Annotated in this window: 50 protein-coding genes and 1 pseudogene (1 of these 51 only partly in view); 38 read left to right on the top strand and 13 right to left on the bottom strand. The window is 71.3% G+C overall.

Annotated features, from left to right (window positions below):
* The 6 genes from ACWCPY_RS26385 to ACWCPY_RS26360 all read left to right on the top strand — a co-directional run.
* Window positions 1-427: the end of a hypothetical protein gene (locus ACWCPY_RS26385; RefSeq protein WP_451268909.1), read on the top strand. The gene continues 824 nt to the left of window position 1, outside the view; 427 of the gene's 1,251 nt are visible here — the last part of the coding sequence; its start codon lies off the left edge, out of view; its stop codon occupies window positions 425-427.
* 67 nt (window positions 428-494) lie between these two features.
* Window positions 495-1,106: a TlpA family protein disulfide reductase gene (locus ACWCPY_RS26380; RefSeq protein WP_451268907.1), complete on the top strand. Its 612-nt coding sequence runs from the start codon at window positions 495-497 to the stop codon at window positions 1,104-1,106.
* Between the two features lie 4 nt (window positions 1,107-1,110).
* Complete coding sequence (locus ACWCPY_RS26375) at window positions 1,111-1,875, top strand: cytochrome c biogenesis CcdA family protein (protein ID WP_451268905.1); 765 nt, start codon at window positions 1,111-1,113, stop codon at window positions 1,873-1,875.
* 5 nt (window positions 1,876-1,880) lie between these two features.
* Entirely contained in the window at window positions 1,881-3,671 is a 1,791-nt protein-coding gene (gene resB / locus ACWCPY_RS26370) for a cytochrome c biogenesis protein ResB (protein WP_451268903.1), read from the top strand.
* Window positions 3,668-4,756, top strand: coding sequence for a c-type cytochrome biogenesis protein CcsB (ccsB, locus tag ACWCPY_RS26365; RefSeq protein ID WP_451268901.1), 1,089 nt, complete (start codon window positions 3,668-3,670; stop codon window positions 4,754-4,756). Before resB ends, ccsB begins: the two co-directional genes overlap by 4 nt.
* A gap of 50 nt (window positions 4,757-4,806) precedes the next feature.
* The gene (locus ACWCPY_RS26360; protein WP_451268900.1) at window positions 4,807-5,334 is read left to right on the top strand and encodes a hypothetical protein; all 528 of its coding nucleotides are present in this window, start codon (window positions 4,807-4,809) and stop codon (window positions 5,332-5,334) included.
* Between the two features lie 31 nt (window positions 5,335-5,365).
* On the opposite strand, the gene ACWCPY_RS26355 is transcribed toward ACWCPY_RS26360, so the two are convergent.
* The 4 genes from ACWCPY_RS26355 to ACWCPY_RS26340 all read right to left on the bottom strand — a co-directional run bounded on the left by ACWCPY_RS26355 (window position 5,366) and on the right by ACWCPY_RS26340 (window position 10,539).
* A complete protein-coding gene (locus ACWCPY_RS26355; RefSeq protein ID WP_451268898.1) occupies window positions 5,366-6,931 on the bottom strand; it encodes a hypothetical protein in 1,566 nt (521 codons plus the stop codon).
* Window positions 6,924-9,029 (bottom strand): hypothetical protein, encoded by a 2,106-nt coding sequence (locus ACWCPY_RS26350; protein ID WP_451268896.1) that lies wholly within the window; start codon window positions 9,027-9,029, stop codon window positions 6,924-6,926. The genes ACWCPY_RS26355 and ACWCPY_RS26350 overlap by 8 nt, the downstream gene beginning before the upstream one ends.
* A 233-nt stretch (window positions 9,030-9,262) precedes the next feature.
* Window positions 9,263-9,658 (bottom strand): PLD nuclease N-terminal domain-containing protein, encoded by a 396-nt coding sequence (locus ACWCPY_RS26345; RefSeq protein ID WP_389796003.1) that lies wholly within the window; start codon window positions 9,656-9,658, stop codon window positions 9,263-9,265.
* 71 nt (window positions 9,659-9,729) lie between these two features.
* Window positions 9,730-10,539, bottom strand: coding sequence for a class I SAM-dependent methyltransferase (locus ACWCPY_RS26340; RefSeq protein WP_451268894.1), 810 nt, complete (start codon window positions 10,537-10,539; stop codon window positions 9,730-9,732).
* A gap of 88 nt (window positions 10,540-10,627) precedes the next feature.
* Here ACWCPY_RS26340 and ACWCPY_RS26335 point away from each other — a divergent pair, with 88 nt between their 5' ends.
* The 5 genes from ACWCPY_RS26335 (at window position 10,628) to ACWCPY_RS26315 (ending at window position 15,283) form a co-directional block, all read left to right on the top strand.
* Window positions 10,628-11,362, top strand: a complete 735-nt coding sequence (locus tag ACWCPY_RS26335; RefSeq protein WP_451268892.1) for a GntR family transcriptional regulator — start codon at window positions 10,628-10,630, stop codon at window positions 11,360-11,362.
* A gap of 37 nt (window positions 11,363-11,399) precedes the next feature.
* The gene (locus ACWCPY_RS26330; RefSeq protein ID WP_451268890.1) at window positions 11,400-11,744 is read left to right on the top strand and encodes a hypothetical protein; all 345 of its coding nucleotides are present in this window, start codon (window positions 11,400-11,402) and stop codon (window positions 11,742-11,744) included.
* A gap of 104 nt (window positions 11,745-11,848) precedes the next feature.
* A complete protein-coding gene (locus ACWCPY_RS26325; RefSeq protein WP_451268888.1) occupies window positions 11,849-13,306 on the top strand; it encodes a menaquinone biosynthesis decarboxylase in 1,458 nt (485 codons plus the stop codon).
* A complete protein-coding gene (mqnP, locus tag ACWCPY_RS26320; RefSeq protein ID WP_451268886.1) occupies window positions 13,303-14,220 on the top strand; it encodes a menaquinone biosynthesis prenyltransferase MqnP in 918 nt (305 codons plus the stop codon). The genes ACWCPY_RS26325 and mqnP overlap by 4 nt, the downstream gene beginning before the upstream one ends.
* A gap of 397 nt (window positions 14,221-14,617) precedes the next feature.
* Window positions 14,618-15,283: a DUF4232 domain-containing protein gene (locus ACWCPY_RS26315; protein ID WP_451268884.1), complete on the top strand. Its 666-nt coding sequence runs from the start codon at window positions 14,618-14,620 to the stop codon at window positions 15,281-15,283.
* Window positions 15,284-15,314: 31 nt separating this feature from the next.
* Here ACWCPY_RS26315 and ACWCPY_RS26310 read toward each other — a convergent pair whose 3' ends face one another.
* Entirely contained in the window at window positions 15,315-15,950 is a 636-nt protein-coding gene (locus tag ACWCPY_RS26310) for a rhomboid family intramembrane serine protease (RefSeq protein WP_451268882.1), read from the bottom strand.
* A gap of 139 nt (window positions 15,951-16,089) precedes the next feature.
* Here ACWCPY_RS26310 and ACWCPY_RS26305 point away from each other — a divergent pair, with 139 nt between their 5' ends.
* Window positions 16,090-16,764, top strand: a complete 675-nt coding sequence (locus ACWCPY_RS26305; protein ID WP_451268880.1) for a UbiX family flavin prenyltransferase — start codon at window positions 16,090-16,092, stop codon at window positions 16,762-16,764.
* 8 nt (window positions 16,765-16,772) lie between these two features.
* On the opposite strand, the gene ACWCPY_RS26300 is transcribed toward ACWCPY_RS26305, so the two are convergent.
* Window positions 16,773-16,907, bottom strand: coding sequence for a hypothetical protein (locus ACWCPY_RS26300; RefSeq protein WP_256260259.1), 135 nt, complete (start codon window positions 16,905-16,907; stop codon window positions 16,773-16,775).
* Window positions 16,908-17,039: 132 nt separating this feature from the next.
* Here ACWCPY_RS26300 and ACWCPY_RS26295 point away from each other — a divergent pair, with 132 nt between their 5' ends.
* The 6 genes from ACWCPY_RS26295 to ACWCPY_RS26270 all read left to right on the top strand — a co-directional run bounded on the left by ACWCPY_RS26295 (window position 17,040) and on the right by ACWCPY_RS26270 (window position 22,389).
* A complete protein-coding gene (locus tag ACWCPY_RS26295; protein ID WP_329814571.1) occupies window positions 17,040-17,495 on the top strand; it encodes an Lrp/AsnC family transcriptional regulator in 456 nt (151 codons plus the stop codon).
* Between the two features lie 97 nt (window positions 17,496-17,592).
* Window positions 17,593-18,756 carry an aminofutalosine synthase MqnE gene (gene mqnE / locus ACWCPY_RS26290; protein ID WP_093540068.1) on the top strand — a complete coding sequence of 388 codons (1,164 nt, stop codon included), beginning with the start codon at window positions 17,593-17,595 and terminating at the stop codon, window positions 18,754-18,756.
* 111 nt (window positions 18,757-18,867) lie between these two features.
* Entirely contained in the window at window positions 18,868-19,395 is a 528-nt protein-coding gene (locus ACWCPY_RS26285; protein ID WP_451268877.1) for an N-acetyltransferase family protein, read from the top strand.
* A gap of 151 nt (window positions 19,396-19,546) precedes the next feature.
* Entirely contained in the window at window positions 19,547-19,801 is a 255-nt protein-coding gene (locus tag ACWCPY_RS26280) for a DUF4229 domain-containing protein (protein ID WP_317866102.1), read from the top strand.
* Between the two features lie 449 nt (window positions 19,802-20,250).
* The gene (locus ACWCPY_RS26275; protein WP_403773165.1) at window positions 20,251-21,594 is read left to right on the top strand and encodes a dicarboxylate/amino acid:cation symporter; all 1,344 of its coding nucleotides are present in this window, start codon (window positions 20,251-20,253) and stop codon (window positions 21,592-21,594) included.
* Window positions 21,595-21,759: 165 nt separating this feature from the next.
* Window positions 21,760-22,389, top strand: coding sequence for a TetR/AcrR family transcriptional regulator (locus ACWCPY_RS26270; RefSeq protein ID WP_451269004.1), 630 nt, complete (start codon window positions 21,760-21,762; stop codon window positions 22,387-22,389).
* Here the strand turns inward: ACWCPY_RS26270 and ACWCPY_RS26265 are convergent.
* Window positions 22,343-23,179: a MaoC family dehydratase gene (locus ACWCPY_RS26265; RefSeq protein WP_451268875.1), complete on the bottom strand. Its 837-nt coding sequence runs from the start codon at window positions 23,177-23,179 to the stop codon at window positions 22,343-22,345. The genes ACWCPY_RS26270 and ACWCPY_RS26265 overlap by 47 nt on opposite strands.
* A 4-nt stretch (window positions 23,180-23,183) precedes the next feature.
* On the bottom strand, window positions 23,184-24,503 hold the full coding sequence (locus tag ACWCPY_RS26260; protein WP_451268873.1) for a 3-oxoacyl-ACP reductase: 1,320 nt from the start codon (window positions 24,501-24,503) through the stop codon (window positions 23,184-23,186).
* Between the two features lie 71 nt (window positions 24,504-24,574).
* On the opposite strand from ACWCPY_RS26260, the gene ACWCPY_RS26255 reads away from it, so the two are divergent.
* The 6 genes and pseudogenes from ACWCPY_RS26255 to ACWCPY_RS26230 form a co-directional block, all read left to right on the top strand.
* Window positions 24,575-25,843: an acetyl-CoA C-acetyltransferase gene (locus ACWCPY_RS26255; protein ID WP_451268871.1), complete on the top strand. Its 1,269-nt coding sequence runs from the start codon at window positions 24,575-24,577 to the stop codon at window positions 25,841-25,843.
* Window positions 25,844-25,956: 113 nt separating this feature from the next.
* Window positions 25,957-27,861: an AMP-dependent synthetase/ligase gene (locus ACWCPY_RS26250; protein WP_451268869.1), complete on the top strand. Its 1,905-nt coding sequence runs from the start codon at window positions 25,957-25,959 to the stop codon at window positions 27,859-27,861.
* Window positions 27,862-27,880: 19 nt separating this feature from the next.
* Window positions 27,881-28,843, top strand: coding sequence for a phosphotransferase family protein (locus ACWCPY_RS26245; RefSeq protein WP_451268867.1), 963 nt, complete (start codon window positions 27,881-27,883; stop codon window positions 28,841-28,843).
* Window positions 28,844-29,328: 485 nt separating this feature from the next.
* Complete coding sequence (locus tag ACWCPY_RS26240; RefSeq protein WP_451268865.1) at window positions 29,329-30,198, top strand: isocitrate lyase/PEP mutase family protein; 870 nt, start codon at window positions 29,329-29,331, stop codon at window positions 30,196-30,198.
* Window positions 30,199-30,334: 136 nt separating this feature from the next.
* Window positions 30,335-30,754: a hypothetical protein gene (locus ACWCPY_RS26235; RefSeq protein WP_451268863.1), complete on the top strand. Its 420-nt coding sequence runs from the start codon at window positions 30,335-30,337 to the stop codon at window positions 30,752-30,754.
* Window positions 30,755-30,777: 23 nt separating this feature from the next.
* Window positions 30,778-31,029: pseudogene (locus ACWCPY_RS26230) on the top strand (SpoIIE family protein phosphatase); the annotation flags it as partial.
* An 83-nt stretch (window positions 31,030-31,112) separates the two neighbouring features.
* Here the strand turns inward: ACWCPY_RS26230 and ACWCPY_RS26225 are convergent.
* Window positions 31,113-31,919 carry a hypothetical protein gene (locus ACWCPY_RS26225; protein WP_451268861.1) on the bottom strand — a complete coding sequence of 269 codons (807 nt, stop codon included), beginning with the start codon at window positions 31,917-31,919 and terminating at the stop codon, window positions 31,113-31,115.
* 399 nt (window positions 31,920-32,318) lie between these two features.
* Between ACWCPY_RS26225 and ACWCPY_RS26220 the strand changes: the two genes are divergently transcribed.
* From ACWCPY_RS26220 to ACWCPY_RS26190, 7 genes are all read left to right on the top strand, one after another.
* Window positions 32,319-33,263, top strand: a complete 945-nt coding sequence (locus ACWCPY_RS26220; RefSeq protein ID WP_451268859.1) for an LLM class F420-dependent oxidoreductase — start codon at window positions 32,319-32,321, stop codon at window positions 33,261-33,263.
* 10 nt (window positions 33,264-33,273) lie between these two features.
* Entirely contained in the window at window positions 33,274-34,071 is a 798-nt protein-coding gene (locus tag ACWCPY_RS26215) for an SDR family NAD(P)-dependent oxidoreductase (RefSeq protein ID WP_451268857.1), read from the top strand.
* A gap of 108 nt (window positions 34,072-34,179) precedes the next feature.
* On the top strand, window positions 34,180-35,301 hold the full coding sequence (locus ACWCPY_RS26210) for an LLM class flavin-dependent oxidoreductase (protein WP_451268855.1): 1,122 nt from the start codon (window positions 34,180-34,182) through the stop codon (window positions 35,299-35,301).
* Between the two features lie 191 nt (window positions 35,302-35,492).
* Entirely contained in the window at window positions 35,493-37,232 is a 1,740-nt protein-coding gene (locus ACWCPY_RS26205; protein ID WP_451268853.1) for an N-acyl-D-amino-acid deacylase family protein, read from the top strand.
* On the top strand, window positions 37,229-38,695 hold the full coding sequence (locus tag ACWCPY_RS26200) for an aldehyde dehydrogenase family protein (protein ID WP_451268851.1): 1,467 nt from the start codon (window positions 37,229-37,231) through the stop codon (window positions 38,693-38,695). The genes ACWCPY_RS26205 and ACWCPY_RS26200 overlap by 4 nt, the downstream gene beginning before the upstream one ends.
* Before the next feature lie 247 nt (window positions 38,696-38,942).
* Window positions 38,943-40,508, top strand: a complete 1,566-nt coding sequence (locus tag ACWCPY_RS26195; RefSeq protein ID WP_451268849.1) for an APC family permease — start codon at window positions 38,943-38,945, stop codon at window positions 40,506-40,508.
* A gap of 224 nt (window positions 40,509-40,732) precedes the next feature.
* Window positions 40,733-41,905: a macrolide family glycosyltransferase gene (locus ACWCPY_RS26190; protein ID WP_451268847.1), complete on the top strand. Its 1,173-nt coding sequence runs from the start codon at window positions 40,733-40,735 to the stop codon at window positions 41,903-41,905.
* 21 nt (window positions 41,906-41,926) lie between these two features.
* On the opposite strand, the gene ACWCPY_RS26185 is transcribed toward ACWCPY_RS26190, so the two are convergent.
* Together ACWCPY_RS26185 and ACWCPY_RS26180 are read right to left on the bottom strand one after the other, a co-directional pair.
* Window positions 41,927-42,622, bottom strand: coding sequence for an endonuclease (locus ACWCPY_RS26185; RefSeq protein WP_451268845.1), 696 nt, complete (start codon window positions 42,620-42,622; stop codon window positions 41,927-41,929).
* Complete coding sequence (locus ACWCPY_RS26180; protein WP_451268843.1) at window positions 42,619-43,224, bottom strand: DNA polymerase ligase N-terminal domain-containing protein; 606 nt, start codon at window positions 43,222-43,224, stop codon at window positions 42,619-42,621. The genes ACWCPY_RS26185 and ACWCPY_RS26180 overlap by 4 nt, the downstream gene beginning before the upstream one ends.
* A gap of 214 nt (window positions 43,225-43,438) precedes the next feature.
* Between ACWCPY_RS26180 and ACWCPY_RS26175 the strand changes: the two genes are divergently transcribed.
* From ACWCPY_RS26175 to ACWCPY_RS26165, 3 genes are read left to right on the top strand one after another with little or no spacing between them, the layout of a single operon-like run.
* On the top strand, window positions 43,439-44,785 hold the full coding sequence (locus tag ACWCPY_RS26175; protein WP_451268841.1) for an MFS transporter: 1,347 nt from the start codon (window positions 43,439-43,441) through the stop codon (window positions 44,783-44,785).
* 32 nt (window positions 44,786-44,817) lie between these two features.
* Window positions 44,818-45,429: a TetR/AcrR family transcriptional regulator gene (locus tag ACWCPY_RS26170; RefSeq protein WP_451268839.1), complete on the top strand. Its 612-nt coding sequence runs from the start codon at window positions 44,818-44,820 to the stop codon at window positions 45,427-45,429.
* The gene (locus tag ACWCPY_RS26165; protein WP_451268837.1) at window positions 45,426-46,409 is read left to right on the top strand and encodes a DMT family transporter; all 984 of its coding nucleotides are present in this window, start codon (window positions 45,426-45,428) and stop codon (window positions 46,407-46,409) included. The genes ACWCPY_RS26170 and ACWCPY_RS26165 overlap by 4 nt, the downstream gene beginning before the upstream one ends.
* A gap of 61 nt (window positions 46,410-46,470) precedes the next feature.
* Here ACWCPY_RS26165 and ACWCPY_RS26160 read toward each other — a convergent pair whose 3' ends face one another.
* Together ACWCPY_RS26160 and ACWCPY_RS26155 are read right to left on the bottom strand one after the other, a co-directional pair.
* Entirely contained in the window at window positions 46,471-48,327 is a 1,857-nt protein-coding gene (locus ACWCPY_RS26160; RefSeq protein WP_451268836.1) for a hypothetical protein, read from the bottom strand.
* Between the two features lie 270 nt (window positions 48,328-48,597).
* Window positions 48,598-50,130: a CehA/McbA family metallohydrolase gene (locus tag ACWCPY_RS26155; protein WP_451268834.1), complete on the bottom strand. Its 1,533-nt coding sequence runs from the start codon at window positions 50,128-50,130 to the stop codon at window positions 48,598-48,600.
* Window positions 50,131-50,295: 165 nt separating this feature from the next.
* Here ACWCPY_RS26155 and ACWCPY_RS26150 point away from each other — a divergent pair, with 165 nt between their 5' ends.
* The 4 genes from ACWCPY_RS26150 (at window position 50,296) to ACWCPY_RS26135 (ending at window position 57,295) form a co-directional block, all read left to right on the top strand.
* Window positions 50,296-51,141, top strand: coding sequence for an LLM class F420-dependent oxidoreductase (locus tag ACWCPY_RS26150; protein WP_451268832.1), 846 nt, complete (start codon window positions 50,296-50,298; stop codon window positions 51,139-51,141).
* Window positions 51,142-51,276: 135 nt separating this feature from the next.
* Window positions 51,277-52,758, top strand: coding sequence for a peptidoglycan D,D-transpeptidase FtsI family protein (locus tag ACWCPY_RS26145; protein ID WP_451268830.1), 1,482 nt, complete (start codon window positions 51,277-51,279; stop codon window positions 52,756-52,758).
* Window positions 52,759-52,942: 184 nt separating this feature from the next.
* Entirely contained in the window at window positions 52,943-56,452 is a 3,510-nt protein-coding gene (locus tag ACWCPY_RS26140) for a hypothetical protein (protein ID WP_451268828.1), read from the top strand.
* Window positions 56,453-56,656: 204 nt separating this feature from the next.
* Window positions 56,657-57,295, top strand: coding sequence for an RlpA-like double-psi beta-barrel domain-containing protein (locus tag ACWCPY_RS26135; protein WP_451268826.1), 639 nt, complete (start codon window positions 56,657-56,659; stop codon window positions 57,293-57,295).
* The last annotated feature ends 140 nt before the right edge of the window (window positions 57,296-57,435 follow it).

Below are 57,435 nucleotides of genomic sequence, written 5' to 3'. Positions count from 1 at the left end.
CGTCTGGGACCTGCCCCTCCAGGCCATGCCGTTCCCGGGGCACACCTTCGAGGTCCTCTCGATGGACTACAACATCCTCGCCAACCAGTCGCTGAATTCGACCAAGGGCATGCCCTCGCGCTATCCCGAATGGCGCAAGCAGGCCACCCAGTCGTACCTCGCCGGTTTCAACCGCGCGTACTCGACGAATCGCGCGCCCTTCTACATCGGAAACCACTTCGAGGAGTGGAACGGCGGCATCTACATGGACGCCGTCGAGGAAGTGCTCAAGAAAATCGCGGGCAAGCCGGATGTGCGCCTCGTCTCCTTCCGGCAGTTCGTCGACTGGCTCGACGTCCAGACCCCGGACGTACTCGACAAGCTCCGCTCGCTGGAGGTCGGACAGTCCCCCGAAGGCGGCTGGAACGCCTTCTTTAAACAAGCCTGACAACGGGCTTTACGGGCACCGAGGGGGGTGCCCGAGATCGTCGAAACAGCCATGCGAAACTTTTCACATGAGCTATGGCCGCGCACCCCGACGCCGCTTCACCCTGCTCGCCGCCCCCGCAGCGGCCGCCGCACTCGCCCTCACGCTGACCGCGTGCGGCGGGGACGGCAACAAGGCCGGAGGCGGTGGCAACACGAACTTCGTCACGGGCAGTGGCGGTATCTCCACCGTGGCCAAGGCCGACCGCAAGGCCGCCCCGAAGCTGGACGGCGAGACCCTCGAAGGCAAGCAGCTCGACGTCGCCGACTACAAGGGCAAGGTCGTCGTACTGAATATGTGGGGCTCGTGGTGCGGGCCCTGCCGCCTGGAGGCCCAGTACTTCTCGCGGGTGGCGAAGGAGACGAAGGACAAGGACGTCCAGTTCGTCGGGATCAACACCCGGGACGCCAAGAAGGGCCCCGCGATCAGCTTCGAGAAGGACTACGGGGTCCCCTACCCGAGCCTCTACGACCCGACCGGCAAGCTCATGCTCCGCTTCCCCAAGGGCACGCTGCGTCCGCAGGCCATTCCGTCGACCGTGGTCCTGGACCGGGACGGGAAGATCGCCGCCCGGTCCCTGGCCGCGCTCGACTCCGACAAGCTGCACAAGATGATCGACCCGCTGATCGCGGAGAAGTGATTCCGTGCACACCCTTGCCGCGCTCCCGGGCGAGAGCTCGACCATCGTGGACGGGGCGCTGATCGTCGCCCTGCCCCTCGCCGTGCTCGCCGGGCTCGTCTCGTTCTTCTCGCCGTGCGTCCTGCCGCTCGTCCCCGGTTACCTCAGCTACGTCACCGGGGTCAGCGGCACGGACCTGGCGCAGGCCCGGCGGGGGCGGATGGTCGCGGGCGCCTCGCTCTTCGTGCTCGGCTTCACCGCCGTGTTCGTCTCCGGCGGCGCGCTCTTCGGCTTCTTCGGCCAGACCCTCCAGGAGCAGAGCGGGATCCTCACCAAGATCCTCGGCGTGCTGATGATCCTGATGGGGATCTTCTTCATGGGCCTGATGCCCTGGATGACGCAGCGCGAGTTCCGTATCCACAGGAGGCCGGTGACCGGGCTGGCGGGCGCGCCGTTGCTGGGCGCCCTCTTCGGGATCGGCTGGACCCCGTGCCTCGGCCCGACGCTCAGCTCGGTGAGCTTCCTCGCGATGCAGCAGGGCACCGCCGGACGCGGGGCGGTGCTGACCGTCGCGTACTGCCTCGGCCTCGGCGTCCCCTTCGTGCTCGCCGCCGTCGCCTTCCGCAAGGCGCTCGGCGCGTTCGGCTGGGTCAAGCGGCACTACGCCTGGGTCATGCGCATCGGCGGCGTCATGATGATCGCGACCGGTCTCCTCCTGCTGACCGGCGCGTGGGGCACGATGATGCAGCAATTGCAGACCTGGTCCAACGGCTTCACGGTGGGGATCTGAGTTCCATGAGCAACACCAAGTCCAACCCCCCCGCCCCGGAGCGCGAGCGCCAGGACGAGCGGGACCGGGAGAACGCCCGCGAGCTGGGCGCGGCCGGCTCCCAGCTCTCCACCGCCCCGAGCGAGGAGAGCGCGGCCGCCCTGCCCGCCATGGGCGTCATCGGCTGGGCCCGCTGGTTCTGGCGGCAGCTCACCTCGATGCGGGTCGCGCTGATCCTGCTCTTCCTGCTCTCGCTCGGCGCCATCCCCGGCTCACTGATCCCGCAGAACAGCGTGGACGAGCTGAAGGTGGAGACCTTCAAGAAGGCCCACACCACCGTCTCGCCGCTCTACGAGAAGCTCCAGTTCTTCGACGTCTACAGCTCGGTGTGGTTCTCCGCGATCTACATCCTGCTGTTCATCTCGCTCATCGGCTGCATCGTGCCGCGCACCGGCCAGTTCATCGGCCAGTTGCGCAGCCGCCCGCCGGGCGCCCCCAAGCGCCTGACCAGGCTGCCCGCGTACACCACCTGGCGCACCGAGGCCGAGCCCGAGCAGGTCCGCGAGGCCGCGCTCGCGATGATGCGCAAGCGGCGCTACCGCGCACACGCCGTGGGCGACGCCGTCGCCGCGGAGAAGGGCTATCTGCGCGAGGCCGGGAACCTGGTCTTCCACGTCGCCCTGATCGTGATGCTGGTCGCGTTCGCCTTCGGGCAGCTCTTCAAGTCCGAGGGCGGCAAGCTGATCGTCGAGGGCGACGGCTTCTCCAACACGCTCACCCAGTACGACGACTTCAAGTCCGGCTCGCTCTTCGACGCCGACTCGCTCGCCCCGTTCAGCTTCAAGCTCGACAAGTTCACCGGCACCTACGAGCGCCGCGGCCCCCAGATCGGTACGCCCAGGACCTACGAGGCCCATGTGACGTACGAGAAGGGCGCGTACGGCAAGCCGCAGAAGACCGTCATCAGGGTCAACGAGCCCCTCGTCGTCGACGGCACCAAGGTCTATCTCAACGCGCACGGCTACGCGCCGGTCGTCTCGGTCAAGGACGGCAGGGGCAAGGAGGTCTACCGCAACGCGGTGCCGCTGCTGCCCATCGACAACAACGTCACCTCGACCGGTGCGATCAAGGTCTTCGACGGCTACCGCGACAAGAACGGCAAGAAGACCCAGCTGGGCTTCCAGGCCTTCTTCGTGCCGACCTTCGCGGGCAACGGCAAGGGCACGATGTTCTCGCAGTTCCCGGCCGCCGACATGCCGGTACTGGCCCTCAACGGCTACTACGGCTACCTCGGCCCCGACTCCGGGCTGGCGCAGAACGTGTACCAGCTGGACAAGACCAAGATGAAGGAGTTCAAGGACGCCGACGGCAAGCAGCTCAAGCAGCGCCTGCTGGTCGGCGAGACGATGAAGCTGCCCGACGGCGCGGGCTCCATCACCTTCGAAGGCATCCAGGAGTGGGCCAGCTTCCAGATCTCGGAGCAGCCGGCCAGCGGCTGGGCGCTCACCGGAGCCGTCGCCGCGATCGCCGGACTCGCGGGCTCGCTCTTCATCCAGCGGCGCCGGGTCTGGGTGCGGGTGGCCCCCGGTGCGGACGGCGTCACGGTCGTCGAAATGGCGGGTCTCGGCCGCAGCGAGTCCGCGAAGCTTCCCGAGGAGCTGGCCGATCTCGCGGTCACGCTCATCGCCTCGGCGCCCACAGCGCCCGAGGCCGATACCGCGCCCGGCACCGATACCGAGCCCGGTTCATCCCCCGAACCGGATTCCGACTCCGTCGAAGAATCCTCCGAAGAACCTGCCGAAGGGGCTGAGAAGTGAATCTCGCCGCCGCAACCAACGAGAACCTGGCGCACACCAGCAATGTGCTGATCTATTCGTCGATGGCCGTCTACACCCTGGCTTTCTTCGCGCACATCGCGGAATGGGTGTTCGGCAGCCGCAGCAAGGTCGGCCGCACCGCCGCCGCGCTGACCGGGGCCGAGGGCGCGGACGCCGCCGGCTCGGTGAAGGTGCAGGTCGCGCAGAAGGGCGGCGGCACCGCCGTACTGGACCGGCCGAAGATCGTCACGCGCGCTGCGGCCGGTACCCGCGACGTGCCGGACGGGCCCGGCGCGGCCGGCGGCACGTTCAAGGGCGACCTCTACGGGCGGATGGCGGTCTCCATGACCGTGCTGGCCTTCCTCGTCGAGGCCGGCGGAGTCATCACCCGCGCGATGTCCGTGCAGCGCGCCCCCTGGGGCAACATGTACGAGTTCTCCATCACCTTCTCCACGGTGGCGGTCGGCGCGTACCTGATCCTGCTCGCGCTGAAGAAGAACGTCCGGTGGATGGGGCTGCTCCTGGTCACCACCGTCCTGCTGGACCTCGGCATCGCGACCACGGTGCTCTACACCTCCAGCGACCAGCTGGTGCCCGCGCTGCACTCGTACTGGCTGTGGATCCACGTCTCCACCGCCATCATCTGCGGCGCCGTGTTCTACATCGGCGCGGCCGGCACCCTGATGTACCTCTTCCGCGACAGCTACGAGAACAAGCTCGCCAATGGCGGACAGCCCGGTTCGTTCGCCCAGTCCGTGCTCTCCCGGCTGCCCGCGGCCGCGACGCTCGACAAGTTCTCGTACCGCGTCAACGCCGCCGTCTTCCCGCTGTGGACGTTCACGATCATCGCGGGCGCGATCTGGGCGGGCGACGCATGGGGCCGCTACTGGGGCTGGGACCCCAAGGAGGTCTGGTCCTTCATCACCTGGGTCGCGTACGCCTGCTACCTGCACGCACGCGCCACCGCGGGCTGGAAGGGCCGCAAGGCCGCCTACCTGGCGCTGATCGCCTTCGGCTGCTGGCTCTTCAACTACTACGGCGTGAACATCTTCGTCACCGGCAAGCACTCCTACGCCGGCGTCTGAGCACCTCCCGTACGGGTGCGGATCCCGCACCACCGGGCCACGCTGGAACCATGACCGATGCGACCCCCGTCATCGAGCCCGGCACCAGCGAAACCCATGGTGACCTGCACACTCTGAGGTTCACGCTACGGCTGCCCCACCCCGTTCCGCGGGTGTGGGCAGCCGTTGCCAGTTCCGGGGGGCTGCGCGGCTGGCTCGCCGCCGCCGACCCCTTCGAACCGCGTGTGGGCGGAGCGATCACGCTGCGCTGGCTCAACACCGACCAGGAGGGCCGGGCCACGGTCGCCCCCGGCACCGTCACCGCCTGGGATGTCGAGCGGGTCGCCGAGTACACCCTCGAAGGGCCCCACGGCCGCATCCGCTTCCACCTGGAGCCACCGCGCGGCGACCATGTGCTGCTGCGGTTCACCAATGAGTTCCGGGGCGAGGACGAACTGCGCCTGGACTGCCTGGCGGGCTGGCACGACCACTTCCGCTACCTCGTGGACGCGCTCGACGGATATCCCGCCGACTGGTCGAAGTGGACCCCGGTCCGGTGGGCCGGGCTGCGTGAGGAGTACGTGGCGGCCGAGCGGTGAGAGGCCGCCGGGGCGGCCTCTGCGACGGACCTCACGGCGCCGAGGACGGCAGCAGGCACTTCTCGTCCGGCGGTGTGCCCTCCGGCCAGGCGATCGACACGAACCGCTGACTGGCGTCCTCGGGTGCCAGCTCCACCACCGGAACCGCCTTGTTGTACGGGTTGCCGTGGTTGTCCAGGCAGATCCAGCCACTGGCCCCCGACACCCGCAGCGAGCCCTTCACCCGCGGCCACTGCTCGCCCACGTCCGCGAGCTGCGGCAGCCGCTGGTCCTGCGGGGTCGCCTGCCGGACGGCCTGCACCGCCAGTGTCATCGCGTCGTGCGCGATGATCACCTGGCCGTCGGTCAGGGCCTTGTGATCCGTCGGACCGATCGGGCCCGCGGGCTTCTTCGACACCGTGGCCAGCAGGTCCAGGAAGGCGCGGTAGTCCGCCGGGGAACCGCCCGTGGCGGCCCGGCCCTTGCCCGTCGCCGCCGCCCAGGCGTCCGGGTGCGCCAGCGAGGCGTAGCGGACGGTCACCTTCCGGCGCAGTGCGTTCCGGTCGAGCTTCTTGTCGCTGCCGAGGTACGAGCCCTCGTCACCGGTCAGGACCGTGAACGCGCGGTTCTGGCAGCCGCGGGCCCCGAGCGCGTTGATGAACTGCCGCAGCTGGACGTGGCGTCCGGCGAAGAACACCGTCTCCGCGTCCGTGTCGCAGATCAGGTGCGTGATCTGCTGGAAGGTGTTGGCCGTGGTGCCCTCGTCGTTGGGGTCGCTGCGGGAGGTGAACAGCTCCGGCTGGTAGCGGGTGCCCCTCACCAGCGAGGTGAAGGCGGCCCGCAGCGTGTCCGTGTAGTGGTCGCCGGTACGGGTGTCCTGCACCAGCAGCGCCTTGTCCGCCTTGACCTGCCCGAAGTGGGCCAGGGCGCGCGCCTCGTCCCGGTTGGTCGGCGACACCCGGGCCAGGCCGGGGAACGGGTCGCCCTTCGCGCCGTTGGCGATGTCGTCGGCCGTGATCGTGGTGCCGACGACCGCGATGTGCGCGGCCGTCAGCTCCTTGACGGCCGACTTGACCTGCGTACTGCTGGTGGCGACCCCCGACACCGCCCGCAGGTGGTCCGGGGCCCCGGTCATCGTCTTCAGTTGGTCCACCGCCGGCCGCCACAGCAGGTTGTTCTTCCCGGCGTTGGCGAGCACCAGCCGGATCTTCGGGACCTGCTCGTTGGAGAGGTGGTTGGCCCGGTACTGCGCGGCGAACGCGCCCTGGAGCTCGTGCTGCATCTTCGTCTGCATCGCCTCGTCCGTCGACGTCAGCGGCAGCAGCAGCGCGACCGTCGCGTACCGGCCGGGCTTCAGGCTGCCGTTCTCGCGGGCGATGGCCGCGGCGACCTCGGTCAGTTTCGGCCGCCCGAAGTCGTAGCCGTCGCCGGAGACGCCGACGCACTCGTCGCTGCCCTGCGGCCGCTCGACGCCCCGGGCGCAGGAGCGGTCCTCGGGGGCGGTGAGCCGGCCGATGCCGTACCAGCCGGACGTGATCATCAGGGCGGCGACCACGACCGAGGTGACGACCTTCTGCCGGGCCGTGTACCAGAGGCGGTAGCGCAGTGGATTACGCATCGGGGCCGCCGTCCCCCCGCAGCCCCGGCCCGCCCGCGCCCGGTTCGCCCGGCGGCATGGACAGCGGGCGCCAGGCCCTGATGTCCCGCGGCCAGTACGTCGCCGCGTCCCACAGCAGGCTGTTGCCCGTCGGATGCCTGCCGGACAGTTGCCGCAGTTCGTGCGCCATCTTGTCGATCACCTCTTCGTCCGGCAGGGCCAGCGGATCGGACAGCAGCCATACGCCGTGCAGCAGCCGGCGCAGCAGTACGTGCAGCTCCGCGGCCGACGGTTCGAGCCCTCCGGGCACCGTGTTGTCCGCCCGGCCGAGCGCGACCGCGCGCCGCGGATCGGGGCCGACGGCCCCCCGGGTGCGGGGGTACGGTGCCGAGGCGATGAAGCCGAGCAACGCGAGCCACGTCGGCACGTCCGGTTCGTCGAACCGCAGCCGCAGATGCCCCACGCACGCCTCGGTGTCGCCCAGCAGCAGCTTCTGGTGCAGCAGATGCGGGACGCTCGGGTGGCGGCCGCCGGGACCGTACGCCCCGCGCAGCGAGACATGGACCGCCTGCCACACCGCGTAGGACGGGTGGTCGTCGTCCTGGAACCGCAGGCGGTGCAGCAGCAGCGAACGCAGCAGCGGATCGGCGATGAAGTGGCCGGGCCCGACCGGCCAGTCGTCCGCCCGCAGCGCATCGCGCATCCGCAGCGCCACGTCGCCGTTGGGCGCGCCCCGGCCCAGCCGACTCCCCGCCAGCAGCCGCGCCGAGTCCTCGCCGTGCGCGGCGGCCAGCACGGCGAGGAAGTCCAGCCGCTGCTCGACCCCCGGCAGCAGCCGCGTCAGCAACTCGTCCGCCACCCGTGCCGGCGCCCGGTCCTCGCGCACCTCCACCATGCGGTCCAGCAGCGAACCCGGCACCAGCGACGCGGGCTCCGGCGCCTCGCCCGCCGCCAGCGCCAGCAGCTCCACCGCCAGCGGACGCCCGCCCGTCAGCCGGTGCACACCACGGGCCAGGCCGGCCGGGATACGGCCCGCCCGGTCGTGCCGGTCGAACGCCGAGCGCACCTGCTCCGGATCGAGCGGGGTCAGCTCCACGGCCAGGATCCCGGACGTCACCCCCGTGCCCCTGGACCAGCGCGAACCGTGCGCCACCTCCGGCAGCCGGCGCCGCACCGCATGACTCAGCCCCTCGTGGTCCCGGACCCGGGAGGAGGCGAACACCGCGATCCGGTCGCGGACCCCGGCGGCCCGCTGCCGCAGCAGCGGCTCCACCAGCTGCCGGCCCAGCGGCGTGTGCGCGTTGTCGATCAGCAGCACCGGGCGGCCCCGGCGGGCGCCCCAGGCCAGACCCCCGTAAGCGGCGACCAGGTCCGCGGCCAGCGCCAGCACCAGATGGTCCTCGGCCCGGCGGCGCAGATCGCCGCCACGCTCGAAATCGACCGCCAGCTGCCGCAGCCCGATCCGGCCGTTGCCGCCCGCGTGCGGGTAGCCGCCGTACCAGTCGGCCGAACGGCGCTGGAAGCGGCTGAACGATTCCTCCAGGACCGTTTCGATGGTGGCTTCCGCGATCATCCCGGCCATCGGGGCCACCGAGTCGAAGGCGCTGGCGGCCAGTTTGGTGAGCACCTTGGTGACCCAGCCGGTCGCCGCGTCCCCGCGGCCGTCGACGGTCGCCAGCAGCGGGCCGAGCGACTGGAGGTCCCGCCGGGCCCGTGTCTCGTCCTCGCGGGTCCAGGAGATGGAGGCGACCGCCACGAGCCCGAGGCTCAGCCGGGGGAACTGCACCGGACGCGCGGCATGCACCCTGGCCGTCAGCTGGGTGGCGAACTCCGGCAGCGCGCCGGTGACCGGGGTCCAGCCGGGGCCCGCGTCCTCGGGCGCCACGACGGCCTCGCAGTCGACCAGGGCGACCGGGGTGATCTCCCGGTACAGATGGCGCAGTTGCTTGAGGACGGCCGTCTTGCCCATGCCGCGACCGCCGGTCAGCACGGCGACCGGCGGATCGTCGCGGTGCTCGTAGGCGACCCGGGCGGAGCCGTACGGAGTGAGGCCGGTCAGGCGCGCGGCAAGTCCGTCGTTGTCGAAGATCGCCTCGCGTCCGTACAGCTCTCTCTCCACAGCACCCCCAGCGTCGACGCTCCATCCGATCTGTCACACCGTCAACACCAGGGTATCGCCCGGGAGTTGGGGAGTGGAGAGGATTTTCGAACGTTCTGAGGGGGTGTGCGGCGGCACATCAGCCGGCGCCGGTCTCCTCGTTCCGGAGGCCCGGGTGGTCCCGTACGAAGTCCCGCGTCAGTGCCGCGCATGCGGTGTCGTCGAGCGGCGCGACCTCCACCCCGTGCCGGGAGTCACTCGCCCGAGGGGCTCGGGCTCTCCCCGCTCTCGCGGCGCTTCAGCTCTTCCTCGCGGCGGCGCAGGTCGGCCTCCCAGTCCTTCAGGAGCGACTCATCCTTCTTGTTCTCTTCCTTCAGCGCGTTCAGGAACTCCGGGTTGTCGTCCGGCGCCACCCACTGCGAGCGGTGGTTGCGGTGCCATTCGGAGGGCGTACGGCCTCCGGCGGGCGCGTGGCGCATCTTGCCCGCGGCCAGCCAGACGATCGGGCCGACGATCCAGAACAACAGGATGATGAAGACCCAGGCGATCTTCGGCAGGTGCTTGGCCTCGTCCTCGGGGGTGTTCAGGCAGTCGATGAACGCGTAGATCGTCAGCGCCAGAGGCAGGAGATAGATCAGGGCCCGGAACATGATGGAAAGGTCCCCCTGCGGAGAGTTGGCGGGGCTTGTCCCGCCCCGGTTCGGGCCCAGGGTAACCGGTGTCAATGACGTCCCACGGCTAGCAGGTGGGAACCGGCGGCCAACAGATCGGGGTACGCCTCCGCCATACGGGCAGCGGCCAGGGCGGAGGCGAACATCCGCGATTCGACGAGGGACTCCCCGGTGTGCTGTTCGGTCGCTTTCAGCAGAGCCCAGGAGGGGCCCTCGACGCCGTACACCCGGGTGTCGGCGAGGCCCGCCTCGCGCATTTCGGCCTCCAGCTCGGGGCCGGTGTGGAAATGCGCCTCGGTGAATCCCTTCCTGCCGTCGTGCGAACCGGTGGCCAGGATGCGGCCGATGCCGTCCTGGAGGGACGGGCGGTCGAGGTGTGCGAGGGCGGTGTGTTCGAACAGCGAGGCGTACCGGTTGATGCCCGCCGCGGCGACCAGCCCGCCGGGCCGGACCACTCGGCGGGCCTCGGTGAGGGCGGCCAGCCGGTCGGCGGGGTCGACGAGGTGGTACAGCGGCCCGAGGAGAAGGACCACGTCGTACGAGTCGTCCTGCGCGGTCAGGGCTCGTGCGTCCCCCAGCTCGACACTGCACCCGGCGCTCTCGGCCTCCGCGATGTGACGCGGCACCGGGTCGACGAGGTGTACCCGGTAACCGTCCTCGGAGAGCCAGCGGGCGTGGGTTCCGGGACCGCCGCCGACGTCGAGCACGGATGCCGGTGCGGGTGGGAGGTGGCGGCGCAGGAGCTCCTGGGTGCGGACCATCTCCAGTACGCCGTCGGCGGGTACGGACAGCCGGTCCGCCTCGTCGATGGTCGAGGTGTAGAAGTCGATGATCGCCTGCGGTACTCGGTGAGCTGTCATGAATGCCCGTCCCGTTCGCGGTCGAGGGGCCCTGGGCGCCCCTCGGCTAACGTAACCGGTTGACCAGTCCAGTTACCAGGAGGCCGCTGTGCCGCTACTCAAGTACGAGCAGATCGCCGAGTCCCTTCGCGTCAGGATCTCGGACGGGGAGTTCGGCCCGGGCGACCTCCTTCCGTCCGGGCGTGACCTGTGCGAGCAGTGGTCGGTGTCGCGGGCCACCGTCATCAAGGCGATGGATGTGCTGCGCGGGGACGGGCTCGTCGTGGCCCGGCAGGGCTCGGGCTTCACGGTCGTCGAGACTCCCGTGGCCCGCCCGGCGGGGCGGCGGACCGCCGGCTCGGCCCGCGTATCCGGTGGTGGACCGTTCCGGCGCCTCGGTACGCCCGTCAGGGAGCAGCCGTCGGCGAGGGTGTCCGAGGCCCTCGGGCTGGGGAGCGACGCTGTCGCCCTTCGCCGTGACCGGCTGATGCTGCTCGACGACGGCACGCCGCTCTCCCTGGTCGCCGCGTGGTTCCCGGCGGAGGTGGCCGACGCCTGCCCCAAGCTCGCCCAGAAGGGGCCGATCGCGGAAGGGACCACGCGCTACGTCGCCCGGACGCTCGGCAGGTTTCCGGCCCGGGGGACGGACGTGCTCTCGGTACGCCTCGCCACCGAGGGCGAGGCCGGGCAGCTCGATCTCACACTGCCGGCCGCTGTCGCGGTCGTCCTCCACGTGGCGACCGACAGCGACGGGCGCGCGCTGGTGTGCGAGGAGGGGGTGACCCCGGCGCATCTCTGGGAGCAGGTCGACAGCTACCCGATGGGTGGAAGCAGCCCTGAATGACTTGACTGGACCGGTCAACCGGTCCAGTCTCCATTTCATGAGCTCCTCAGAGCAACTCGATGCCACCTGTGCCCGGTTGCTTCCCTGGGCCAGGCCGGACGGCGGACCGTGCTACCTGCGTACGGATGGCCACGGGTATGTGTCGCGCGTCGCTGACGAGATGGAAGTCGTGCAACTCGACATGGGCGCCGAGGTTCTCGACTGTGCCAGGCCGATCATTGCCGCCGCCGGTGCGACGGCGACCGAACTCCGCTTTTCCGCTGCCCGGTTGGCCGAATGCCTGACCGACGTGCTACGCATCGCCGAGAGCCGGGGTGGACGCCTCCAGCAGAGCCGGTCGGCGGGGCGGGGAGCGGAGGCCGAAGGCGCCCATGGGCCGTGAATGCCGCGACGTGGGGTGGCTCGCGCGGTGCGACTGCGTCGCGTCGGGGCCGCCGAGGTGGGGTCCCCCGGTTGATCGCCGACGGTGATGACAAACTGGACGGCATGGCTTACGACGATCTTCGTTCCCTCCTCCGGGCCCTGGAGCGCGAGGGCGAGCTCAAGCGCATCAAGGCCGAGGTCGACCCCTACCTGGAGGTCGGCGAGATCGTCGACCGGGTGAACAAGGCGGGCGGTCCCGCGCTGCTCTTCGAGAACGTCAAGGGGTCCTCGATGCCCCTGGCCATGAACGTCTTCGGGACCGACAGGCGACTGCTCAAGGCGCTCGGGCTGAAGTCCTACTCCGACATCAGCGACAGGATCGGCGGGCTGCTCAAGCCGGAGCTGCCGCACGGCTTCGTCGGGGTGCGGGAGGCCTTCGGCAAGCTCGGCTCGATGGTGCACGTGCCGCCGAAGAAGGTGAAGCAGGAGAGCGCCCCGGTGCAGGAGGTGGTCCTCACCGGCGACGACGTGGACCTGGATCTGCTGCCCGCGCTCTTCACCTGGCCCGAGGACGGCGGCTCCTTCTTCAACCTGGGTCTCACCCACACCAAGCACCCGGAGACCGGCGTGCGGAACCTGGGGCTGTACCGGCTCCAGCGTCACGACCGCCGCACCATCGGGATGCACTGGCAGATCCACAAGGACAGCCGCAACCACTACCAGGTCGCCGCCAGGCGCGGCGAGCGGCTGCCGGTCGCCATCGCGTTCGGCGCCCCGCCCGCCGTGACGTACGCCTCCACCGCACCGCTGCCGGGGGACATCGACGAGTACCTCTTCGCCGGGTTCATCCAGGGCAAGCGGATCGAGATGGTCGACTGCAAGACCGTGCCGCTCCAGGTCCCGGCGCAGGCCGAGGTCGTCATCGAGGGGTGGCTGGAGCCCGGGGAGATGCTTCCCGAGGGGCCGTTCGGCGACCACACCGGCTTCTACACGCCGCAGGAACCGTTCCCCGCGCTGACCATCGACTGCGTGACCATGCGGAAGCGTCCGCTGCTCCAGTCGATCGTGGTCGGCCGGCCGCCGACCGAGGACGGGCCGCTGGGGCGCGCCACCGAGCGGTTCTTCCTGCCGCTCCTCAAGATCATCGTGCCGGACATCGTGGACTACCACCTGCCGGAGGCGGGCGGCTTCCACAACTGCGCGATCGTCTCGATCGACAAGAAGTACCCGAAGCACGCCCAGAAGGTGATGAGCGCCATCTGGGGCGCGCACATGATGTCGCTGACCAAGCTGATCGTGGTCGTGGACTCCGACTGCGACGTCCACGATCTGCACGAGGTGGCGTGGCGGGCCCTCGGCAACACGGACTACGCGCGGGACCTGACGGTCACCGAGGGCCCCGTCGACCACCTCGACCATGCCTCCTACCAGCAGTTCTGGGGCGGCAAGGCGGGCATCGACGCGACGAAGAAGTGGCCCGAGGAGGGCTACACCCGGGACGGTGGCTGGCCGGACATGGTCGAGTCCGACCCCGGGACGGCGGCGAAGGTCGACCGCCGGTGGAAGGAATACGGACTGTGAGCGCCGCCGAAGCAGCACTGGGCTCAGGGCCCGTACATCCGAACAGCAAGGTCAAGGCGTTCCTGCGGCTGGTGATGATCGAGCACTCGGTCTTCGCGCTGCCCTTCGCGTACATCGCCGCCCTGACCGCGATGTTCCGGGCGGACAGGTCCATCCACTGGGGCACCCTGCTCCTCGTCACGATCGCGATGGTGGGGCTGCGGACCTTCGCGATGGCCTGCAACCGGATCATCGACCGCGAGATCGACGCCCGTAACCCGCGGACCGCGAGCCGGGAGCTGGTCACCGGGGCGGTCTCGGTGAAGTCGGCGTGGACCGGGGCGCTCGTCGCCGTGATCCTCTTCCTCGGCGCCGCCGCGCTGCTGAACCCGCTCTGTCTGGCCCTCGCGCCGGTCGCCGTCGTGCCGATGGTGGTCTATCCGTACGGGAAGCGGTTCACCCACTACCCGCACGCCATCCTCGGCATCGCGCAGGCCATAGGGCCGATCGGTGCCTGGCTCGCGGTGACCGGCAGCTGGTCGTGGGACGCGGTGATCCTCGGTCTCGCGGTGGGGATCTGGATCGGCGGCTTCGACCTGATCTTCGGCTGCCAGGACGTCCAGGCGGACCGGGCGCACGGGGTGCTCTCGGTGCCGGCCCGCTTCGGCATCCCGGCCGCGCTGTGGGGCGCGCGGGTCTGCCATGTGGTGACGACCGGGCTGCTGGTCTGGTTCGGGCTGGCCACGCAGGCCGGGCTGTTCTACTGGATCGGCATGGCGATCGTCGCCGTCGCGTTCGTGTACGAGCACCGGGTGGTGCGGCCGCACGATCTGTCCCGGCTGAACCGGGCGTTCTTCTCGGTCAACGGCTTCATCGGGATCGCGCTCTTCGCCTGCGCCCTCCTGGACCTGCTGGTGCGGGGCCTGACCGTCTGAGCCCACCCGGCGGGGGAGGTCACCCGCGGTGGTCAAGGACCGCCGCGTCACGGGTCCGTCCCAGAGGGCCGCGGGTGCCGACGGGTGCGCAACGGCGGCAGGAACCTCCGTCCCGGCCGGCCGGCGGCGCTTCCCGGCGCGGTAGGGCGAGCCGTGTCCGGCCCCTGTTTCCCTTGCCGGACGGCGGCGGGGAGCGGGCGCGGCAGGGGCGGGTGCGGGCGGGGCACGCCCGGCGGTGGTGCGCGTTGTGCCTGGCTGCACGTGTAACAGGGGTGTATTAGCGGGTGGTTGGGCGGAACGGGTCGCCGGGCGGGGCGGCTCTTGGTGATCAGAAACGCTCGCTCGTACCGACCGTGCCGAGCCGCCGACACCCCCCACTGACACTGAGGAAGAAACGATGCGCGCACGCAAGCTCACCTTCGCCGCCCTGGCCGTTGTCGCCGGTCTCTCGCTCACGGCCTGCCAGGACGGCGAGGACGACCTGGGACAGACCGCCCCGTCGTCCGCGTCCTCCGCGGCATCCGCGAGCGGCGGCTCGGGCTCGGGCGGTACGGACCAGGACGGCGGCAAGGACTCCGCCGGAAAGGGATCCGGCGGGCAGGGCACGGCCGCCGGGACCGGGGCCGGCGGGAACAGCAGGATCGGCAAGTGCCGCACCGACGACCTGGACATCACCGCGTCGGACAGCACCATCGACGGCGACACCGAGGGCACCGTCGCGGTGGAGTTCAAGAACAACGGCGGCCGGGACTGCGTGCTCTCCGGGTACGCGGGCGTCGACCTGAAGACCAGCGCGGGGTCGCTGTCCGCGGAGCGCACCGGTGAGAAGGCCACTCCGATGACCCTCAAGGACGGGAAGTCGGTGTACTTCGGCATCAACTACCCGCTCAACACGTCGGGTGGCTCCGGCGTCCGCATCACGGCCCTGGTGGTGACCCCGCCGGACGAGACGAAGTCGTTCTCCGTCGAATGGCCGGGCGCCGCCACCCTGCCCGTCACGGACGGCTCCGGCTCCCAGGTGAAGGTCGGCCCCATGGGGAGCGCCGGTCAGGGCGAGGGCTGACCCGGACACCGGGGGGAGTCCGTCAAACGCTCTACGGTATGAGCGGCCGGGCGGGCGGCGCCGTGCTCCGGCCGCGCGCGGGGCGGCGGAAGACGAACGCCGCCGCCACGCCCGCCGCCAGCCCGAACAGATGCCCCTGCCAGCTGACCGAGGTGTTGGCGGGGGAGAGCCCCACCAGGATCGACGAGCCCCATATCGCGCCGACCACCAGACCGGCGGCGATGTCGAGCGCCCTGCGGTCCACGAACCCCCGGACGAGCAGATAGCCGAAGAGGCCGAAGACCAGCCCGGACGCGCCCGCCGTGTTGGAACCGTCCGGTGAGACCAGCCAGACGCCGAGCCCGTCGACCACGATGATCATCGCGGCCACGGCGGCGAATCTGCGGACGCCGCTCAGCGCCGCCAGGAAGCCGAAGACCAGCAGCGGCACGCTGTTGGAGGAGACGTGGCCGAAGCCGAAGTGGACGAAGGACGCGGGCACCACGTCCAGCAGCTCCCCGGCCCGGCGGGGCTCGATCCCGAACGAGTCCAGCGCATGGCCGGTCGCGGCGTCGACGCCTTCGAGCAGCCAGAGGAACGCCACCCAGCCGAGCATCAGCCCGGCCGCGGTCTTCGCGCGGTCGCCCGCGGTCCACGCCGGCGCGGACCGGTCCCACGACGCGGCCATCGTGCCCCCCTGTCGTCCCCTGTCGTTCCTTGCGGTTGCCCGCCGTTCCTGTTCCCACCCCTGGAACGCCCGAGGCACCTTACTCAGTTCCGGTTCCCTGCCGCCGGATAGGCTCAGGAGTGTGGATTCCGGGACTTCAGTGACTCAGCACCAGCGGCAGCCTTGGATTGTCGGGGTTTCAGGCGCTTCGGGCACCCCATTCGCCGCCGCCGTGCTGCGCGGTCTGCTGGAAGCGGGGGAGAGCGTCGATCTGGTGGTGAGCCGGGCCTCGCGGCTGACGCTGCTGGACGAGACCGGGATCGCGTTCCGCGACGGGCACTGGCAGGAGGACCTGCGCAGCTGGCTGGCGCGCGGGGCGGACGGGAAACCGCACACCTTCGACGTGGACATCGAGGGCGTACGGCACTGGGCGGCCGGTGATCTGGGAGCGGGCCCGTCCTCGGGGTCGTACCCGGCGAAGGGGATGCTGATCGTCCCGGCCTCGACGGCCTGTGTGGCCGGAGTGGCGCTCGGGCTCTCGAAGGATCTGCTCCAGCGGGCCGCGAGCGTGACGCTCAAGGAGCGGCGGAAGCTGGTCGTCGCGGTGCGGGAGACCCCGCTGAACGGGCAGACGCTGAAGCATCTGGTGAGCCTGGACGAGGCGGGCGCCGTGGTGCTGCCCGCCTCTCCGGCGTTCTACGCGGGGGCGACGCACATCCAGGATCTGGTGGACTTCGTCGCCGGGCGGGTACTGGACGCGGCGGGCGTGCCGCACGACCTGTACCGCCGGTGGGAGGGAGAGCTCGGTGGCGGCTCCCGTGACTCCCGTGGCTGAGCCCGGTGTCAGCGCTTCTTCATGGCGCGCGGCTTGCGGGTCCGGTCGACCCGGTGCGCGGCGGCGGGCTGGTGGGCACGCGAGCGGTTGGCCAGGTCCTGCAGCTCGCGCATTCGGGCGTAGGCCATCTCGATCGTGTACACGGTGTTCTCACTCCTGAAGATTCGAAAGCATTTTTTGGATGTTCGGAAAGATTTACAGGCGATGAAGCCTGCATGCCTTAGATTCTACACGTAGACTCGCGATACTGCTGAACAATGGAAGGTTTCAGTCACATGGACGCGGTGGACAGGCAGCTCATCCAGGCCCTCAGGGAGAACGGCAGGGCCTCGTACGCCGAGCTGGGACGGCTCGTCGGGCTCTCCGGGCCCAGCGTCACCGACCGCATCAACCGGCTGGAAAGCGCCGGTGTCATCACCGGCTACCGCGCCACCGTCGACGCCGCCTCCCTGGGGCTCGGGGTCACGGCCCTGATCGGCATCTCGCTGTCCGACGCGGCCGATCACGAGGACGTCGCCCGCCGGCTGAAGGACCTCGCGGAGATCGAGGACGCCTGGTTCATCGCGGGCGACGACTCGTACATGCTCAAGGTGCGCGTCGGTGACGTGGACGGCCTGGAGAAGACCATCCGCCGGCTCAGCGGCACGAGGGGTGTCTCGCGCACGCGCACCACGATCGTGCTCTCCACCAAGTGGGAGAACCGGGTCGGAGAACTTCCCGACGAGGCGTAGGCGTACCGTGGTGGGGCCCCCGGGGTGACCGGGGGTTTCACCCGGTATCACCGGCACCGGGAAACGCACAGCACGTCGACAACTGGGAGGCAGCCGCATGGACGTCGGGCTCAAGCGCGAGCTGGAGGAGAAGGTCCGCGCAGGGGAGCGGCTGACCCGTGAGGACGGCATCGCCCTCTACGAGTCGGACGACCTGGCCTGGCTCGGCGGCCTCGCCCACGAGGTGCGCACGCGCAAGAACGGCGACGTCGTGCACTTCAACGTCAACCGGCACCTCAACATGACCAATGTGTGCACCGCGTCGTGCGCCTACTGCTCGTTCCAGCGCAAGCCGGGCGAGAAGGACGCGTACACCATGCGCATCGAGGAGGCCGTCCGCCTCGCGAAGGCGATGGAGGGCGAGAACCTCACCGAGCTGCACATCGTCAACGGGCTGCACCCCACCCTGCCGTGGCGTTACTACCCGCGCTCGCTGAGCGCGCTGAAGGAGGCCCTGCCGCAGGTCTCCCTCAAGGCGTTCACCGCCACCGAGATCCACCACTTCGAGACCATCTCCGGGCTCTCGGCCTCCGAGATCCTGGACGAGCTGATCGAGGCCGGCCTGGAGTCGCTGACCGGCGGCGGCGCGGAGATCTTCGACTGGGAGGTCCGCCAGCACATCGTGGACCACGCCACCCACTGGGAGGACTGGTCGCGGATCCACCGCCTGGCGCACGAGAAGGGGCTCAAGACCCCGGCGACCATGCTGTACGGGCACATCGAGGAGCCCCGGCACCGCGTCGACCACGTGCTGCGGCTGCGTGAGCTCCAGGACGAGACCGGCGGCTTCCAGGTCTTCATCCCGCTGCGCTACCAGCACGACTTCGTGGACATGAAGGACGGCAAGGTCCGCAACAAGCTCCAGGCGCGGACGACCATGGCGACCGGTGCCGAGGCGCTGAAGACCTTCGCGGTCTCGCGGCTGCTCTTCGACAACGTCCCGCACGTCAAGGTCTTCTGGGTGATGCACGGTGTGCAGACCGCCCAGCTCGCGCTCCAGCACGGCGCGGACGACATGGACGGCTCGGTCGTCGAGTACAAGATCACGCACGATGCGGACAACTACGGCACGCCGAACAAACTCGGCCGCGAGGATCTGCTGGACCTGATCCGCGACGCGGGCTTCCGGCCCGTCGAGCGCAACACCCGGTACGAGATCATCCGCGAGTACCCGGGCCCGGACGCCGGGCGGCGCGAGTCGCCGCAGCCGATGCGCGTCTGATCCTCCGGTCACCAGCAGTCCGGACGTGGAAAGCCCCGGCCTTCGGCCGGGGCTTTCTCGCGTACCGGACATGGCTTGAGACCAGAGGGCTGTAATAGCTAATCTGCCGCTATGGCACTTACATTCGAGCTGGATCCGACGTTCGACCGCACCCTGCGGGACGGCATCGCCGAACTGTGGGCCGATGTCTCCAACGCGGGCGGCGCGGTCGGCTTCGTGCCGCCCGTCACCATCGAGGACATACGGCCCGAGCTGGTCAAGCACCTGGTCGCCATGGCCGAGGGGCGCACCCGCCTGCTGATCGGCCGCGACGAGGACGGCGCCGTCGCGGCCACGGCCTTCCTCACCCTCAACACCCACCGGCTGATGGCGCACTGGCTCTGGCTGTACACGGTGATGGTCCACCCCCGCCACCAGGGCAAGGGCTACGGGCGCGATCTGATGGACGCCGCGGCGCGGGCCGCCCGCGGGATCGAGGGGATCGAGGCCGTCCGGCTCACCTGCCGCGGCGGCACCGGCGTGGACCGCTTCTACGCCTCGTGCGGATACAAGGAGGTCGGGCGGGTGCCCGACGCGATCCGGGTGGCCGACGGCGACGACCGCGACGACATCATCATGCTGCTGCCGCTCGGTCTCTGAGATGCGCCCGCCCCCATTGGCGGAGCCCTCCGAACTGATCGATTCCGGGGCATGCTTCACTGGTCGGGCAGGATCGAAGGACCGTCATACGTTGAGAGAGAGGCCAACTGTGTCCGCTGCCAAGCCGAGCGCGACCATTCGGTACACCGCGATGCGCCTCAGCATCTTCGTCGGCTGCTTCGCCGTCGCGGCCGTGGCCGTCCACTTCGGTCTGCTGCCCTCCGGGACGAACGGCTCCAATCTCGTCTGGGTGATTCTGCTCGCCCTGGTCCTGTCCGCGCCGCTCAGCTATGTGCTGCTGCGCAAGCAGCGCGACGAGATGTCCGAGCAGATCGTGTCCACGGTCGACCGCGCCAAGGAACGCCTCGAGGCGAACCGCACCCGCGAGGACCACGTCACCCCGTGACGGTGGCGACGGCGTGAGGGCTGCGTAAGGACTACGTAAGCTTCCTCACACCCGCAGAGTTTTCCATCGAAACCCCAGCGCCGGAGCGCCCGCTCCTGTACTGGGGTTTTGTCGTTCCCGCAGGCGTCCGGGGCGGTCCGGGGCGGCCCGGGGAGCGATGACGGCGGTGCCGCGGGCCCATCCGGGTCAAAGAAGAGCTTTGAGCTTCTCAAAGTTCAAGTGTTAACGTGTTCGACATGAAGACAGCAGTGCGCCATCGACACGCCGCGAGCGTCCCGCTCGTGGAGCGCCTGCATGTCGACCTCTGCCGCTGTATGTCCGCGGTCTGTTGCCGCAAGGTCTGAACGGCACCATGCAGCGGCGCCGCCCCTGACGCGGGCGCCGCACCCCCCGTCCCCCCCGCACAGTCGTCCCCGTGCGCCCCGATGCGTCACATCTGGAGTGTGTCCGTGTCCGCGAATCCCGCGTCCACCGCTGCCGACAGTCCGTCCGGCTCCGGTTTCCGTATACCCAAGGTCCCGTTCTGGGCCCAGATCGTCGCCGGTCTCGTCCTCGGTGTCGTACTCGGCTGGCTCACGCGTACGTACGACATCGGCTGGCTCTACACCACGCTCGACAAGGTCGGCCACATCTTCGTCCAGCTGCTGAAGCTGGCCGTCGCGCCCCTCGTCTTCTTCGCGATCCTGGTGTCGATCACCAACCTGCGCAAGGTCAACAACGCCGCCCGGCTGGCCACCCGCACCCTGCTCTGGTTCATGATCACCTCGCTGATCGCGGTCGCGATCGGCCTCGCGATCGGCCTGGTCACCAACCCGGGCTCCGGAACGGGCCTCACGCCGAAGGACGGCAAGCTGCCGGAGCACGCGGGCTCCTGGCTCGACTTCCTCACCGGCATCATCCCGGACAACGTGATCACGCCGTTCACCGAGCTGAACGTGCTCCAGATCGTCTTCATGGCCGCCGTCGCCGGTATCGCCGCGCTCCAGCTCGGCGAGAAGGCCCAGCCGATCCTCACCCTCAGCGAGTCCGTCCTGGAGCTTCTCCAGAAGGCCCTGTGGTGGGTCATCCGCCTCGCCCCCATCGGCACCGTCGGCCTCATCGGCTACGCGATCGCCGACTACGGCTGGGACCTGATCGGCAAGTACGCGACGTTCACCGCCGACGTCTACATCGGCTGCGCCCTGGTGCTGTTCGGCGTGTACCCGCTGCTGCTCGCCACCGTCGCCAAGCTCAGCCCGGTGCAGTTCTTCAAGGGTGCCTGGCCGGCCATCCAGCTGGCCTTCGTCTCCCGCTCCTCGGTCGGCACCATGCCGGTCACCCAGAAGGTCACCGAACGCCTCGGCGTCCCGAAGGAGTACGCCTCCTTCTCCGTCCCGTTCGGCGCCACCACCAAGATGGACGGCTGCGCCGCGATCTACCCGGCGCTGGCGGCGATCTTCATCGCGCAGATCTTCGACGTGCAGCTCGGCGTCGGTGACTACATCCTGATCGCGTTCGTCTCGGTGATCGGTTCGGCGGCCACCGCCGGTCTCACCGGTGCGACGGTCATGCTGACCCTCACCCTGTCCACGCTGGGCCTCCCGCTGGAGGGCGTCGGTCTGCTGATGGCCATCGACCCGATCCTGGACATGATGCGGACGGCCACGAACGTGGCCGGTCAGGCGCTGGTCCCGGTGATCGTCTCGGCCCGCGAGAAGATCCTCGACCACGACGCGTACAACTCGGCCTCCTCCTCCCCGGTCGACGACGAGGTGCGCGACACCGAGCCGGAGCGGGTGCCGGTCGCCGCGTAACCGCTCGTCGCACGACACACGCCGGCGCCCCCGGTCCACCGCCTTCGGGCAGGACCGGGGGCGCCGCCGCGTACGACGGGGCCGAACCCCGCGCCGTACCCTTACCGGGGAGTGGCACACCGGGGGCGGGAGGAAGTCGACGTGGGTGCTGTGAAGAGCAAACGGATGCCTCGGGCCGTGCGTGAGCAGCAGATGATGGACGCGGCCGTGCGGACCTTCGGGCAGCGTGGGTACCGGGCCGCCTCGATGGATGAGATCGCCGAGCTGGCGGGGGTGTCCAAGCCGCTGGTCTATCTGTATCTGAACTCCAAGGAGGAGCTCTTCACCGCCTGTATCCGGCGCGAGGCGAAAGCGCTGGTCGAAGCGGTGCGGGCGGGGGCGGAACCGGGGTTGCCGGCCGATCGGCAACTGTGGTCCGGGCTGCGGGCGTTCTTCACGCACACGGCGGAGCACCCGGACGGGTGGGCGGTGCTGCACCGCCAGGCCCGTACGCACGGCGAGCCCTTCGCCACCGAGGTGATGGCGATGCGGGACGAGATCGTTGCTTTCGTGACGGAGCTGATCGGGGCCGCGGCCCGCGAGGCGCACCACGATCCGGCGCTGCCCGACCGCGATGTGTCGGGGCTCGCGCAGGCGCTCGTGGGCGCCGCGGAGTCGCTCGCCGGGTGGGCGAACGAGACCCCGGGCGTCTCGGCGAAGGAGGCCGCGGCCACCTTGATGAACTTCTCCTGGGCGGGGCTGGAGAACCTCATGAACGGCCGTCCCTGGCAGCCGACGGGCCCGTCCGCCCGGTGAGGTGGACGCGGCCGTCGCCGCGCAGCTGGAAGCCGGTGGCGTCCGCCGCGTAGGTGACGGTGGCGGGCAGCAGGACCGGGGCCCTGAAGTCGGCCCGCACCCGCTGGATCTCCTCGGGGCACGGTGCCTCGGCCAGGCAGCGGGCGACGGTCCACATGCCGTGGGCGATGGCGCGGGGGAAGCCGAAGAGCCGGGCGGTGAGCGGGTGGAGGTGGATGGGGTTCCGGTCGCCCGAGGCGGCGCCGTATCGCCGGCCCAGATCGCCGGGCAGCTGCCACTCGGCGACGGCGGGGAGCTCCGGGACCGGGGCGGTGTCCCCCGGGGCGGGGGCCGTGTCCGTGGTGTGCCGGGAGAGGTAGCCGCTGCGGGACTCCCAGACAGGCTCGCCCGACAGCCGTGCCTCGGTGACCATCGTGACCTCGGTGCCGCGCCGGTGCGGCGTCAACGCCTCGGCGTACACGGTGAGTTCGAGCGGGTCGGTGGGGTGCAGGGGGTGGTGCCGGGTGATCTCGATCCAGGTGTGGACGAGGCCGACGACCGGCAGCGGGAACCTCCGGGCGGTCATCAGCCGCATGGTGGCCGGGAAACCCAGTACGTGCGGGTAGGTGAGCGGCAGCGGTCCCTGGTCGGGGTAGCCGCAGATCCGGCGGTACGCGGCGAGCGGGGCGGCGGCGATCGGCGCGGCCGGGAGCACGACCCGGTCGGCGGGCAGGGTGGCGCCCGGCCGGCCGGCCCGCTTGAACGGGGACGTGACAGCTGCCCGTACGAGTGACACGTTCGGATTCGGCACCGGGTCACGCCCCCAGCAGGCTCTGGCCGCAGACGCGTACGACCTGGCCGTTGACGGCCGTCGAGGCGGGCTGGGCGAACCAGGCGGTCGTCTCGGCCACGTCGACCGGGAGACCGCCCTGCGAGAGGGAGTTCATCCGGCGGCCCGCCTCCCGGATGAAGAGGGGGACGGCCGCGGTCATCTTCGTCTCGATGAAGCCGGGGGCCACCGCGTTGACCGTGACGCCGTGGTCGGCGGCGGCGCGCGGGGCCAGCGAGCGGACCAGTCCGACGATGCCCGCCTTGCTCGCCGCGTAGTTCGTCTGGCCGTTGTTGCCCGCGAGGCCGGCGATGGACGCGGTGGCGACGATCCGGCCGCCGCGGTTGACGGTGCCCGCCGCCAGCAGCGCGTCCGTGGTGCGCAGCACGCTGTCGAGGTTGACGTCGAGGACCGGGGCCCAGCGGTCCGCCGGCATGTTGGCGAGGCGGCGGTCGCGGGTGATGCCCGCGTTGTGGACGAGGACGTCGAGGCCGTCGGCGGCCGCGGCGGCGATCCGTGCCGCCGCGTCGTCGGCGGTGATGTCCAGCGGCAGCGCGGTGGCGCCGAGCCGGTCGGCGGTACGGGCCAGCTCGTCCCCCGCCTGCGGGACGTCCAGGCAGACGACCCGGGCGCCGTCCCGGACCAGCACCTCGGCGACCGAGGAGCCGATGCCGCGCGCCGCGCCGGTGACCAGCGCGGTGCGCCCGGCGAGCGGTGCGGCCCAGTCGGCGACGGGGCCGGGCGCGGCGGCGGTCAGCTCGATCACCTGGCCGCTGATGTACGCGGAGCGGGGTGAGAGCAGGAAGCGCAGGGTGGATTCGGCGCCGGCGACGCCTTCCGGTGCGATGCGGAGCAGCTGTACGGTGGCGCCCCTGCCGATCTCCTTGCCCAGTGAGCGTACGAACCCTTCCAGTGCCTGCTGGGCGGCGGCCTGGTGGTGGTCGTCGGCGGACGGCCGCACCCCCAGCACCACGACGCGCCCGCCCGGCGCCAGGGAACGGACCACCGGGTGCAGCGCGGCGTGGACAGCGGCGAGGCCGCCGGGGGTGTCGACGGCCGTCGCGTCCAGCACGATCCCGGCGGGCCGGTCGGCGCGTGCGGTGACGTCGAGGCCGGTGGCCGCGAGGAGCGTGCCGAGCTCCTTCGTGACCGCGGAGTCCCCGGCGGTGAGGTGCAGCAGCGGGCCGTCCAGCGTCGGGGTCGCCGGCGACCAGCGACGCAGCGGGGCGGGCTGCGGGAGCCCGAGCCGCCGGGTCAGGAAACGGCCGGGTGCTGTGCCGGTGAAGTGCAGATAGCGGTCGGCCATTGTCCAGACTCCCTGCTCGGTCGTAGATTTACTCTGGAGTAAGGTTACTCAAGAGTCAGGAGCTGGTCGAGATGATCCCCCTCGAACTCCCGCAGCCCCGCAGGGTCGCGGTCATCGGCGGCAGCCGCGTCCCGTTCGCGCGCTCCGACGGCCCGTACGCGCAGGCCTCCAACCAACAGCTGCTCACGGCCGCCCTGGACGGTCTGGTCGAGCGGTTCGGACTCCGGGGGGAGCGGGTCGGCGAGTTCGCCGCGGGCGCCGTGCTCAAGCACAGCCGCGACTTCAACCTGGCCCGCGAGACCGTGCTCGGCTCGGCACTCGACCCGCGCACCCCCGCGTACGACGTCCAACAGGCCTGCGGCACCGGCCTCCAGGCGGTCGTCGCCGCGGCGAACAAGATCATGCTCGGGGCGATCGACTCGGCGGTCGCGGGCGGCACCGACACCACGAGCGACGCGCCCCTCGGGGTCAACGACGAGCTGCGCAGGCTGCTGCTCGGCGCCCGGCGGGCCAAGTCGACGGGCGCCAGGATCAAGGCACTCGCGGGCGTACGTCCCCGGCACCTCGTCCCGGACATCCCGCGCAACGCGGAACCCCGCACCGGTCTCTCGATGGGCGAGCACGCGGCGGTCACCGCCCGCCGGTGGGGCATCACCCGCGAGGACCAGGACCTGCTCGCGGCCACCAGTCACCAGCGGCTCGCGGCGGCGTACGAGCGCGGCTTCCTGGACGACCTCGTCGTCCCCTTCCGGGGCCTGACCCGCGACCAGAACCTCCGCCCCGGCTCCACGGCCCGGAAGCTCGCCGCGCTGAAGCCGGTGTTCGGCACCGACCACCCCGACGCGACGATGACCGCGGGCAACTCCACCCCGCTCACCGACGGCGCCGCGACCGTCCTGCTGGCGAGCGAGGAGTGGGCCCGCGCGCACGGCCTGGAGCCGCTCGCCTTTCTCTCCCTGTACGAGACGGCGGCCGTCGACTACGTGAACGGCGACGACGGACTCCTGATGGCGCCCGCGTACGCCGTGCCGCGCATGCTGGAGCGCGCCGGGCTCACCATCGAGGACTTCGACCTGTTCGAGATCCACGAGGCCTTCGCCTCCCAGGTGCTGGCCACCCTCGCGGCCTGGGAGGAGCAGGGTCTCGCGCCCGTCGACCGGGACCGGCTCAATGTCGCGGGCTCCTCACTCGCCACCGGCCACCCGTTCGCCGCGACCGGCGCCCGGATCGTCGCCACCCTCGCGAAGCTCCTGGCGGAGCGGGACGCGCCGGGCAGGGGCCTGATCTCGATCTGCGCGGCGGGCGGCCAGGGCGTCACGGCCATCCTCGAACGCCCCTGACACCCCTGATGCCTCCGGCATCTCCGGCGTCCACCGCACCCCTGACGCCTCGGACGAACCGGCCGCCGGACGGACCCGGCGAGATCACCCGATCCCACGTTGAGGAGCCGCACGTGTCCACGTCACCCACCGCCCCAGCCGCCCCCGTCCTCGTCGAGCCGACCAGGTCCAGGGCCGCGGACGGCTCGGTGCGGCAGGTCTCCGTACCGCCCGCCGCACCGCCCGTTCGCCGCGGCTCGCTCGCCGAGATCCCGTTCGACAACGCCCGCGAGGCCCCCGCCGACGCCGTGCTCAGCCGCAAACGGCCGGACGGCGGCTGGCAGGACGTGACGGCGGCGGAGTTCGCCGACGAGGTGCTCGCCGTCGCCAAGGGCCTGATCGCGGAGGGCCTCGCCGCAGGCGACCGGATCGCGATCATGGCCCGGACCACCTACGAGTGGACCCTGCTCGACTTCGCGGCCTGGGCCGCCGGGCTGGTCACCGTCCCCATCTACCCGACCTCCTCCGCCTTCCAGGCCCGCTGGATACTCCAGGACTCCGGCGCCGTCGCGTGCGCCGTGGAGACCGCGGACCAGGGACGGCTGATCAGCCAGGAGCGCAAGCAGCTCGGCCATCTCGTCCACCTGTGGCAGTTCGACACGGGCGCGCTCGGCCGGCTGAAGACCCTCGGCCGGGACGTCCCCGACGAGACCGTCACCGCCCGCCGGGCCACGCTGGAGCCGGAGACCCCCGCGACCCTCATCTACACCTCCGGCACCACCGGCCGGCCCAAGGGCTGCGTGCTCGGCCACGGCAACTTCTTCGCCGAGGTCGACAACGCGATCGAACTCCTCCACCCGGTCTTCAAGTCGATCAGCAAGGACCCCGCGTCCACGCTGCTCTTCCTCCCGCTCTCCCATGTCTTCGGGCGGATGGTCGCGATCGGCTGCCTGCGCGCCCGGGTCCGCCTCGGCCACGCCCCGTCCATCCGGACCGAGGACCTGCTCGCCGACCTCGCCGGTTTCCGGCCGACGTTCCTGCTGGCCATCCCGTACGTGCTGGAGAAGGTCTACAACACCGGCCGCGCCACCGCCGAGAAGATGGGCCGCGCCGCGTCGTTCGACCGTGCCGCGGTTATCGCCCAGCGGTACGGGGAGGCCGTGGAGGCCGCCGAACACGGCACCGGCCCGGGTCCGGGCCTGGGCCTGCGGGCGGCGCGCGCCCTGTACGACCCGCTGGTCTACCGCCGGATCCGCGCCGCGCTCGGCGGGCACGTCCGGTACGCGATCTGCGGCGGCTCCCCGCTGGGCCACCGGCTCGCGGCGTTCTACGCGGGCGCGGGCATCGAGATCTTCGAGGGCTACGGCCTGACCGAGACCACCGCCGCCGCCACCGTCACCCCGCCGCTCAGGCCGCGCCTGGGCACCGTCGGCTGGCCGTTGCCCGGCACCGCCGTGCGGATCGCGGACGACGGCGAGGTGCTGCTCAGCGGCGGCCAGGTGTTCCAGGGCTACTGGGACGCGGAACAGGGCCGGGCCGTGCCCGTACAGGAGGGCGGCTGGTTCGCCACCGGAGACCTGGGCGCGCTCGACGAGGACGGCTATCTCACGATCACCGGCCGCAAGAAGGACATCATCATCACCTCCGGCGGCAAGAACGTCACCCCGGCGCCCCTGGAGGACTGGCTGCGCGCCCACCCGCTGGTCGGCCAGTGCATGGTGGTCGGCGACAACCGCTCCTTCATCACCGCCCTGATCACCCTGGAGCCGGACGGGCTCGCCCACTGGCGCCGGATGAAGAAGAAGCAGCACGTACCGATACGGGAACTCGTCGACGACGACGAGCTGCGCACGGCGCTGCAACGCGCCGTCGACGAGGCCAACCGGCTGGTCTCCCGCGCGGAGTCGATCCGCAGATTCGCCGTCCTGCCCGTGGACTTCACCGAGGAGAGCGGCCATCTGACGCCCTCGCTGAAACTGAAACGGGACGCGATCGCGCGGGACTTCGGGGAGGAGATCGAGGCGCTGTACCGGAAGTGAGAGGCCCTAGGCTCCCCGTATGGGTGAAGCGACGGACGGCGGATCCGGCTGGGCGGCGACGCGGGCCTGGGCCGAGAGGAACCTGGCGCCGGGGGAGCGGATCGAGGGTGTGCGGCGGCTGCTCGGCGGATGGAGCTCGCAGATGCGGCGGCTGGACATCTCCGGTCCGCGGGGCGGGCGTTCGCTGGTCCTGCGGTCCTTCGTCAAGCCGTTCTACGTGCGCCACGCACCGGGGCTGCTCACCCGCGAGGCGGACGTCCTGCGGCTGCTGGACGGTACGGACGTCCCGGCGGCGCGGTGCGTGGCCGTCGACGCCCGGGGCGAACGCTGCGACCATCCCTCGCTGTTGATGACCCTGCTGCCCGGCGAGGTGCGGGTCGAGGACGCGGGGGCGGAGCTGCGCATCGGGCTGCTGGCCGGGCAGCTGGCGGGCATTCACGCGGTCGAGGTCACCGACGCGACCCGTCCGCGCGCCTACGAGGCGTGGACCGCGCCGGACCGGGTGCGGGTGCCCGAGGTCACCGGGCGGCCGCTGCTGTGGCGGCGGGCGGTGGACGTGATCCGGCGCGAACCTCCCGCGTACGTACCGACGTTCCTGCACCGCGACTTCCATCCGGGCAATGTGCTCTTCGCCGGCACGGGTGCGGAGTCGCGGATCAGCGGGGTCGTCGACTGGGTCGAGACCTCCTGGGGCCCGGCCGACCTGGATGTCGCGCACTGCTCGACGGCGCTGGCGCTGCTGCACGGCGTCCCGGCCGGGATGAGCTTCGCCGGGCGGTACGGGGCGGCGGGCGGGCGGACGGCCGCGAGCGCGGCGGACCACCTGTACTGGCGGCTGCTGGACGCGCTGGCCTACGCACCGGACGCGGAGAAGCTGGCGACCCCGTGGCGGGAGCTGGGACGGACCGACCTGACGCCCCCGGTACTCGCGGAGCGGCTGGAAGGCTATGTGGAGAGCCTTCTCGAACAGTTCGACCGATAGGCCTGCCGCCGACGGCCCGCGGAAGGGCGGAACGTTACTGCTGAACCGGTCGGTGAAAACGCCGGACAGCGGCCTTCCGCGCTGCCGCCCGGCAATCCCGTAGAACGTCAACACGGCGTATACGCAAGGCGTTCCGCGCTTTCCCGGGTTGCTGTTTCGGATGATCCGAAAGAAAGCGCCCGCCGTATTCCGTGCGCCGTCCGAAGGCCCCGGCGTGCGCCCGATAGGCCTCGCACGCAAGGTAAAAAGCGGCGCGTCCCGGAGTAAAGACACGGTCATGGCTGTATAGATATACGCGTCTTCGCAAGAGGACAGTCCTACGTCCCGTGCGGCTGGAATGCCGCTGCCTCTTTCGCGGGCGAGCCCGCGCGTGGTGTTCCCGCACCCGAGGCATCGGTGGCTCCGGGTCCGGCGTCGACGGAGCCCGCATCACCCGGGACGGAATCACTCGACACCCGTTCATCCATTGGTCAAGGAGAGACGCTGTGCGCTACGGAACTGCACTGAGGGAAGAAGTCCGGTCTCCGGGAACGACTCCGCTCATCGGTATTTACGACATGTACTCGGCCTCCGTCGTGGCCCGGCACTACGACGGATTCTTCGTGTCCGGATTCGGCTTCGCCGCCTCCCACTACGGGCTCCCCGACATCGGCTTCATCGCCTGGCCGGACATGGTGGCCTTCGTGGAGCGGCTGCGGCTGGCTTTCCCCTCCCACCACCTGCTGGTCGACATCGACGACGGCTATGTCGATCCCGAGGTCGCCTGCCACGTGGTGCAGCGACTGGAGCGGATCGGCGCCTCCGGCATCATCCTGGAGGACCAGAAGCGCCCCCGCAGGTGCGGTCACGCGGACGGCAAGCAGGTGCTGCCGCTGGAGGAGTACCTGGAGAAGCTCAACCTGGTGCTGGAGAGCAGGCGGGACCTGGTGGTCGTCGCGCGCACGGACGCCACGGAGGAGGCCGACATCCTGCGCCGGGCCGAGGCACTGGCCGAGACGGACGCCGACGTCGTCCTGGTCGACGGGGTGCGCAGCGTCGAGTGGATCAAGCGCATCCGGAAGGTGGTCGGTGACAAGCCGCTGCTCTTCAACCAGATCGCGGGCGGCAAGTCGCCCCGGCTCTCGCTCTCCGAACTGACCGACCTGGAGTGCCAGGTGGCCATCTACAGCACCCCCTGCCTCTTCGCCGCGCACGCGGCCATCGACAGCGCGCTGACGGATCTCAAGCGCTCCGACGGGCGGCTTCCCGAGTTCGTGCCCGCCGAGGGAATCGGGGTGCAGCGTTCGACGGAGCTGCTGGAGAAGAACATCAGCAGGCATCACCCGGCCCCCGAGCCCGTGGCCGTGACCGTCTGACGCGGACTGCGCGCCGGGTGCGGGGGAGCGCCCGGCCCGTATCCGCTCCGCCCGAACGCCGGGGCCCGTGGAGGAACCCCCACGCTCCATGGGCCCCGGCGCCACGTGAACCACAGCGAAAGAAGGACAAGGACACATGGGAATCACCTCGTCCAGGGCGCGTGCGGCCCTGGCTTCGGTCGTCCTCGGCGCGCTCTGCCAGGGCCAGTGGGCCGCGGGCGCCGCCTGGGCCGACGCCCCGGACGGCGGCATGGAGACGCACCACGGCCCCTCCGTGATCACCATCGACAACTCCAACGCCGACTCCTGGCTGGAGGTGGACCGCACGCTCAACGTGCTGGCCCCGCTCAGCAAGGGCACGGCGGGCAGCGACCACGACGGCGGCGGTGGCGCGATCGACCAGAACGTGTCGGCCTCGCAGGGCGTGGGCCTCCAGGCCGCCCCGGACGAACACGAGGACGAGGAGGAGGAGGACGAGGCGGAGGAGGCGGCGGCGAAGGCCCCCGAGAGCGCGGCGACCGGAGGGGACGACGACGAGGGCGACGCGGACTCCTGACGGCCCGGCCCGGACCACCTGTTCCGCCGCTCGGCGCCCGTCTCGACCACGGCCCCTGGGCGCAGGCCACGGTGCCCTTCACCGAGCGCTCATTTCTCGTGCTGTACACCGATGGGCTGGTCGAGCGCCGGGACGAAGACATCGACACCGGCCTTGCCCGGCTCGCCGCCTCCCTGACCCGGCACCGCGGAGCCGGGGCCGAAGTCCTCGCTGAGGCCCTGCCGGCGGATCTGCTGCCATCGGCGGGCGCCGACGACGACACGGCCCTCGTCGTCGGCCCGCTGCAGGAGCCTGTCCGCCCGCGTTCCGCGCCCCGGACGACGGGGCCCGGGACGCGGTGCGTGACAGGTCTGCGGGCCTACTCGGGCGCCTCGATCGTCACCGGCTTGCCCAGGTCGTAGAAGTGCTGCGTGGTCGTGCTCATCACGCCGCCCGTCCGGGACTCGGCCTGACCGCCGTAGGGCGTGAAGTCGTCCCCGAACCAGAGAATGTGCTCCCGCACGGCCGCGCCCAGGAACGTGTACGGCTCCTTGTTCACGATCCGCCACGCCGTGACGTCCTCCCCGTTCTCCAGGGAGACCACGGGCCGCTCCTGCTCGACGGTCCACTCCGGCGCCGACGCGATCATCTGCGCCGTCATCTCCGGATCGGCGAGCGCGCGGTAGAGCTTCCCCGTGGCGGCCACGATCTGCTCCTGCGGGTCACTGCTGTTCTTGTCCCCCTTGACCCACTTGCCGAGCCCTGGTGTCTTGATCCACTCGTCCTCGCCCTTGAAGACGTACGCCTTCTCCCCCTCCGGCCCCGTCATCGAGCCGGCCAGCGCGGGCTCGTCCCCGAAGATGAACCGCGAGGTCCCCGACTCGTCCCCCGACTGCACGGACTCCGTCCCCGATCCGTACGCCTTCAGGGCGGCCACCAGACACTTCGACAGGGCCGAACCAGCGAGGGTCGTACCGCCCTTGAGCTGGAGTCCGTCGCACTCGGCCGGGGTGGCGAAGGCCGGGGAAGACTCCTTCGGGCTGTCGCTCCCGTGCGTGGGCCGGTCGGAAGACGATTCCGAACGCGTCGGCTCGGCCGACCCGTTCGACGAGGAGCAGCCGGCCAGGAGGCCGACTGCGAGGAGGCTTCCTATGTACACGTAGGGGCGCAGACGTCGAGGTCTCATGTTGTTCGAACTCCATAGGTCACGGGCGGCCCGCGACCGCGGACCGTCCTCTGGGCTCTCGCAAGTGAATCCACAGCCCGGCACCACTGGTTGTGAAGGTGTTCGTTTCACGGACCGCAGGTGCTGGCCCCGGCATCCTAGCGATCGGGGCAGAAACCCTATTTCACCTGCCGACCCGGCCGGCCGGACCGCCGAGTTCGAGCGGCTGGTTTCCCTGGCGGCCGGCACGTCGACCGGGACCTGTACCCGGACGACCCCGACTTCATCGTACTCACCGACCCCGAGGGCCAACCGCTTCTGCGTCCCCCGCCTCTTGTCTGATGAAGCGTCAGGTACGACGATGGCCCCGCGCCCCGTCAGGTGACGGTGTGTCAGATCATTTCGGGAGGAGGCCGCACGGTGCCGATATCGACCGCCGGGCCGCTGTCGTACGGGATGCAGCTGCCGATCCAGTCGCAGAGCACCATCTACGCCGAGGGGTGGGAGGCGGCGGCCACCCCGGCCGACCTCGCCGCGATCGCCCGCACCGCCGACCGCACCGGCTTCGCCTATCTGGCGAGCTGCGACCACGTCGCGATCCCGCGCAGGCTCGCCGGGGTCATGGGCACCGTCTGGTACGACCCGGTCGCCACCCTGGCCTTCCTGGCCGGGACCACCGAGCGGGTCCTGCTGATGAGCCATGTCGCCGTCGTCGGGCTGCGCCACCCGCTGGCCACCGCCAAGCAGTACGCCACCCTCGACCACCTCAGCGGCGGCCGGCTGATCCTCGGGGTCGGGGCCGGGCACGTGCCGGAGGAGTTCGAGGCGCTCGGGGCGGACTTCGACGGGCGGGGCGCCGTGCTCGACGAGACCATCGACGCGCTGAAGGCGGCCCTCGGCCCGGAGGAGTACCCGGAGTTCGCGGGGGAGCGGTTCTCCTTCGGCGGCCTCGGGCAGCTGCCCCGGCCGGCCCAGGAGCGGGTGCCGGTCTGGGTGGGTGGCTCCTCGCCGGCCGCCGTGCGCCGGGCGGCCGTGCGGGGCGACGGCTGGCTGCCGCAGGGTGATCCCCGGGAGAAGCTGCCCGCGCAGATCGCCCGGCTGAAGCAGCTGCGGGAGGCGGCCGGGGTCGAGGCGCCGATCGTCATCGGTGCGATCACCGAGCCGCTGTACGTCGGTGAGCCGGCGTGGTCCGTCGGGCGGCGCACCCTCACCGGGAAGCCGGAGGCCGTCGCCGAGTCGCTGCGCGCGTACCGGGCCATGGGCGTCCACCAGATCCAGGTGCGGTTCCGCAGCCGGAGCCGCAGCGAACTGACCGACCAGATGGCGGTGTTCGCCGCCGAGGTCGCACCCCATCTCGACAGGTAGGAGTCAGGCCATGGGCAAGCTGGACGGGCGGACCGTACTCATCAGCGGTGCGGCACGCGGGCAGGGCGAGCAGGAGGCGCGGCTCTTCGCCGCGGAGGGTGCGCGGGTGGTGATCGCCGATGTGCTCGACGAGCAGGGCGAGGCGCTGGCCAAGGAGATACGGGAGGAGCTGGGGGCGGACGTCGCCCGGTTCGTCCGTCTCGATGTGAGCCGGGAGGAGGACTGGCAGGCCGCGGTCGCCGCCGCCAAGGACGCCTTCGGGCGGATCGACGGTCTGGTCAACAACGCGGGGATCCTCCGGTTCAACGAGCTGGTGTCCACGCCGCTGGAGGAGTTCCAGCAGGTGGTGCAGGTCAATCAGGTGGGCGCTTTCCTCGGGATCAAGAACGTCGCGCCGGAGATCGAGGCCGCGGGCGGCGGGACCATCGTCAACACCGCCTCGTACACGGGGCTCACGGGCATGGCGTTCGTGGGCGCGTACGCCGCCACCAAGCACGCGGTGCTCGGGCTGACCCGGGTGGCGGCGGTGGAGCTGGCCGCGAAGGGGATACGGGTCAACGCCGTCTGCCCCGGGGCCGTGGACACCGCGATGACCAACCCGGCGGCGCTGGACCCGGACGCGGACCCGGAGGAGTCGAAGGCGGCGGTGGCCGAGCTGTACCGCAAGCTCGTGCCGCTGGGCCGGATCGGGCAGCCGGAGGAGGTGGCGGCGCTGGCGCTCTTCCTGACCTCCCAGGACTCCTCGTACATCACCGGGCAGCCGTTCGTCATCGACGGGGGATGGCTGGCGGGCGTCAGTCTGTTCTGACCTGAGCTGACGATGCGTCAGGTATTGACGGGTACGGGTGCCGGTGGAACAGTCGGACGCATCACGATCTGACGGAGTGTCAGAAACGATTGAGGACGGTGAACCCCCTTGGAATTCGGGCTCTTTGTACAGGGGTACGTGCCCGCCGCGCGGGCCAAGGTCGACCCCGGGGCAGAGCACAAGGCGCTGATCGAGGAGACCGAGTACGTCATCCAGGCGGACAAGTCCGGCTTCAAGTACGCCTGGGCCTCCGAGCACCACTTCCTGGAGGAGTACTCGCACCTCTCGGCCAACGACGTGTACCTGGGCTACCTCGCCCACGCCACCGACCGCATCCACCTCGGATCCGGAATCTTCAACCCGCTCGCCCCGGTCAACCACCCGGTGAAGGTGGCCGAGAAGGTCGCCATGCTCGACCATCTCTCCGAGGGACGCTTCGAGTTCGGCTCGGGGCGCGGGGCCGGCAGCCACGAGATCCTCGGGTTCATGCCGGGCATCACCGACATGAACCACACCAAGGAACTCTGGGAAGAGACCATCGCCGAGTTCCCCAAGATGTGGCTCCAGGACGAGTACGTCGGCTTCCAGGGCAAGCACTGGTCGCTGCCGCCGCGCAAGATCCTGCCCAAGCCGTACGGGAAGTCGCACCCGGCGATGTGGTACGCGGCCGGCTCGCCGTCCTCGTACGCGATGGCGGGCAGGAAGGGGCTCGGCGTGCTGGGCTTCAGCGTGCAGAAGGTCTCCGACATGGAGTGGGTCGTCGAGTCCTACAAGACGGCCGTCAAGGAGGCCGAGCCCGTCGGGGACTTCGTCAACGACAACGTCATGGTCACCTCCACGGCCATCTGCGCCGAGACGCACGCCAAGGCCGTCGAGATCGCGGTGGGCGGCGGGCTGAACTACTTGCAGTCGCTGCTCTTCCGCTACCACGACACGTTCCCCCGGCCGGAGGGGATACCGGAGTGGCCCGAGCTGCTCCCGGAGTACACCGAGGAGATCATCGAGCTGCTGATCGCCGAGGAGCTGATGATCTGCGGCGATCCGGACGAGGTGCTGGCGCAGTGCAAGCGGTGGGAGCAGGCGGGGGCGGACCAGCTGAGCTTCGGGCTGCCGATCGGGGTGAGCCGTCAGGACACGCTGAACTCGATCAAGCTGATCGGTGAGCACGTGATCCCGAAGATCGACACGGACCCGGTCCACCGGACCTCGCGCTTCCGCGACGCGGCGTAGCGGTTCCGGGGGCCCCGCCCCCGGAACTCCGCTCCTCGACCGCCGGAGGGGCCGGACCCCGCCCCGGCCGGGCCCGGCCCGCCCCGCCGAAAGCTGCGGCGTCTTCCCGGACCGCCGCTCCGTGGGGCCGGGGTGCGTACCGCGGCCGTGCGCACCCCGGCCGCACACCCACCACAGAAGGGAACCCCGTCATGCTCGACCACCTCATCCGCGGAGCGACCGTCGTGGACGGCACCGGCGGGCCCTCGTACCCCGCCGACATCGGCATCCGTGACGGCCGCATCGCCGTCGTCGCCGAACCGGGCACGCTCACCGAGGAGGCCGTCACCGCCGAGGACGCCACCGGTCTCGTCCTCGCGCCCGGATTCGTCGATCCGCACACCCACTACGACGCCCAGCTCTTCTGGGACCCGTACGCCACCCCGTCCATGAACCACGGCGTCACCACCGTCGCCGGAGGCAACTGCGGGTTCACCCTCGCCCCGCTGCACCCCGAGCGCCCCGAGGACGCCGACTACACCCGCCGGATGATGTCGCGGGTGGAGGGCATGGCCCTCAAGGCGCTGGAGGAGGGCGTCGACTGGAGCTGGTCCAGCTTCCGTGAGTACCTCGACGCCCTCGAAGGGCGGATCGCCGTCAACGCCGGGTTCATGGTCGGGCACTGCGCCCTGCGCAGGCACGTCATGGGCGCCGACGCGGTCGGCGGACAGCCCACCCCCGCACAGCTCCACGCCATGCTCGCGCTGTTCCACGACGCGATGGACGCCGGGGCCTGGGGGCTGTCCACCACCCAGTCCGCCACCCACTCCGACGGCGACGGTCAGCCCGTCGCCTCCCGGCACGCGCTCCCCGAGGAGCTCCTCGCCCTCTCCCGGGCCGTCGGCGAACACGAGGGCACCCAGCTCGAAGCGATCGTCGCGGGCTGCCTCGACCAGTTCTCCGACGAGGAGATCGAGCTGCTCGTCGACATGACCGCCACCGCCGGACGCCCGCTGAACTGGAACGTCCTCACCATCGACGCCGCCGTCCCCGAACGCGTACCGCGTCAGCTCGTGCCCAGCGAACGGGCCCGCCGGGCCGGAGGCCGGATCGTCGCGCTCACCATGCCGATCCTCACCCCGATGAACATGTCGCTCGGCACCTTCTGCGCGCTCAACCTCATACCCGGCTGGGGCGAGATCCTCGCCCTCCCCGTCCCCGAGCGCATCGAACGGCTCCGCGACGCCGCCACCCGCGCCGAGATGCTGCGCCGCGCAGACAGCAAGGAGGCCGGGGTCTTCCGCCGCCTCGCCGACTTCGGCCGGTACGTCATCGGCGACACCTACAGCGAGGCCAACGAAGGACTGACCGGCCGTGTCGTGCGCGACATCGCCGCCGAACGCGGTCTGGACCCCTTCCACTGCCTCGTCGAGATATGCGCCGCCGACGAACTGCGCACCGTGCTGTGGCCGATGCCCACCGACAACGACCCCGCGTCCTGGGCGCTGCGCCGCGAGACCTGGGAGCACGAGGACGTGATGCTCGGCGGCTCCGACGCGGGCGCGCACCTGGACCGGATGTGCGGTGCCCCGTACACCACCCGGTTCCTCGGCGACTGCCTGCGCGGACGCAAGCTCGTCCCCCTGGAGCGGGCCGTGAAGATGCTCACCGACGACCCCGCCCGGCTCTTCGGGCTCCGCGACCGGGGCCGGATCGAGGAGGGCTTCCACGCCGACCTCGTCCTCTTCGACCCGGAGCGCATCGACGCCGGCCCCGCCACCCTCGTCCACGATCTGCCCGGCGACAGCCCCCGGCTCGACTCCCGGGCGATCGGCATCGTGTCGGTCCGGGTCAACGGGGTGGAGACGCTGCGCGACGACAAGGTGACCGGCGCGGTGCCGGGAACGGTGCTCCGTTCCGGCCGCGACACCAGGACGGTGAGCACGGCATGAGCGACGACAAGAAGCGCCGCCTGTTCATCGGCGGCCGGTGGACCGAACCCGAGCACGGCCACTACGAGGTGATCGACCCGGCCACCGAGGAGGTGGTGGGCCTCGCCCCCGAGGCGAGCCGCGAGCAGGTCCACGCGGCGGCGGCCGCGGCCCGGGAGGCCTTCGCCGGCTGGTCGCGCACCCGCCCCGAGGAGCGGGCCGAGATCCTCGACCGGGCCGCCGGCCTGATGCTGCGCGACCTCGCCGACCACGCCGCGCTCGCCCGCGCGGAGAGCGGCGCCACCACCGCGACGGCCCGGGGCATGCAGGTCGCCGTGGGTGCCTCCCGCTTCCGCCGGTACGCCAGGGGTGCCCTGGAGCCGGTGGAGGAGGCGGTCGCGCCGCAGATCAACGAGGCCGGGCCGATGGGGCGGGCCGGGGTCTTCGGGGCGCTCGCCGTGCGCCAGCCGGTCGGCGTCGTCACCTGCATCACCTCGTACAACAACCCCTGGGCCAACCCGGCGGGCAAGGTGGCGCCCGCGCTGGCGATGGGCAACACGGTCGTCGTGAAGCCCGCCCCGCAGGACCCGCTCTCCGTCTACCGGATGGCCGAGGCGCTCGAAGCGGCGGGCGTCCCGGCGGGCGTCGTCAACGTCGTCACCGGATCGGGCCCCGAGGCGGGGGAGGCCGCCGTCGACTCGCCGGACGTCGACATGGTCAGCTTCACCGGTTCCACGGCCGTCGGGCAGCGCATCGCCGAGGTGTGCGGGCGGTCCATGAAGCGGCAGCTGATGGAGCTGGGCGGCAAGGGCGCCGCCGTCGTCCTGGACGACGCGGACCTGGACTCGGCGGTGGCGGGGATCGGCACCACGTTCTCCTTCTACAGCGGCCAGATCTGTACGGCCCCGACCCGGGTCCTCGTCCAGCGCGGCGTCCACGACGCGCTGCTGGGGAAGCTCGCCGCGTACGCGGACCGTCTGAAGGTGGGCGATCCGGCGGCCAGGGGCACGGTCGTCGGACCGGTCATCTCGGCCGCCCACCGCGACCGCGTCGAGTCCTACGTCGAGCTGGGCCGGAAGGAGGGGGCGAGGGTCGTCACGGGCGGCGAACGCCCGGCCGGGCCGGAGCGCGGTTTCTACGTCGCCCCGACCCTGCTCGCCGACTGCACCAACGACATGCGCGTCGTGCGCGAGGAGATCTTCGGCCCGGTCGTCGTGGTCGTCCCCTTCGACGACGAGGAGGAGGCCGTCGCGCTCGCCAACGACAGCGACTACGGACTGATCGACTACGTCTGGTCCTCGGACGTGGCCCGCGCCTTCCGGGTGGCCCGGCGGCTGCGCGCCGGCGGGGTCGGCGTGAACACCGTCGGGCGGAACATGGAGGCCCCGTTCGGCGGGTTCAAGAAGAGCGGTGTCGGGCGCGACGTCGGCTCGTACGCCCTGCACGCGTACAGCGAACTCCAGTCGATCGTCTGGCCCGGCTGAACCGGCACGCGACCGTGGGTGTCCGCTGAGCGGACACCCACGGGAAAATTTGAACCCACACAAAACGGACAGTGCTGCGGTTCCCGTACGGTGTCGCGATCGAGCCTCGGCCTCGTATCGGAAGGTGATGTTCGCGAACGGCCTTCAATTAATGAAGGTCTTTCCGTATTGTTGCCTGGAATTCAAGGGTGAGACGCCGGAGTCTCACCCTCCGAATGTGGAAATCGCAGCGTTTATCGTCCTTTTCATGACTCAGCTGGACGTGCGGCCACCGGCCGAAGACGCGGGACGGGGCTCCGCCCCGGCCGACAGAGGGGTGCGCGGCAAGGGCCTCGGCGGGAACTCCGTCGGCCTGATGGGCAGCGCCGTCATCGGCATCTCCACCGTCGCCCCCGTCTACTGCCTCACCTCCACCCTCGGCTCCACCGCGGGCGAGGTCGGCGTGCAGATGCCCGCCGTCTTCCTGGCCGGCTTCCTGCCGATGCTGCTCGTCGCCTTCGCGTACCGCGAGCTCAACAAGGCCATGCCGGACTGCGGCACCTCCTTCACCTGGACGGTGAAGGCGTTCGGCCCGCGCGTCGGCTGGATGTGCGGCTGGGGCCTGGTCATCGCGACGATCATCGTCCTGTCGAACCTGGCGGGCGTCGCCACCTCGTACTTCTGGCTCCTGGCGGGCGAGATCACCGGCAACGACTCGATCGCCGCCCTGGACGACAGCAAACCCGTCCACATCGTGACCTGTCTGGCCCTGATCGCGGTCGCCACGGCGATCAGCTACCGGGGGATGACGGCCACCAAGGGCCTCCAGTACGCACTGGTGGGGCTCCAACTGGTCGTCCTCGCGGTGTTCGTGGCGATGGCCGTGCAGAAGGCGCACAGCGGTGAGTTCGCCTCGTCGCTCGACTTCTCCTGGTCCTGGCTGAACCCGTTCGCCGTGCAGTCCTTCGCCGCGTTCACCGCCGGTCTGTCGCTGTCGATCTTCATGTTCTGGGGCTGGGACGCCTGTCTGACGGCCAACGAGGAGACCACCGGCAGCGAGAAGACCCCCGGGCGGGCCGCGCTCATCGCGATGGTCGTGCTGGTCGGCTCCTACCTGGCGACCGGCGTCGCCGCCCAGATGGCCGTCGGCTCCGGCACCTCCGGTCTGGGCCTGGCCAACCCCGGCACCTCCGACAACGTCTTCGCCGCGCTGGCCGGCCCGGTCATGGGCCCCGGTCTCGGCATCCTGCTCTTCGTCGCCGTGCTCGCCTCGGCCGCCGCGAGCCTGCAGACCACCTTCATCCCGGTGGCCCGCACCGTGCTCGCGATGTCCACCTACGAGGCCCTGCCCGCCTCGTACGCCCGGGTCCACCCGCGCTTCCGTACCCCGGGAAGGGCCACGATCACCGCCGGTGTCGCGACCGGTGTCTTCTACACGGTCATGACCCTGGTCAGCGAGCACGTCCTGGTCGACACGATCTACGCGCTCGGCCTCATGATCTGCTTCTACTACGCGCTGACGGCCTTCGCCTGCGTCTGGTTCTTCCGCGCCGACCTGACCCGCTCCTTCCGCGACCTGGTCTTCAAGGGCCTGTTCCCGGGCGTCGGCGGCATCCTGCTCACCGCGGTCTTCGGCAAGACCCTCTACGACATGTGGGACCCGGCGTACGGCTCGGGCTCGTCGGTCTTCGGGGTCGGCTCGGTGTTCGTCATCGGTGTCGGGCTGCTGGTGCTCGGTGTGGCGCTGATGCTGGTGATGCAGCGCCGCAGCCCGGCGTTCTTCCGCGGCGAGGTGCTGACCAAGGAGACCCCGGCCCTGGTCGTCGAGGACTGACGCCCCGGCGGGGGGCGGGTGCGGAAATCCCCGTGCGTGCGCGTACGGGGACGGGCTAGGGTCCCCGGCATGTACTTCATGCATCAGATCTACGGCTGACACGCGGGCGGGGCACGTACCCCGTCCCGCCGGGTCCGAAGTGCGCCCACGGTGATGTCCGCCCGTGGCCGGCGCACCGGACCGCTGTGTCCTGTTCTCCGTAGACCTGAAATGAGTGATTCTCCATGTCACGTCGTCGTGCCCATGTCGCGATGATCGGCATCCCCGCCGTCAGCCATGTCCTGCCCAGCCTTGAGATCATCCGTGAGCTGGTGGCCCGGGGCCACCGGGTGACCTACGCCAACGACCCGGCGGTGGCCGGGCTGATCGAGGCCACCGGCGCCGAGTTCGTCCCCTGCGCGTCCGTGCTGCCGGTCGCCGACAACGACTGGCCCGAGGACCCCGTGGACACGATGGGTGTCTTCCTCGACGACGCGGTCCAGGCGCTTCCGCAACTGCGTGCCGTCTACGACCGCGACCCCGCGGACCTGTACCTCTACGACATCGGCGCCTACCCCGCCCGAGTCCTCGCCGAGACGCAGGAGCGCCCCCTCGTGCAGCTGTCCCCGACCTATGTGGGCTGGGAGGGCTACGAGGAGGAGATCGCGGCGCAGCTGTGGCAGCTGCCGGGTGCCGACGCGTACCGGGCGAGGTTCACCCGGTGGCTCGCCGACTGCGGGGCGTCCACCACCGACATGGACGCCTTCTGCGGCCGGCCCGCCCACACCCTGGCGACGATCCCGAAGGCGATGCAGCCGCACGCCGACCGGGTCGACACCAGCACGGTCACCTTCGTCGGCCCCTGCTTCGGCACGCGGACGCAGGACGGCTGGACGCGTCCGGCCGACGCGGAGAAGGTGCTGCTGGTCTCGATGGGCTCGGCGTTCACACGGCTGCCCGAGTTCTACCGCCGGTGCCTGGCCGCGTTCGGCGACCTGCCGGGCTGGCACGTGGTGCTTCAGATCGGGAAGTACACCGATCCGGCGGAGCTGGGCGCCGTCCCGTCCAATGTCGAGGTGCACTCCTGGGTGCCCCAGCTCGCGATCCTGGAGCAGGCCGACGCCTTCGTCACCCACGCGGGCATGGGCGGCAGCAGCGAGGGGCTGTACACCGGTGTGCCGATGATCGCGGTGCCCCAGGCCGCCGACCAGCCCACCAACGCAGACCGGCTGGTCGAGCTGGGGGTGGCCCGCCGCATCGACACCGAGGACGCCACCGCCGAGTCCCTGCGGACCGCCCTGCTGGAACTCGCCGCCGACCCGGAGGTGGCCCGCCGCTCGGCAGAGCTGCGCGCCGCCGCACGGGCCGAGGGCGGCACCACGCGCGCCGCCGACCTCATCGAGGAACTGCTGGGCTGACCGGCCGCCCCGGCGGCTTCCTCAGACGTGGGCCGTGACGTCGTCCACGATGTGCTTGTCCAGTGCGACGCGCACCAGGGCCGCCGCGAGCACGGCGATCCCGTGCCCGTCCGTCTGCCCGCCCCGGCCGGCCCCTCGCGCCGGCCGGGGCGGCTCGGCCGCCTCCGCCAGCCTCGCCAGTTCTGCCGGGGAGGCGGGCAGCCCCAGCCGTGCGGCGCCCTGGAGGGCCTTCCCGTCCACGTACGGCGCCGTCTCCGGCCATACGGCCTGCACCTCGCGTACGAAGATGTCCGCGCCGGCCGGGCCGATGCCCGGGGTCCGGCGCAGCCCGGCCCGCAGGGTGTCCAGGTCGCCGTCGGCCTCCGCGCGCAGCCGCCGCAGGTCGCCCCCGTACTCGTCGAGCAGCAGCCGTGCCCCGTCGCCGAGCTGGGTGGCGGTCCGTTCGTCGTAGCGCCGGTAGCCGCCCTCGCCCAGCGCGTCCACCCGCTGCTGCCAGCTCGCCGCGGCCATCCGGTGCGGCGAGCGCATGCCGTGGTCGAACAGGGCGCGCGCCGCCGACACCGCCACGGAGGCGCGGATGCGGGCGCTCAGCAGATCGCTGAGGACGAGGAGTTGGTACAGCGGCTGCGGGGTGTTGCGCAGCCGGATCCCGGCCTCGGCCGCGTACGTGGTTCCGTGGCGGGCGAGCAGGACCGCCACGGTGTCGCGGGCGGTCACGGGGGCCCGCTTCCCTCCTCGGCCGCGACCTGGGCCAGGGTGCGGCCGGTGCGGGCCGAACGCGCGAGGTAGGGGTCCGGCGCCTCGGGGCCGTCATGGGTGGCCTGCCCGTCCTTGGCCTTGATCAGCATCCACACCTCCTCGCCCGGGGCGTCGCCGCCCTTGAAGCGGGTGAGGGCGAACTCGCCGTGCAGCTTGGTCCCGTCGAGCCAGAACGTCGCGTGCCCGTCCTCCAGGGACTGCTCGAACGGCACCGGCGCGCCCGACCGGTCGTGGCTGAGCGGCCGGTAGGTGCCCTGGTCCCAGACGATCACCGTGCCGCCGTCGTACGCGCCCTTCGTGATGACGCCCTCGAAGGTGCGGTACTCCAGCGGGTGGTCCTCGGTCGGGACGGCCAGCCGCCGCTCGCGCGGATTCTCCGAGGGGCCGCGCGGCACGGCCCAGGACTTCAGTACGCCGCCGACCTCCAACCGGAAGTCGAAGTGCATGTGCCGTGCCTGGTGGATCTGCACGACGAAGCAGGGCGCCGCGCCGGCCCGTGCCCCGTCGCCCGTCCGGTCGCCGTTGCGCGTCCGGTCCTCGTTGTCGCCGGTCGCATTCATCCGGACACCTCCTACGGCAGCCCCCGCCCGGTGCTCCTTCCACTGTGACGCCCCCGGCGGTGAGGCGCACCGGGACGGGTTCCGGACCGGCCGGACCATAGGTATCTCGGCATCAAGTATCTTGACATCGAGACTGTTTTCCAGGCAGTCTTCCCCTTGCTCAAGATCTCTTGATGTCAAGACATGCCTGTGGGCAGGTCGGAGGGGGCGCGTGATGCGGCGAGGCGAAGAGGGCGACAAGGGGCGAAGGGCGGGGACTTCGAAGAGCGGCCAGGGGCTGCTGGCCCAGCTGCGCGATCCACCGGGCGGCCGCGACGCGCGGATCATGCTGCTCGCGCTGGCCGTCGACCGGACCGGCTCGGGGCTCTGGGCCGCCTCCTCGGTCCTGTACCTGACCTTCGTGACGCATCTGAGCGCCCAGCAGATCGGCGTACTGCTGGGCGCGGCCGGGGTCGCGGGCATCGCCGGTTCGCCGCTGGCCGGGCGCCTGGCCGGCCGCTTCCCGGTGCGCCCGCTGCTGATCGGCTGCCACCTGCTGCGGCTGGTCACCCTCGTCCTGGTCCTGGTGTGCGCGGACTTCTCGGCGCTGCTCCCCGTGGTCGCCGTGACCTACCTGGGCGACCGGGCCGCGAAGACGCTGGAGATGCTCTTCGCCACCCGGGCCGCGGGCGAGCGGCGCGCGGCCTACCAGGCGCTGTCGCGCAGCGCGGCCAACGCGGGCTACGGCGTCGGCGCGGGCGTCGCGGCCATCGGCCTGGCGGTGGGGACCACCGACGCCTACCGCGCCCTGATCCTGGGCAACGCGCTGTCGTTCGTCGTCGCCGCCGTGCTGGTGTGGCGCACCGGTGAGCCGGGCGGGGGGTCCGTGGAGGTGGCACGGGCCGGGGGCGCGGCGCCCGGCGCCCCGGTCGCGGGCGGGCGGGAGCCGGGCCGCCCGGCCGGTCCGTGGCGGGACCGCGGCTATCTCCGGTTCGTCCTCCTGGACATCCCGATGAACCTCGACGACTCGATCCTCGCCGTCGGCCTGCCGCTCTGGCTGGTGGACCGCACCTCCGCGCCGCACGCCCTGGTCCCGGCCTTCCTGGTCATCAACACCGTGATGGTCGTGCTGCTCCAGCTGGGCGTGTCGCGGCGGGCCGAGGGTCCGCGCCGGGCGACCCGGGCGGTGCTGCTGTACGGGGTCCTGGTGTTCGTGGGCTGCGGCTTCCTGGCCGCGGCGACCCGGGGCGGGGCCTGGGTGGCCGGGGCGGTCCTGCTCGCCGCGGCGCTGCTGGTGACGCTGGCGGAGCTGATGCGCTCGGTGAGCTCGTGGGAGCTCGCGGTCCTGCTCGCACCCGAGGACGCCCGTCCCGCGTATCTGGGGGTGGCCGGGATGTCGCAGTCCATCCAGAAGTCGGCCGGGCCACCGCTGCTGACCGGCGTGGTGATGGCCGCCGGTCCGGCGGGCTGGCTGGTGCTGGGAGCGGTGGTCGCGGGACTGGCGGCGGTGCAGGGCCGGTGCTGCGCGCGGCAGCTGGGTGCCGACTCGCACGGGGCCGCTGCCGCGCTCACAGTTAGGTAGACTGACCTACCTAATCAAGGAACGGAGCGGACATGGGCGAGGCGAAGGCCGGGGAGAAGCAGCCGGTGAAGCGGCGGCGGGGCGCGGCGCGCGGGCGGATCCTCGACGCCGCGGCGCGCCGGTTCTACGCCGACGGCGTGGCCGCGACGGGCATCGACACGATCACGGCCGAGGCCGGTGTCGCCAAGATGAGCCTCTACAACAACTTCGACTCCAAGGCCGATCTCGTCCGCGCCTATCTGGAGGCCAGGCACGAGGAGTGGCTCGGCCTCTACCGGCACCGGCTGGCCGGGGCGCAGGGCCCGGCCGGTGCCGTGCTGGCCGTCTTCGACGCCTACGCCGACCACGCCGACCTCGCCTACGAGCACGGCTTCCGGGGCTGCGGACTGCTCAACGCCGCCGCCGAGCTGCCCACCGGACACGAGGGCCGGGCGGTGGTGCGCCGCCACAAGGAGCAGGTCGAGAGCCTGCTCACCGGCCACCTCCAGGAGCTGCTGCCGGGCCAGGAGGAGCGGGCCCGCGCCATGGCCGAGCACCTGGCCTTCCTCCTCGAAGGGGCCATCGTGCGCGCCGGCCTCGAAGGCGACGGCACCCGCATGCGCAGCGCCCGGGACCTGGCGGCATCCCTGGTGGGCGCCCTGTGACCGGGCCCGCCGGACGTACCGCCGGACCTGGTGTCGGCGCGCTCGCGGTCCTGCTGGCCTCGGTGCTCTGGGGCACCACGGGCACCGCGGCGACCTTCGCGCCCCAGGTCGGGCCGCTGGCGATCGGCGCCGCCGCGATGGGCCTGGGCGGTTTGCTCCAGGCCCTGATGGCCGGACGCGGCATCGCCCGGGGCCGCGTCCGGCTGAGGGCGCAGTGGCGGATTGTGCTCCTCGGGGGAGTGGGCGTGGCGCTGTATCCGCTCGCGTTCTACACGTCCATGCACCTGGCCGGTGTCGCGGTCGGCACGGTCGTCTCCATCGGCTCGGCCCCGCTGGCATCGGCCCTGATCGAGCGGCTCGCCGACGGCCGCGGCCTGTCCCGGAGGTGGATGACGGGGGCCGCCCTGGGGCTGGCCGGCACGGTGCTGCTCTGTGCGGCCGAGGCCGCGCAGGCCGGTGGCGCAGCGGGCACGGGCTCCGCCCGGCAGACCGTCGTGGGCGTGGGCCTCGGGCTGGTCGCGGGCGTGACGTACGCCGTGTACGCGTGGGCGGCGCACCGCCTCATCACCCGCGGCGTCACCTCGCGGGCGGCCATGGGCGCGGTGTTCGGCCTCGGCGGCCTGATGCTCGTACCGGTCCTGCTGGCCACCGGCGCACCGCTGGTCGCCTCCTGGGCCAACGCGGGCGTCGGGCTCTACATGGCGCTGGTCCCGATGTTCACCGGGTACGTCCTGTTCGGCTTCGGCCTGTCCCGCATCCCGGTCAGCACCGCGACGACCCTGTCCCTGCTGGAGCCGGCCGTCGCGGCCGTCTTCGCGGTCCTGGTCGTCGGCGAGCACCTCCCGGCCCTCGGCTGGACGGGCATCGCCCTCGTCATCGCCTGCCTGGGCGTGCTGACCGCTCCGTCCCGGCCCGTCCGCGTACGGGCACGCGGCGCGGTGGCCCCGGTCGCCGTTCCCGCCGGGGACGAGCGGCCCTGAGGGGACAGCCCCCAGGGCGTGTACCGGCCGTCCGCACAGTCCCGTCGTACGCGTTCCGGGCTCAGCCCAGCAGCTCACCGATCGCCGTCACCAGTGCCTCGCCCGTCTGCTGGACGGCCGTCCCGGCCACCAGCGCGGGCAGGGAACGGACCGCCATGCGCAGGGCGGGGCGGAAGCCTTCGCTCCGAGGGTCCGTCAGTGCCCCGCTCAGCGTCGTCGTCTGGTCCCGCAGGGCCTCCAGGTCCGCCAGCAGGGCCGCGTTGCGGTCGATGTCCGCGCGGAAGGAGGCCAGGAGGGCGGCGACGGAGTCGAGCGGGGCGTTCCCCTGGCCGGTGCCGGTCTGGGTGATGTGGGACAGGCGGTGGCCGACGGCGTTCTGTGCGGTGCCGGAGTTGTCGCCGCCGATGCTGATGCCGGACCCCGGGGCCCGTGCGGGCTCGGAGGGCGGGTTCCGGCGCGGAAATCCTGGGCTCATGGGTACTCCTTCGGTCGAGGCGGGCGCGGTGGGCGCGGTGGGCGCGGTCTGTGCCACCTGGGCCAGTGTCAGACCGCCCGCGAGCTGGATCCCCGCGTTGTTGTCGCCCAGCACCTGAATGCTGTTGATCACTGTGTGCCGGTCGGAGAGCGCGTCCGTCGCGAAGCCGTGCCGTTCGAGCAGGGCCTCCACGGCACCGAGGACGGCCGCCTGCATGAGTTCGACATGGCGTGCCGCATCGCTGCTCTGGTGCACATCGGGAATCGTGGGCAGGGAGAGGAGGTCACGCAGGCTCAGCGGGCCGTCGGCGTCGACCGGATCGGCCCCGGCCGGGCCGGTCTCCTTCACCAGTCCCGCCCACAGTCCCGCCATCGCGCGCAGACCTTCGAGCACCGCGGAGCCGGTGGGCTCGGGCAGCGGCAGCAGCGGTGCCATCACCTGCGGTCGCAGGGTGAGCCGCAATTCGCCGGCCTGGAGCGCCGCGTGCACGAAGAGGCTCACCACGAGCTGCCCGTGCCAGCTGACGCACTGTGCCCGCAGATACAGCCGCTCGGGCCGGCCCAGACCACCCGCCGGCTCCGACGCCCCGGCCCCGCCCCGGCCGCGCTCCAGCCACAGGGCGGCCGGCAGGGCGAGCACCTGGGCCACGGAGAAACCGGGCAGTGGCTCGGTCTCCGTGAGGTCGTCGGGCCTGCCCGCGCCCCGGCCGGCGGTGCTCATCGCGGCCTCGATGCCTGCCAGCAGTTCTGTCTCGCGCAGCGCCACGACGGGCCGGCCGGAGTGGCCGGGACGCAACGGCACGCGGATCTCCACCGCGCCCCGGGATTCTCGGCCCGCGCCGATGAACCGGCCCTGGCCGTCGTACGGCAGGGCGGTGCCGTTCTGCTGGAGACCGACCCGCTCCACGCGTCTGCGGATCCTCGGGCCGATGGAGGGCATCCGCTCCCGGGCACCACCTTCCCGGCCTGCCCGGTCGCGCGCCGACCGGGCCAGCACCGCGTCGGCGACGTACACCAGGGCGAGAGCGGACCCGAGCACCAGCAGAGGCGCGTTGTGCACCAACACCTCGTATCTGTTCTTCTGGTCCTGCGGCCCGATCAGCACGAACAGCAGGTTCGGTGCCCGGAAGGCAAGCCACAGGCAGAGCAGTGTCAGCGGTGGCCAGCTGGAGCCCAGCAGCCGGGCGAGGCAGAGCGTGGTCAGCAGGATCAGGGGCGGCAACGGTTCCCAGACCGCGACCAGGCCGAACACCGCCGTCACCGCGACCCGGCGAAGCAGCCGCCGCCGGAAGGCGCGCACCGCGTGCGTGAGGACCGGCACCAGGTCGAAGCCGTACGAGGGAACCGAGCGTGCCGGGTCGCGCAGCATCTCCCCGGCCAGCCGGGGCAGTCCCCGCCCGGCCCAGGGTGCGGCGGAGGCCGCCGGGCGGGTGTGCATCGCCATGCAGAGTTGCCGTGTGACGTCGGAACCCGCTGCCTGCGGCGGTGGCCCGCCCGCCGATAACCCTCCGGTTGCCATCCTGAATCGCTCCCCCGCGCGGCGTGTACGACCTCTGACGGGCATTGTCGCCTCACGGACCCGCTCGCGCCATGACTTCTCACCGCGGCAGGGAAGCGGAGACACACGGGCAGCCGCGGCCTGGGAGATCGGCCGGCTGCGGGCCCGCCACGGCATACGCCTGCGCACCCTGCCCAGCGCCTGAGCGGTCTGCCGCTACCCCTCCAGGAACACCGGGTTGGTGAGCGCCGCCAGGGCCCCCGGCAGCCCCGGCACCGTCGCCGGATGCCGGACCTCGGCCCGCACATAGGCCGCGTAGGCCGGGGTCGTACGCCATTCCACCGCCCCCGTGCCCGACTCGGGCAGCCCGGCCGTGAACAGCGTGCCCTGGTCGGTGACGAAGTGCGCGGTGCAGCCGGGCGCCCCGCTCACCTCCAGCCGTACCGTGACCGGGGTGTCGTCCCCGTCCACCCGCAGCCGTTCACCGATCCCGGCGTGCAGCCCGCGCCCGCCGGAGACGCCGAAGGAGAGCGTGACGGCGGAGGACTCCGCGATGTACGAGTGCCCGGCCCGGATCCCGGCCACGATCGCCTCGCGCGACAGCTCCTCGGCGAGGACGACGGTCTGCGGCAGCCCCACCACGTCCGGCTCCCGGTGGGCGTCGCTGCTGCCCATCGCCGCGACCCAAGGCTTCGACCAACGTACGGCGGCCACCAGGGAGTTGTCCCACTCGGCTAGGGCGATCTCGTCCTCCGGGGAGTACGCCCCGTTCCACACCTCCACCGCGTCCGCCTCGCCGAAGCCGAACTTCCAGTGGCAGCCGATGCAGGTGGCGTGCGGGTGGGCGGGCACCACCAGGCCGCCGGCCCGGCGCACGGCCTTGGCGTAGTGCCTGAACCGGTTGTCGCGGGCCCGGTAGCGCCAGTCCACGAACGTGCCCGGGTCGGTGGCCACCGCGAGGACATGCCCGTTGCGGGTGGTGATCTCCTCGCCGGTGAGGACGAGCAGATCGTCGCCCCACAGCCCGTCCCACGCCCCGTGCGCGGAGTACGTGTTGTGTTCGCTGCTGTTGATGAAGTCGAGCCCGGCCGCGCGCGCCGCGGCGGCGATCTCGGCAGGGGTGCGCCTGCCGTCCGAGTGCACCGAGTGCAGATGGCAGTCGCCCCGGTACCAGGCCCGCCCGCGCCCCTTCGCCCGCTCCGGCGGATACACCGGCTCCGGGGTGGTCCCGGCGGGCCCGAAGCGCAGGGTGACGGTCACCTCGTAGGGCAGCCCCTCGGGGGCGACGGTGTAGGGGCCGAGCGCGATGTTCCACGTACCGGCCCGCACCGGGCCCGCGATGTAGCCGGGCGTCGCCTCGTCCGCCCGGATGAAGAAGCTGCCGCGCGACCCGCCGGACCATCCCCGGAACCCGTGCCCGCCCAGCGCGGTGCCGCGCTCGTCGAAGATGCCGATGTCGAGGGCGTTGCCCTGCGTCCCGGCCGGCACGGGAGGCTTCTCGTACGTGTACGAGACGGCGATCTCCCGTACTCCGCGCGGCACTTCGACCGGCAGGTACACGAAGTCGGGAGACCCGGTCGGCAGGGTGCCGCGCACGGTCCTGGTCCGGTCCGTCCCGTCGTCGCCCGGGTTCGGGGTGGTGGCGTCGGCGAAGCTCACGGTGCCCAACGTTAGAGCGGTGGCGGCCGCCCCGACGAGGAGGCCGCGCCTGGCCATCGGGTGGCCTTGAGCGGAATGCGATGCGGACATGCGAGGGCTCCCCGGGTGTCGTGAGCGGCGAAGGGTGTCGCCCAGGAAGCCTGACGGCATCCGATGAACTCCGGAAGAACGCCGATGAACCGGACCGCACGGCCCCCGACGGCATACGTTGGGGCGCCAGGGCCTGTCACCGGATCACGACGGAGGTGTCTTCATATGCGGATCGCCACAACGATCTTCCTCACCGATGAGACGATCACGCCGCTGCGGCTCGCCCGCGAACTCGAACAGCGCGGCTTCGGCGGGCTCTATCTGCCCGAGCACACCCACATCCCGGCGAGCAGGGACACCCCCTACCCGATGGGCGGCGAACTCCCGCCCGAGTACGCCCGCACCCTCGACCCCTTCGTCGCCCTCGCCCAGGCCGCCGCGGTCACCGAACGCCTGACCCTGGGCACCGGCATCACGCTCGTCGCCCAGCACGACCCGATCGGCCTGGCCAAGCAGATCGCCACCCTCGACCACCTCTCCGGCGGCCGGTTCACCCTGGGCGTCGGCTACGGCTGGAACGTCGAGGAGGCCGCGGACCACGGCGTGGACTGGCCGGCCCGCCGCGACCTCGTCCGCGACCGGATGGCCGTGATGCGGGCCCTGTGGGCGGACGAACCCACGGCGTACGAGGGCGAGTTCGGCTCGGTCCGGGCCAGCCACGCGTACCCGAAGCCGGTCCAGGCACCCCGCGGCCCGGTGAACGGCCCGCGCACCCTGATCGGCGGCGCGGCGGGCCCCAGGCTGTTCGCCCACATCGCCGAGTACGCCGACGGCTGGCTCCCGATCGGCGGCGGGGGCCTGACCGAGTCCCTACCGAAGCTCCGTGAGGCCTGGGAGGCCGCGGGCCGCGACCCGAAGCACCTCCGGGTCGTCCCGTACGCGGTCCTTCCGAGCGCGGGCAAGCTGGCCCACTACGCGGACCTGGGCATCGAGGAGGTCGTGCTGCAACTGCCCCCGGCCGGCGAACCGGAGGTGCTGCGCACCCTGGACGCGTACGCGGAGTACCTCTGACGGACGGGCGGACAGGAGGGCACGGCCGCGACCCCGGCCGTGACCCCGGTTGGTTGTTGGTGCAACCATTTGCCCGCAATCGGTATCTTCCTTGGTCAGGGATCACATGCGGGCGAGTACGGGAGCGGGTCGAGGATGAACAGGCCATTGCGGCACATAGCCATATTCTGCGGGCTGCTGGTGATGGCGCTGCTGCTGCGGGCGAACTGGATCCAGTACGTCAAGAGCGAGCCCCTGGCCAATCACGAGAACAACCGCCGGGTGAAGATCGCCCAGTTCGCCACCCCGCGCGGCGACATCGTCGTGGGCAGTGAGGCGATCACCGGTTCCAAGGCGGTCGAGGGGACGGACTTCAAGTACAAGCGGACCTTCAAGCAGGGCCCGATGTACGCCCCTGTCACCGGATACGCCTCCCAGTCGCAGGGCATGTCCCTCCTGGAGAAGACGTACGACAGCATCCTCAGCGGCCAGGACGACCGCTTCGCGTTCCGGCACGCCAAGGACATCATCACCGGCGAGCAGCGGCGCGGCGGTGATGTGATCACCACGATCGACCCGAAGGCGCAGAAGGCCGGGTACAAGGGGCTGACCGACCTCGGTGCGCGGGGTGCGGTCGTCGCGCTGGAGCCGAGCACGGGGAAGGTGCTGGCCCTCGTCTCCACGCCTTCGTACGACCCGTCCGTCTTCGCCGGGAACTCGTTCAAGGAAGGCGACAAGTTCCAGGCGCTCGTCAAGGACAAGAGCAAGCCGCTGGCCAACCGCCCGCTGCGGGAGACCTTCCCGCCCGGTTCGACGTTCAAGATCCTCACGGCGGCCGCGGCCCTGGAGAACGGCGTGGTCACCGATGTCGACGCGCGGTCCGACGCCGTTTCCCCGTACCCCCTGCCGCTCTCCACGAACAAGATCGGCAGCGAGGCCGGCGACGCGGTGTGCAACAAGGCGTCCATGAAGACCGCGATGCAGTACTCCTGCAACAACGTCTTCCTCGACGCGGCGTCCAAGGTCGGCGCCGAGAAGATGCGCGAGACGGCGGAGAAGTTCGGCTTCAACGCCGATGTGTACTCCGACGAGTTCGGCGACATGCTCGCCACCAAGAGCCTCTACCCGACCGAACTGGACAAGCCCGGAACGGCGCTGACGGGCATGGGGCAGGGCAGCCTCACCAGTACACCGATGCAGATGGCGATGGTCACGGCCGCCCTCGCCAACGACGGCAAGCTGATGCAGCCGTACATCGTGGACGAGCTGCGCGGCCCCGACCTCTCGGTCCTGGAGAAGAACGAGCCGAAGCTCAAGAGCCAGGCCGTGTCCGAGGAGACGGCGAAGAAGGTCCAGGAAATGATGGAGTTCACGGCCAAGGAGGGCAGCGCCCAGCGCGCCCTGATCGACGGTGTCACGGTCGGCGGCAAGACCGGTACGGCGCAGCGCGGCGTCAATGTGAGGGACGAGGTGCCGTACGGCTGGTTCGTCTCGTACGGCAAGTCCGGCGGCAAGTCAGTGGCGGTCGCGGTGTTCATCGACCCGACGGACATGGACATCTCCCGGTCCGACATCTCCGGCGGCCGGCTGGGTGCGCCGATCGCGAAGAACGTGATGAAGGCGGTACTGGGCAAGTAGCCCGCGACCGGAACCGAAAATTCCTGGGGCGGCCCTGGACACGTGTGCGATGATCGCGTGCACTCGTCTTTACGAGTCACACACATTTCGCTTGTGTCCCGGGCCGTCCCGCGTTCGCGCGCTCGCGCGTCGTCCATGAAGCCCCCGGCAGAAGCGCACACTTCACCGGTCCGGGGGGAACGGAATGCCCAACCATCCACGTACGGCGGCGAGATCCGGGAGATCGGCCGCCGCGTCGGCGTACGCCGCGCTGTTGCTCGTCCTGTCGGTCCTGCTCTCGCTGCTGATCCCCGCGGGCGCCGCCCAGGCGTACGCCCCCGCGGCGGCGGCCGATGCCACGGCGGGCGAGGACTGTGCCACCCTGCCGCTCTCCGGCTTCGGCGAGGCCGCCCCGGCGGAGGGCAGGCCGACGATCCCGGGCGACGGCACGGTCTGCTTCACGATCACGGCCGGGGCCGCCGGGCTGCACAAGGTCGTGGTCGTCGGCGGTGCCGACGCGAGCACATACGCCCATGTCTTCGACGGCGACACGGAGATCAACTGCTACGACTCCCAGTGGGGCGCCGGCTGGTGCCGACTGCCCCGCGCGGGCGACTTCACGCTCCGGCTGACGAACAACGCGTTCGACACGAGCAAGCCCACCGTCGCCGTCGTCCCGCTCGCCACCACCGAGGGCTGCGCCCCGGAGATCGGCACCGCCTGGGACACCGCCCCCGTCGTCGGCTCGGCCGCCGGGCCGACCGCCATCCAGTGCCAGCCGTTCAACGGCAAGCCGGGCGAGCGGATCACCAACGACATCAGGACGACCGCGTCCGGCGGGAGCCTGTCGTGGATCACCGACGAGACCGGCGCCCGGATCTGCCCCCGCTTCAACGAGGACGACAGCGACGGCTGCGTACTGCCCGGCGACGGCCCCTACCGGGTCCTCTCGCAGGTCACCGAGGCCGAGCACGGCTTCCCCGCCGAGTACACCCTCACCGTCCGCCGCATCTCGGCCCCGGCCGGCTGCACCCATGCCCCCCTGAATGCGTACAACTCCGCGCCCACGACCGCGGACCCGGCCAGCGGCTGCAAGACGTTCACGGCCCCGGCCGCCGGACGCTACAACGTGTACTCCGTCAGCGACGGCACCCGTTCGACGCTCGCCGTGTACGACCGGGACGGCAAGACCGTCTGCGCCACCTGGGACGGCACCTGCGGCCTTCCCGCCGCCGGTGACTACACCGTCTTCACCGACCACCCCACTCTCATCCTCGACAGCTCCGCCACCACCGGGTGCGAGCCCGTCGAACTCGGCCTCCACCAAGGCACGTTCACTGCGGCGGGCGAGATCGACTGCCTCTCCCTGCCGCTTCCCGCGGACGCCCGCCTGGCTGTCCTGAAACCCCTCAACGGGCCGGCGCCGCGCCCCGAGGTGACCGTCGTCGACGCCGACGGCGCCCAGCGGTGCGACGGGAGCGACCTGTCGGCCGGCACGTGCGCGCTGACCGGCAAGGCCCCGTTCCGCGCCCTGGTCTCCACCGACGACTCGTCGGAGCCGACCGGCCGGTACGCCCTCGCCCTGCACCGCACCGACGCGGCGAGCGACTGCCCCGCCATCCCGGCGGGGGACTTCACCGCGACGAGCCCGGCCGCCCGGTTCTCCACCGGTGACGGTGTCTTCTCGCGCTGCCTGAGCATCCCGGCCGACGACCACGGCGCCCAGGAGAATCTCCAGCTCCAGGCGGCACCCGGCACCACGTCCACCGCCGAGTTCACCGTCCTGGACCCCCACGGCAAGCGGGTCTGCTCGATCTACTCGACCCTCTCCAGCTGGACGACCTGTGCGCTGGCCCCCGGTGTCGCCCACACCGTGCTCGTCACCGGCCGTGACACCGCCGCCGACTACACCCTGACCCGCCGCGATGTCACCGCGACCGCCAAGGGCTGCACCCCGAACCCGGTGACGAAGGTCGGCGGCCCGTCCGCCGGCGGCACCATGGGCGCCCCCGGCGAGCTGCGCTGCCGCCAGGTCACCACCGCCGACGCGAAGGACACCCTGCACATCGACGTCCGCGACGTGCTCGGCACCGCGAACGTCGTGGTGTACGACGCCGACGGCACCGCCCTCTGCAACAAGAACCAGGCGTGCGCCGTCACCGGTTCCACCCGCTACCAGGTCCTGGTCACCGTCCGGACGGGCCTGAAGGCCGCCGACTCGTACCGATTCGACGCCCTGCGCATCGCCGGTGCCGACGGACCGGCCGCCGAGTGCGAGAAGGTCGCGAGCATCGCCTACGGGTACGGCCCGATCACCGGCACCCTCGACGAGCAGCACACCGCCGTCTGCGCCGCGCTGCCCACGGCGTACCGGGACCGGTTCGACATGGCGATCAGCGACACCACGGGCGCCACCGAGACCGCGGTGCCCGCGCTGTACGACGCGAGCCTCGACAACGGCTGCACGCGGTTCATTTCCTCCGGCTACGAGTGTGCCGTGAACGAGCCGTACTCCGCCCAGCCCACCCCGAGCATCCTGGTTCTGTCGCTGCCGGAGAAGGCGTCGAAGACCTCGTACAAGGCCGAGGCGGTCTGCTCGTCCAACCTCTGCGGCACGGTGAAGGCGAGCGTCGGGTCGGTCTCCCCGACAACCGGGGCCGCCGGCGGCAAGGTCACGGTCCGGGTGACCGGCACGTCCCTGCACAAGGACGACAAGGTACAGATCCAGCTCGCCGGCAAGGTCATCGAATCGACCACCGTCGAGGTCTCGGCGGACCGGAAGACCCTGACGGCCGTCCTCGACCTGACCGGGGCCACCGTCGGCACCTGGTCCCTCAGTGTCATCACCCACATCAACTGGGAGTACGGGCAGGGCTCCTTCGAGGTCACGGCGGCCTCGCTCAGGAACAGCGCACCGCCGGCCATCGGAACCGCCGCCCGCGTCGGCGACCGCCTCACCGCGTCCACCGGCACCTGGGCCCCCGACCCGGCCTCGTACACCTACCAGTGGAACGCCGACGGCAAGCCGGTGACCGGCGCCACCGCGTCCACGTACACGGTCCCGGCGTCGCTGCTCGGCAAGAAGGTCACGGTCACCGTCACGGCCCGCCGCAGCGGCACGGCGGACGTCCCGGCCACCTCGGCGGCGCTCACGGTCGCCAAGGGCGCGGCGCCCGGGGCGACGACCGCCCCGAAGATCACCGGCACCGTGAAGGTCGGCGCCAAGCTGACCACCACGAACGGAAGTTGGACGCCCGCCGCCACCTCCTACGGCTATCAGTGGAAGGCCGACGGCAAGGCCATCAAGGGTGCTACGGCATCGACGTACACCGTCCCGGCGTCGCTGCTCGGCAAGTACCTCACCCTCACCGTCACGGCCCACCGCACCGGTCACGCCGACGGTTCCGCGACGCCCGCCCCGGTGAAGGTCGCCAAGGGCAGCGCGCCCAAGGCCACCAAGCAGCCCACGATCTCCGGCACCGCGAAGGTGGGCCGCACTCTCAAGGCCGCCCACGGCACCTGGACGCCCACCCCGACCTCGTACGGCTACCAGTGGTACGCGAACGGCAAGGCGATCTCCGGCGCGACCAAGTCCTCGTTGACGCTCAAGTCCGCGCAGCGCGGCAAGAAGATCACCGTCAAGGTGACCGCCCGCCGCACCGGCCACGCCAGTGGTACCGCGACCAGCAGGGCGACCAAGGCGGTTGCCCGCTGACGCAGTTGAGCCGAATGCCGGGCCCGGCGACAGCGGGGCGTCAGTGGAGCATCAGCGGGGCTGGTCATCATGGGGCCGCTGTGATCGTCGGCCCCCGTGGGCCGACGATCACAGCGGCGTGGTCGCGAGGAATCTTCATGGCACCCCCCGCCACGAATGCTTCGCATGCGCGCCGTCCGGAATGTGACATTCGGAGAGGGAACGTTGAGAGCAAAGATCGCCAAAATCGCGGCGGCAACATTACTGGCCGTCGGCTCCGCCGCCGTGATCGTCGCCACCGCCTCCGCCTCGGAGGACACCGACACCCCCGTCCCGGCATCGAGCGCATCGGGACTGCCGGAGCCCGGCTCCAGCCTGACCGGGTCGCCCGGTCCCACTCTCGCCCCGGAGCCGAGCGGGACCGTGGCGCCCCCGGAGCCGAGCAGCACCACAACGCCGCCGCCCCCGGAGCCGGGCCGGACAACGACGCCGCCCCCGGACCAGGGCAAGGCGACACCCCCGGAGCCGGGCCGGACATCGGGGCCGCCCGCGGAGCCGCCGTCGAACGGCAACCACGGAAGAGCGACGTACTACCAGCCCGGACTGACGGCGTGCGGCATCGTCGTCACGGACGGTGACTTGGCTGTTGCGCTCGACGCCAGCACATTCGAACCCGGGTATCCGTCTCCCTCCTGCGGCAAGAAGATCGAGATCACGCACGACGGAAAGTCCATCACCGCGACGGTAGTCGACGAGAGCCCGGGTGCGGGCTGGCATGACCTCGATCTGACGCCCGGCGCATTCGAGTCGCTCGCCTCCCTCGACCAGGGCTCGATCGACGTCGCCTGGCGTTTCGTGGGGTAACGCCGGCTCGCTCCTGAGCAGAGGCTTTCGGCGAGTCTCGCGCGGTGGGACCCGGCTCGCCGGCCTCGTCGAACTGCACGGCGACACCGCGCGCCCCGGCTGGCGGCTGCGCGCCTGGGACCGTGACGACTCCGCCGTGC

The sequence above is a fragment of the Streptomyces sp. NPDC002403 genome, from assembly GCF_053593015.1.
This window is presented reverse-complemented; position numbering and strand designations above follow the sequence as displayed.

Bases quoted from the DNA above. Each gene is read 5' to 3' on its own strand.
- ACWCPY_RS26260 (WP_451268873.1), bottom strand. From the start codon at position 24,503: ATGGCCGACCGCTATCTGCACTTCACCGGCACAGCACCCGGCCGTTTC.
- ACWCPY_RS26360 (WP_451268900.1), top strand. From the start codon at position 4,807: ATGACCGATGCGACCCCCGTCATCGAGCCCGGCACCAGCGAAACCCAT.
- ACWCPY_RS26235 (WP_451268863.1), top strand. From the start codon at position 30,335: ATGGGAATCACCTCGTCCAGGGCGCGTGCGGCCCTGGCTTCGGTCGTC.
- mqnE (WP_093540068.1), top strand. From the start codon at position 17,593: ATGGACGTCGGGCTCAAGCGCGAGCTGGAGGAGAAGGTCCGCGCAGGG.
- ACWCPY_RS26195 (WP_451268849.1), top strand. From the start codon at position 38,943: ATGACTCAGCTGGACGTGCGGCCACCGGCCGAAGACGCGGGACGGGGC.
- ACWCPY_RS26215 (WP_451268857.1), top strand. From the start codon at position 33,274: ATGGGCAAGCTGGACGGGCGGACCGTACTCATCAGCGGTGCGGCACGC.
- ACWCPY_RS26155 (WP_451268834.1), bottom strand. From the start codon at position 50,130: ATGTCCGCATCGCATTCCGCTCAAGGCCACCCGATGGCCAGGCGCGGC.
- ACWCPY_RS26345 (WP_389796003.1), bottom strand. From the start codon at position 9,658: ATGTTCCGGGCCCTGATCTATCTCCTGCCTCTGGCGCTGACGATCTAC.
- ACWCPY_RS26315 (WP_451268884.1), top strand. From the start codon at position 14,618: ATGCGCGCACGCAAGCTCACCTTCGCCGCCCTGGCCGTTGTCGCCGGT.
- ACWCPY_RS26205 (WP_451268853.1), top strand. From the start codon at position 35,493: ATGCTCGACCACCTCATCCGCGGAGCGACCGTCGTGGACGGCACCGGC.
- resB (WP_451268903.1), top strand. From the start codon at position 1,881: ATGAGCAACACCAAGTCCAACCCCCCCGCCCCGGAGCGCGAGCGCCAG.
- ACWCPY_RS26310 (WP_451268882.1), bottom strand. From the start codon at position 15,950: ATGGCCGCGTCGTGGGACCGGTCCGCGCCGGCGTGGACCGCGGGCGAC.
- ACWCPY_RS26150 (WP_451268832.1), top strand. From the start codon at position 50,296: ATGCGGATCGCCACAACGATCTTCCTCACCGATGAGACGATCACGCCG.
- ACWCPY_RS26330 (WP_451268890.1), top strand. From the start codon at position 11,400: ATGAGCTCCTCAGAGCAACTCGATGCCACCTGTGCCCGGTTGCTTCCC.
- ACWCPY_RS26140 (WP_451268828.1), top strand. From the start codon at position 52,943: ATGCCCAACCATCCACGTACGGCGGCGAGATCCGGGAGATCGGCCGCC.
- ACWCPY_RS26280 (WP_317866102.1), top strand. From the start codon at position 19,547: ATGCGCCTCAGCATCTTCGTCGGCTGCTTCGCCGTCGCGGCCGTGGCC.
- ACWCPY_RS26285 (WP_451268877.1), top strand. From the start codon at position 18,868: ATGGCACTTACATTCGAGCTGGATCCGACGTTCGACCGCACCCTGCGG.
- ACWCPY_RS26160 (WP_451268836.1), bottom strand. From the start codon at position 48,327: ATGGCGATGCACACCCGCCCGGCGGCCTCCGCCGCACCCTGGGCCGGG.
- ACWCPY_RS26175 (WP_451268841.1), top strand. From the start codon at position 43,439: ATGCGGCGAGGCGAAGAGGGCGACAAGGGGCGAAGGGCGGGGACTTCG.
- ACWCPY_RS26145 (WP_451268830.1), top strand. From the start codon at position 51,277: ATGAACAGGCCATTGCGGCACATAGCCATATTCTGCGGGCTGCTGGTG.
- ACWCPY_RS26325 (WP_451268888.1), top strand. From the start codon at position 11,849: ATGGCTTACGACGATCTTCGTTCCCTCCTCCGGGCCCTGGAGCGCGAG.
- ACWCPY_RS26190 (WP_451268847.1), top strand. From the start codon at position 40,733: ATGTCACGTCGTCGTGCCCATGTCGCGATGATCGGCATCCCCGCCGTC.
- ACWCPY_RS26255 (WP_451268871.1), top strand. From the start codon at position 24,575: ATGATCCCCCTCGAACTCCCGCAGCCCCGCAGGGTCGCGGTCATCGGC.
- ACWCPY_RS26380 (WP_451268907.1), top strand. From the start codon at position 495: ATGAGCTATGGCCGCGCACCCCGACGCCGCTTCACCCTGCTCGCCGCC.
- ACWCPY_RS26355 (WP_451268898.1), bottom strand. From the start codon at position 6,931: ATGCGTAATCCACTGCGCTACCGCCTCTGGTACACGGCCCGGCAGAAG.
- ACWCPY_RS26270 (WP_451269004.1), top strand. From the start codon at position 21,760: ATGCCTCGGGCCGTGCGTGAGCAGCAGATGATGGACGCGGCCGTGCGG.
- ACWCPY_RS26225 (WP_451268861.1), bottom strand. From the start codon at position 31,919: ATGAGACCTCGACGTCTGCGCCCCTACGTGTACATAGGAAGCCTCCTC.
- ACWCPY_RS26180 (WP_451268843.1), bottom strand. From the start codon at position 43,224: ATGAATGCGACCGGCGACAACGAGGACCGGACGCGCAACGGCGACCGG.
- ACWCPY_RS26340 (WP_451268894.1), bottom strand. From the start codon at position 10,539: ATGACAGCTCACCGAGTACCGCAGGCGATCATCGACTTCTACACCTCG.
- ACWCPY_RS26295 (WP_329814571.1), top strand. From the start codon at position 17,040: ATGGACGCGGTGGACAGGCAGCTCATCCAGGCCCTCAGGGAGAACGGC.
- ACWCPY_RS26245 (WP_451268867.1), top strand. From the start codon at position 27,881: ATGGGTGAAGCGACGGACGGCGGATCCGGCTGGGCGGCGACGCGGGCC.
- ACWCPY_RS26200 (WP_451268851.1), top strand. From the start codon at position 37,229: ATGAGCGACGACAAGAAGCGCCGCCTGTTCATCGGCGGCCGGTGGACC.
- ACWCPY_RS26170 (WP_451268839.1), top strand. From the start codon at position 44,818: ATGGGCGAGGCGAAGGCCGGGGAGAAGCAGCCGGTGAAGCGGCGGCGG.